Genomic DNA, 57,470 nt, shown 5'->3' on the forward strand with positions numbered 1-57,470 from the left:
ATTATTCGGTCAGGCTTGAACATGGCTCTTTACTGATAATGAAGGCAGGTTTGCAGGAGGCTTTTGAGCATAGGGTCGCGAAATCTGTACGACCAATGAAGGCGAGGGTAAATTTGACGTTCAGGTTGGTGATACCGTAGCTGAACTGCTAATGAGCTGAGGGTTCATTTTGATGAAATATCCGTATCGCCTTAATATATCTGGATTTATAATAGGCCGTCTGGAAATCAGTTTCTACAACGCCTTCATTTTTACCGGAAGTGGAATGCATAAAACGGAGCGGCTCGCCGGGGGCGGAGGAGATAATGCCCATGTGTCCTACAGTTTTATTGGTACTGTCTGTACCCGTAAATAGGATGAGGTCGCCCAGCCTGGCTTCTTGTAAGGAGATTGGTGTTTGTACAGGCGTGAAGTCTAAGGATGTCCGGGGCACCCTGATATTAAAGTGATTAAACACATAGGTCACGAAACCCGAGCAGTCAAAACCTTGGTTCGGGTCGGTTGAGCCATATTTATAAGGCGTCCCGGCAAGTGAGCAGGCGAAATTGACCAGTTCATCAGGTGTTGTCTTCCCTGTTTCAATATGGGTGATGTGTTCTGCTTCGTAAGGTGTCAACGTTTTTTTGTGTTCGCAGGAGACTAAAAGCAAGAGGAATAAAGTAATGTGTTGATAGTGGATCGTCATAATATCCTGTAGGTTACAAACGGGGTTAAAGTTCAGAAGTCGGAGGGAGGCAATCAAACTTTCCTATAACTGATTTACCGGCCAGGGTAAGGTGCCGTTTTTTCTTTTAAACAGTTCATTTATCTCTAAATCAGTCTAAGCGCCTGTTCAGAAACGAAATGAAGTTATGATATTTGCGTTACCAAAGCCTGAACCTATCAGGCATCCGGTATTTCAGGTTCTACCAGCTTAACGAGTTTATCCAGCGAATCCTGCCAACCCAGGTAACACATTTCGGCCGGTATCGCAGCCGGTATATTTTCATGTAAAATTTTCAAATCGGTCCCTGCGGATGTTTTTTGAAGCCAGACAGTATAGGTCATTTCGCCAGGCAGGTTCGGGTCATCAAATCTGTCCTTGTATTTTAGAAACTCATTTGGTTTTATCTCTAAATACTCTCCGCCAAATGACTCGAATTTGCCAGTAGTAAAATTTTGAAACGACATTTTGTACGCACCGCCTACTTTAACGTTCATCTCGTGTACGGTGCAAAGAAAACCATAGGGCGGCAACCAGGAAGCGATTGCGAGGGATTCAGTAAATGCACGATATACCTTTTCAGGCGAAGCCTTAATCACTCTATGCAATGAAACTTTGTTTTCTGACATAAAATCATTTTTTGTGTTCCTACTCATTTGGCTTTTCGGTTCGCCCGTTTTTTGTGGTTGCTGCTCCACTAGTAAATACGGTATTTACCCGATTTAATTTCCTGATCATAGCTGGTGACACTATTTGCAACAGCCTTTTTCCGGATACTTACCTAAATAATATCGGTATCTGTTAATTTAACAAATTAACGCAGCTACGGTTTTTTTAAGCAGACCTAATTGGACTAAAGTCGAACCGTTTGGCGAAAGCACCAGGCTCTTACCCCTATTATTTAGTTGGTTCGCGTCCAGTTTGGGGAACCAGGCTGGGCAAGCGCAATTTTTTGTCGCTTGTTTTTTTTCTTTAGATAATTTTTCTTAAGTTACTTTCAAATACAAAGTACTTTTGTTTATTTTGTATTACATAAGTATTTTTCTAATCAAAAAATCACGGTTATGAAAATTTCAAGAAAAAAATTTGTTTTCCTATTCCTAATTTCCGGGTTTGCCTTTCTTTTTATCTCTAACGTAATTTTTCGGTCAGCCGTCCGACTCATTCCTGAAAGCGGAGAGTCTTTTCTGGGAACGAAATCACTAATGGGATGGAAGAGCACCGTGTCCACAATTCTATATCCTATCAAAATTGTTTTGGTAGGCCCCATGCTTCCTCTTATCAATTTGCCGGATCCGCCACCTCCATTTTTGGTTATTGGATTTGCTTTCTATTGGACTATCCTTGCACTGGTAATTCATTATCTCATCTGTAAAATTAAGCGCTCGCAACTAAAAACATGATTTTTAGCGGGATCAGATTATTCCACGATTCTCATTTCCAAAATTTGGAGTAAATCCCCAAAAAAATTCGACATAATTTTGTCCAGTCTGGGGAGCAAGCCCTGCATACGTGGGCTTTTTTATTGCACAAAATTTGCAAGAATCGTTAAAAGACCTGTTGTAAGGAATATGCATGTTGATTTTTGGCAAGCGGTTATTTGGTCAAGACATGAGGGTAATCTCAACATGTGTTCATTATTGCCTCTATTATTTGCATTTTTAGGATATGAAAAGTAGTTGTTTGGGGGGCGGGATAGCTGCGCTATTGCTGATAGCCATCACAGGCTGTGGCCTGGTAAAGTCACTCGGTAAAAATCCGGAGGGCGAAGAGCTTGCCCGATTGAAGACTTTGCCTAATTACAGAAATGGCAGTTTCCAAAATTTGGCTAAACATCCTGATTCGACTGTCAAGTACAACCATTTCCTTTTTATCTTTCGCCGCCGCACAAAACCCACCAGGCCTTCTTCAGAGCTGCCATGGGTTAAAACTAATTTGAAGACTCTGGCTGCTGCTACTGCGCCTACCGTCGTTTGGTTCGGACATTCATCTTTGCTGATCAAAACCATGCAGGGCAATATACTTATCGATCCGGTTTTTAGCAACCAGGCCGCCCCGGTGCCTGGGGTGCTTAAGGCATTTCGGGGCACTAAGCATTATCACGCCAATGATATGCCGCCAATCGATGTGTTGATCATTTCCCATGACCACTATGATCATTTGGATTATCCCACCCTGATAAAATTGAAAGACAATATTAAAACGGCCGTAGTGCCGATGGGTGTAGGTTCACATTTGGTGTACTGGGGATTTGATCCTAATAAAATCATCGAACTGAATTGGAACCAATCGGTCACGCTGCCTGGTGGGCTCCGAATCACCGCTACGCCGGCGCAGCACCATAGCAAACGTACGTTTATAAAAGATAAAACACTTTGGGCATCTTATGTGATACAAGCAGACCAGTACCGGCTGTTTTACAGTGGCGATAGTGGCTATGGTTCTCACTTTAAGCAGATCGGACAGCAATATGGTCCATTCGATCTGGCGCTGCTGGAATGTGGACAATACAACCAGATATATGTTCATTTAGGCCTTGGGCAAGCTGCCCAGGTCGCCGTTGACCTGCATGCCCGTTTGCTGCAGCCTATCCACTGGGCCAAGTTCCCGGAAGCTAATCATCCCTGGTACGAACCAATAAAAACGCTTCTGCCTGCTGCTGAAAAGCTGGGTATCCAGGTAAACATTCCACGTATCGGGGAGCCTTATACTTTGGGTGATCCGCCCAGGAAAGTAGCCTGGTGGGATTTTTGAATAAATTATTTGAGCTGATAACCTGTATGTTATTATTTAGAAAACTTAATTACAGGGTTGTAAACTATTTTCTATAAAAAATGGCACCAACGGTTAGAACTATTAAAACTTTTAAACTTATTCGAAGTGGCCTAAACGGGGTTCGAAAAGCTTCCCCTACTGGCTGCTACTTTGCTTTTGTCTTTTAACAGGGTTTGTATAAAAATTCCGTGTGTATACGACATGTTGCACCAGATAAACGTTAATATATCCACTATTACTTCGCGAAAATTAATATTATATTTGTGTATGCCAGTTATTAACTAATACTATACCTTTAATTATCTTATTATGAAAAAAATCGTTGTACTTTATTTAGCAGCAGCACTAAACTTGCTAAGTTTGCAGGTTTTTTCTCAAAGCAAAAAGGATACTACTGCCACATTGGGCCTTGCAGGAGATAACCTTGATCTTTATGCTGTATTAGATTTGTTTCAAAAGTCAAAAACAATTGAAGCGTTTGAAAAATCGTTGAATGATGAAAAATTAAAGATCAATAACCTGGATCTGAACCTGGATAAAAAAGTCGATTTTATCAAAGTAGTCACTTCAAAAAAAGACAGTTCGTATACATTTATACTCCGCGATGATATCAGTAAAACTGAATCGCAGGATGTTGCCGTCATTTTGTTAGATAAAGGCAAAGGCGGGAAGGTCAGCTTGCAAATCGTGGGTGACGAGGAATTATATGGCAAAGATTATGTTATTGAGCCAAAGGGTAATTCGTCAATTACCGCTAACCCCGGGTATACCGGAGAGAAACCCGTTACGGTTAATGTTCCGGCAACAACTACTGTAGTGGTGCAATCCGCCCCGATCGTACAGTATGTTTATTCGCCCGCATATGTACCTTATTATCCGCCTTATTATTATGGATACTCCCCGCCCTGGTTTGCATTTGCAACCGTTATGGCAGTAGGTATATATCGTCACAATCATTACTACCATGGTGGTTATCATGGAGGTTATGGTGGAGGGAATGCTGTGGTCATTAATAACAGAAACAGTATTAATCATTACAATAACACCAGAAACACATCCAACACCGTACGCAACAACCAGGATAGGGGCAATTATGGTAATGGCTCAATAGATCGCGGGGGAAACAGAGGTTCGGCATCAACCCGCCCAGCTAATTCACCATCCAACAGGGCAGGAAATGGAGCTTCTGCCTCAAACAGGCAATCACCTTCTGCCTCAAACAGGCAATCACCTTCCGGATCAAACAGGCCCTCAACATCCGACAGGTCCTCAACATCAAACAGGCCCTCAACATCAAACAGGCAATCGCCGAGCAGGTCATCTGGTTCATACAGCGGTGGTGGGCGTTCCATGGGTGGCGGTCGTTCCATGGGCGGCGGCGGTGGCAGAAGACGTTAGCTCTACTATATTGTACGAATACTATAGTTAAAATTCAAAAATTGAAGGCTGAATAATTAAATAAAAAACCCGGTAACAGAATAAATATGTACCAGGGATTTTGTGTTTATAAAACGCATTGCGCTTTGCAGTTTTTATAGATGAATGAAACTACAATTTAAACGTACAAATTAATAGAAAAAAATGTTTCATGGAACAAAACCTGAAAGCGAATTGTAAGATTCGTTTTTTAAAAAACCTAATTACACCAATAGAGATTTATAAATAAAACGCTCTTCGAAAAATATTTTTGATCAGTTTTTGAAAAGCATGTGCTAAATCATTGTTATTTAGTGAGCCCATCGGAGGCACTCATATCTCTAACAGCGACATATTTGCCATTTCTTTTTTCAAAAAGGCTCATATAATTCCCTGTATTAAGTGTCGTTTTGGCAGAATCAATCACTGAAAAAGAACCAAGTTCTACAACAAGGTTTCCATCATTTGATACAAAAACTTCGTTAGTTTTATACTTGATCTTATCAATAGGTGAAGTCAAATCAGACGTTAAAAAAGCAACAATTGATTCCTTGCCCACTAACGGGGGCCTATTTGGATAAAAACTTTTTGCATCATCTGCATAATAACCAATACTTCTCACTTCTCCGCTATTGTAGACATTAGCAAACGAATCTTCCTTCGCTTGAATTTCTTTTTTGATTTGTTCTTTATCAATTTTTGCGTTACAGGCGAGCATTAGCGCTATTATACAACATAATGCGCATCCCTTTAGAATCATGTTTTTCATAATTAATTGTTCTATTTTACTAATATAACGATAAGCCCAGCTATATAAAAATAATATGAGATTGCTTTAAAGTTTACTTTTAGCAATACTTCCCGAGAAACTTGACCTTTTACATGCAGAACTTAGAAAAGACTATATGAGAAGGCCTAAATATTCAAGGAGGTAAGTTACTTAAATTTGCTTAATAATTACAAAGAAAGACTTTTTAAAATTCATCTCCTCAGGCAAGCCAAGTGTGTTTCGCTTGACCGTTGAGCGTCCACGCTCAATAAAAAAGCCCTCAAAATCATTCTGAGGGCTTTCAGTGGAGCCAAAGGGATTGAAATCGAACCCTTGATTCCATTTTTGTGCTTTTTAGATGATCTTAAAATTGGTTGACAATCAACTACTTGTAAAATAAAATATACATAACATTGTAAACATGATAAATTACCGGGATCGAATTTATCCGATGCTTTATCCCTTTCAGAAGTTTCTATAGGGTTAAAAGAAACAAATTTCCAAAAACAAAAGGTATTGGGTCGAACCCCCGTATCATACAGAAGTATCTATGCTAATCGGTATTAAAATATTAGCTAAATCCCCTGAAAGGGGAGCTCAGCTATAATTTATATATCAGTAATTGTATTTTTTGAATGTTTTTCATGATACAAAGATCAACATCCAATATCCGGCAAGGTTTCCTGTACGGCTCAAATTAATTGTGCGGGCGGCTCACCAAATCTTTACCCTTTGATCTTCGGGTTTGTAATTTTTATCGCCTGGTTGCACATTAAATGCTTTATAAAAAGGTTCAAAATTCATCAATGGGCCGTTTACCCGCCATATCGCCGGCGAATGCGGATTGGTGTTCACATAGGTACGCAGGAACGCATCTCTTGTTTTCACCCTCCAGATCCTGGCCACCGACAGAAAGAAACGCTGGTCTGGAGTAAAGCCGTCGATTTTTTCAGAACTCTTGCCTTGCTGAGTCATCTTGAATGCATCGTAAGCGATCGCAACACCACCGTTATCGGCGGTATTTTCACCCAATGTCAAAGAGCCTTTAACATGCACCGTATCCAAAACGGTAAATGAGCTATATAAAGCGGCCAGTTGTCCGGTTCTCGTTCTGAATCTTTGAAAATCTTCTTTTGTCCACCAGTTTTTAACGTTCCCGTCTTTGTCGAACCGGGCGCCCTGGTCATCAAAGGCATGGGTCATCTCATGACCGATGACCATCCCGATGCCGCCATAGATAATGGCATCGTCCGCCGCAAAATCAAAATAAGGATACTGCAAAATACCCGCCGGAAAAACAATTTTGTTAACAGACGGATTATAATAGGCCGTAACCGTAGCCGGGTCTAAACCCCATTGTGTTTTATCAACGGGTTTGTTCAATTGCTCCAACTGGAACTCGTAATCGTTTTGGCTGAGCGCAATGATATTCTCAAAGTATGCTGTTCTTTTAATTTCCACTTTAGAATAATCCCGCCATTTATCCGGGTAACCTATATTTTTAGTGATCGCATATAGTTTTTCCCTGGCCTTTTGTTTGGTACTGTCAGACATCCAGTTCAGTTGATTGATCCTGTTTTCGAATGATTTCTGGAGGTTGTTGACCAGGGTCAGCACACGTTTTTTTGCATCTTCATTGAAATACCGTTTGACATAGAGTTGCCCTAAAGCCTCTCCCAGGAAATTGTCAACTTGTTCGGTCATGATCTGTCTGCGCGGCTTTTGGGTGGCTTGCCCGGATAAGGCCTTATTGAACTCAAACGAAGCATCAACAAAAGATTGGCTGAGCGTTTCTGCATAATTCTCCAGCGTGATGGCCTTTATATAAATTTTCCATTGATCGAGCGGGATTGTTTTTAACAGCGTGTCTAACTTATTATAATAAGCGGGTTGTGCCATATCAATAGAGTCGGCTGATGCGCCTAAACCAGCGAGCAACGTCCCCCAGGCTAAATTCGGTTGCGTTTTGCCGAGCGGGATAACCGGCAGTTTATGGTAATTGGCATCAACATCTCTGAGTTCAATATTCGTTTTATGAGCTGCTGCAAGCGTTTTTTCAATGCTATAAGCTGTCGCTGCATCCCTGGTAGCTTCGGCACCGCTGCTGCCGGTTAGTTGAAATAAGGTGCGGATATATTGCTGGTAGGCTTGTTGGACATGGAGGGTAGCTGAATCTGTTTTGAAATAGTAATCCCGGTCCGGTAAGCCAATGCCTGCCTGGTATACATGAGCGATATTGACCGCGCTGTTTTTGTTATCAGGGCCAACACCAAAGCTGATGATGGAGCGGTTTCCCGATTTGAGTTCAGTTGCCACAAACCCAAGCAGCGATGCCGTACTGTTGATCGCATTAATACGCTCCAGTATGGGTTTTACGGGCTGGTAGCCACGTTTATTAATCGTTGCCAGATCCATACCGGATTCATAGAAGTCGCCCACCTGCTGCTCAATGCTATGCATGGTATTCTTAGCCTTTGAAACACTATCCAGGATATTTTGCAATAACTTTTTTTGCGGGATATTCATAAATGAGTAAGAACCCACACCCGATTGATCGCTGGCGATTTTAACGGCGTCGTACCAGCGTCCGTTCACATAACGGAAAAAATCATCACCGGGTTTAATTTGGGGGTCCAACCCGGCGACATCAACAAAGCTCTTTTTTTGCGCATCCGAATAGCTGCCAATGGTGAAAAGTGCAACCGTTAGACAAATGACTAATATTTTATTCATAATTAAAGATTTGGTTAAAGGTATAATTTGCGGCCCACCAGGGCAATTCCTTTTTAAGGATTTTACTAAATCCTCCATTAAACGTGTAAAAACGTTTCTAGTCATTTAAAATACCGATTTCCCCGATTCGATATGTCACTTTTGTTTCGGAGCAGCGCGATGTATTCCACCGCTTCGATGCACTTTGACATTTTGAAATGGCGATGGTGACATTTGATTACCCGCGATCAAAAAAAACCAAGGCGTGTGGTCCGCGCCGTCCCCCAACCTGACCCTGCTACCGCCAACCTAATGCAGGGGCAACGTGCTCCAAAATAACAGAGAGCACATGGATATTGTAGTCGACGCCCAGGGTGTTGGGTATGGTCAGCAGCAGCGTATCCGCCTCGCGGATCGCCTCATCCTGCGCCAGCTCCCTGACCAAAGCTTCAGGCTCAGCCGCATAAGTCCTGCCGAAAACCGCCCGCTTATCCGCCTCGATATAACCAAAACTATCAGACCCCTTGCCTTGCTGCCCAAAATAAGCCCTGTCCCGGTCGCTGACCAGCGCAAAAATCGAACGGCTTACTGAAACGCGCGGTTCGCGCAGGTGCCCGGCTTTTTTCCAGGCTTCTTTATACAGCCTGATCTGTTTGGCTTGCTGGATATGGAGCGGTTCGCCGCTTTCATCAAATTTTAAAGTAGAACTTTGCAGATGCATCCCTTGCTCCGCTGCCCAGACAGCAGTCGCATTGGAAGCCGCGCCCCACCAGATCCGTTCCCGGAGTCCTTCCGAATGCGGCTCCAGCCGTAACAGGCCCGGCGGATTAGGAAACATCGGGTAGGGGTTGGGCTCCGCAAAACCGTCACCTTTCAATCTTTCCAAAAATTCCAGAGCCTTTCGGCGTCCCATATCGGCATCGGTCTCCCCCGCTGCGGGTTCATAACCGAAATAATGCCAGCCCTCGATCACCTGCTCCGGCGAACCCCGGCTGATGCCTAACTGCAAACGCCCCCCGGCGATCAAATCCGCTGCGCCGGCATTTTCAACCATATACAGTGGATTCTCATAGCGCATATCGATGACACCGGTTCCGATCTCTATTTTGCTGGTTCTGGCGCCGATGGCCGAAAGCAATGGAAAAGGCGAGGCCAATTGGCGTGCAAAATGATGAACCCGGAAATAGGCCCCATCCAAACCGATCTGCTCGGCAGCGACAGCCAGATCAATGGACTGCAGCAGGGTGTCGCCTGCCGTTAGGGTTCGATGAGCGGGATGGTCAGACCAATGTCCGAATGATAAAAATCCTATTTTCTTCATAGATAAATGATGATTTAAGGACAAAAGTAAGCATCGTAGTCTGAAGGTGTATCCGGGCGTAGTTTTCTTTTCTTCAAGCGCCTTAAAGAAAAGTACCAAAGAAAGGGTCTAAAAATCAACTATCATTAAATAATGAGCCGTTGTTAAAAAAGCCTATTTGACAGTCCTGCCGATGACTTTTGAAGTTAAATTAAATGTTTATATTTAATTAAAATGCGGTTTGAACTGTGGCAGTCCTGATAGCATTCTTTCACTTATGTCACCGTCATTTAGGTATTACCAAATACCAATCAGGATCGTCCCCATAGATCATCAAACGGATGCAAGTGTATTTTAAATTTCAGATTTACCTCGATGTCAACAAGCCCAATTTCCAAATTTAAAATTAGGACCATCAGAAATAACTGGCTGAATAAGACAATGTCGAAGGCTGTGCTTTCTAAAAAGATCAGGGTGAGCCTGAGTATCATCGATAAATATATAAAGGAATTTATCAGTTTAGGAGAAATTTATCCCGAACAAGCTTTGAATGTTAATTTTTTCCCGCCAAAGCCCAAAAAAGTGTATCCTCCGTCACAAATCTTCGTGGAAATGAAAGCGGTGTTGCCCGCACTGATTGCAAATTTGACCGTCAATAAGGCATCTGTTCCGGCACTATTTGATTCGTATCGGGAAATATGCCCAAATGGTTATGGCTATGACACATTCAGAAAACGTTTCGCAACCTGGCATAAATCCAGTAATATCTGCTTGTTTGCACATAAGAAAGTAACTGTGATCTTAGATGAAGACAAGGCATTGCTGAATAAATGGTTAGAAGGAAACGATCTGATCGCGTGGCGGCAGGCTACCGTAATTACCGATTCTTATAACGGCGTACACGTCAAAAAAATCGCGGAGAAAGTACAGCTTTCCTATCCATCAATTCTGACTTATATAACGAAGTATAACGATGGTGGCTTAGTTAATCTAAAGCGAAAATATGGAGGAGCCAATAAGCACTGGGTTAAATCCCGTGAAGAAAAGAAAAAGAACCTGATGAAGTTAATTCATCAGTCTCCGCAACTATATGGCATCAACCGGTCGTCCTGGTGCCTCGCGGACTTATCGTTAGTCTATTACGATTTGTATGGTGTAAACGTTGCACCAACTTCCATAGCTTTGTATTTCAAACAGGAGGGCATAGCCTATAGAAAGGCTAAGGTTATTTTAACAAGCCCGGACCCTAAATTCAGGGAAAAACTGGATCATATCAAATCCATACTTTCCAATTTAGGGCCGAATGAAAGATTCTTTTCAATTGATGAATATGGTCCCTTTTCCATTAAAATGAAACCTGGCTGGTCTTATACGGAGTCAGACCATCCAAAAACTGTTAAGCAATTTCAAAAGAGTAAGGGCTGGGCGATCTGTACGGCTGCTTTGGAGCTGTCCACTAATCAGGTGACACATTTCTATTCAAGGAAAAAGGACACTGAGGAGATGATTAAGCTAATCGACCTATTAATAATTCAGTATACTTCCGACAAAAAGCTTTATATATCGTGGGATGCCGCTTCATGGCATAGTTCTAGTAAGCTCAAAGAATACCTACAGCAAATAAATGAAACGGCTGACAAAAATTTGAACATTACACCGTATGTAGAATTAAGTCCTTTACCTACCTCCGCCCAGTTTTTGAACGTAATTGAATCCGTCTTTAGTGGATTAGCGAGAGCCGTCATGCATAATAGTAATTATCAATCTGTTGATGAATGCAAAATGGCGATCACTAAATACTTTGACGAAAGAAATGCTTATTTTAAAAGATTTCCTAAGCGGGCAGGGAAAATGATTTGGAGAAGTGAGCTTGTTAAATCAGTTTTTGATGAAAGCAATAATTGCAAGGACCCATTAAACACACTTTGATAGATTTTTTTAGGAAATTCCTTTCCTAAATAAGAGAAGGTTTCCGCTGAATACTTGGGGATCAAAGCTTACCAAATCACTCTCGAACCCAGAAGTGTTGATCGTCTGAATGCTGCCGCAGTGCCTTTATCAGGGCTTGCAGCCTGGCATGGGCTATTCAAATATGGTCAACCTGAAAGGGCCGGCGAGTTTGATTTTACGACGAAATATCAATGTTTCAAATTGAGAATAAAAATGTAATTATTTTACAATCAGAGGTATCTACAACACAGGTTCCGGTTATAAAAAATATAAACAAATATCATTTCCTTATCACCAGGTGCATCATCGCAGGATCACTCAACAGCCGCTCCATCACCTCCTGAATAATCTCCTGCACATCCTGCTTGATCTGTAAATAATTCCGTTGCACAATCGCATTGTTAATATGCCGTACCTCCGGTATTTCCTGATAATCGGCGATCTCCTTATTCAGTGCCTCATGATTATTGATGATCTCACAATGAAAAGCTTTCAGGTCAATTTTACAATCGGGGTTATCTGCCACGACGCCCGCAAATTCCCCTGAACTCAACAGCGAAATCCGCGAAGCAGGCACCGCCGCCTCCAGTTGCTTAGACCGGCTGACCGAAGTGTCAGCACGGTTGATAGAAAGACTTTCCCGGTCCTGCATGATCCTGCCGATGCGCTCAGAAATATTCTTTGCCGTATCGCCGGTGCTTTGCCCGGCGATGATATTGCCCACTGAATTCATGATCACATCGGCGCGTTCTTTCCCATAGTCCTTCCGCAACTGGCTAAAATCCTGGATGCCCATGCAGGTGGATACCTTATTGCTGCGCGCTGTGGCGATCAGCACATCAATATTGCTGACATCCACCGTAGGCAGTTCGTCAAACACCAGGCTGCATTTCCGCTGGTCTTTTTTATTCACCAGCTTGATCAAACGGTTGATGTAAAGCGATATTACCGCTCCATAGATCTGTATTTTTTGCGGGTTATTACCGATACAAAGCAATTTGGGCTCCTCCGGGTTGTTGATATCCAGGGTAAAATCATTCCCGGACAAAACATAGTAGAGCTGGGGAGAGGATAGCCGCGCCAGCGTCACCTTTGCCGAGGCGATCTGTCCCTCCAGCTGCTCAATCGCATCGCGCAGGTAGGCGCTGATAAAGGGATTGATCAGCGCATCAATTTCCGGATCGGTACGCAGGGCAGTAAACAATTTATCATAGTCCAGCTGGATCATTTCAATCGCGTGCGGCACCGTGCAAAATTCCCCATCCTTATACCTGCGCAGGAACCAGATCACCGCCGTCAGCAGGTTAATCGGGCTCTCCACGAAGAAGTCGCCCTGGCGCTTATTCCACTCGCGGTTCAGGCCGATCAGGATCGTCCGTGCCGATTCCACCGCGTCCGTAATGTCCAGCATCGTTCCCGGCTCCAGCGGGTTACAGCGATTAAACAGCTTATCAAAATTAATAAAGACACATTGCGTTTTAGCAGGGTAGAGGTGCCGGTATTTCAGGAAGGTGTTATAAACGATCTTGGACAGGTCATCGAACTTGAAGTCATAGACCATCATCGCAAAGCCCTTCGAGATATGCTGCGTGATCAGGTGCCGTATCACAAAGTAAGACTTGCCCGCACCGGCGCCGCCGGTCACTAAAACCGCCCGGAAGGGATTGATCACATTCAACCAGCCCTGCCGCCATTTTCCCTTCAGCCGGTAGCGCATCGGCAGGTTCACCGAATACTCATTTTCCAGCAGTCGTTCCTCCTGCGGAAAGCTCTCGTTATCCCGGTTAAAGATATCACCCGATAACCGGTCCCGGATGATCCGTGACAGCATCGTACCACCGCTCAGAAATAGCAGATAGCCCATTCCTGTCACGCCCATATACCCCAGCGCCACCCACTTTATTTTTTCCCTCACCAGCAAAATAAAGTAGCTGGTAAGGAAAAAAAACAAGCCTGCCAGGAGATAAAGCAATGCCGTTTTGTAATGCCGCTTCTCATCCTTTTTTCCCTTAACGCCAATCAGCGCAATGCCCAGGAAACCCAAAGCGATCAGCTTGGATTTATAGAAATTACTGAACAGACCGCTCTTAACAATATTCCGCATCAACCGGTCCAACACCGGCGCCACCAGGTGCCAGCCCACAAAAGCGCCGTAGCATTCCTTATAAAAATGTATAGCCAAAACCGCAATACTGATCAGCCTGGTCATATCCAGGATCTTGCGCATCGCCTGATCGTTTTCCCCCGTCTGCATCTCATCCTCCTAAATCCTCCCCGGTAGGGAGGACTTTAAATTCACCCTCACAAAAAATCACTCAAACCGCAAAGCCAGACACCTAAGTCAATGTCATCCTTCGCCGCTTTTTTTTCTTCTTTTTTCGCTTCAATTGCCAATCCATCACCTGCGCCTGTTCCCCCGCGTCCAGAAGTGCATCCACCAAGTCCTGACCCACACTATTTACCAGTTCGCCCAAAATAGTTTGAGTATTCAATAAGGAACGCCGGCCATTCTCCGTAGCCCTCTTTTGCTCCAATTTTTCTGCCTCGCCGATGTTTCTTTTTCCCTCACCCGCCACGCCTTTTGTACAGCGTTCAAGGATAGCCCTTGCGCTGTAGGCCTTGCCCAGATCACTGCCATTGAACACCGTCTTTTTCACATGGTCGACATAAGTTAAACCGTAGATTACCCCGTCCGCATTTTGCCGGATCACCAAATCAATCCCCTCTTTTTTTAAGGCACTTTGCAAAACCCTCAAATCTATAGCGTCCTGCAGTAAAGCCAGATCAACCGCATTCCGGATACGGCTTCTAAAAGGTGCCCTTGCTTCCTCATTGGCCGCAAACTTTTCCCGGATATTTTTTAAAGTCGGACTACTAAAAAAGTCACTTGCCTTAATGGGCACGCCAACCTTATTACCCTGCGCGTCCAGTACCCGGTAAACCAAACCCTCATGCTCCCGGATGCGTGATTTTTCACTGCCTGCATCAGCCGTAATGTTATACAAACCCAGCACCGCATTTAATTCCGGCAAAGAAGTAAACCGATAGCTTTTTAATACCGAATTCAGCACACCGGCAATCGCTCTTTTCGTTTCCACCCGTCCGTATAACGCCCGCTCCACATTCACCGGTTTTGGCCGGAAAAGCTCCCGCTGCCCGGCGTCTTCCGCACGCACCAGGCCATATAATACCTCAATTTCCTTACGCGCTTTCTCCGACTGGTTCCTCCCCAGGTTATGCAGGTTAATGGCCTTCCCATCAGGCTTAATATTGGTCGTTACCAAATGGATATGCGGATGCCCCGCATCAAAATGCTGGTAAAGCAAATAAGGCTGCCCGCCAAACCCGATTTTTTCTAAATAGACCCCGGCAACCTCCTGCAACTGCTCTTTAGAAAGCTTTTCCGACGGATCAAAATTTAAAGAAATGTGAACACTGTTCACCTTCGTCCGCTGATTCAATTCCGTCAGTTTTTCTAACCGTGAAAGCTTCTGATAAAAATTCATATCAGCAGCGTCCATCGGGTAATAACCTGCCTCCAAACACTTCGCCAAACCAGCCTTAACTTTTTGCTCGTTATAGTTTAAACAGTTGCGCAAACTGCTGCTCGAATGGATCACTGCAACCATTGTTCCGATATCGAATTAACCTTCTGTTTGATCTCCTCCGCCTTTCCAAAAAATACGTCCCTGTCACTTTCAAATCCCATCAGCCAGCGTTGCATTTGCGGCAAATGATCCAGCGTATGCAGGCGGTGCACCGCCTGGTTAAAGTTCACCCCAATCGCATTCAGTTCTTTCCGCAAGAGCACTAATTCTGCCACCAGTTCATCCAATGACTGGTTGCGCGTATAGACCGTGACCGCCTTTCCAAACAATACCCTCCGGACATATTCGCTCAGCTTCCTGATCGTGCTTTTCTTCCAGTTCTTTTCCAGTACCCCGTATTCATCGCCAGTCAGCCGAAGGCCAATGATGCGTTTCCTGCCCGTTTTCTTTCCTTCCATCTCACTCTGCCAAATCACAAAAAACAACCCTATTCAAACAGGATGCCGTCTTTTCCCACCTTCCCCGACTTCGGAGGGGAAGGCCAGATTGCAGGTGTTGTTAAACAACTGTACATCTGGCCGATTGCGCACGAGGCAATCTAACCCCGGTCCGGTGAGGGAAAAAATCAATAAAGACCGCCTTCAGCATTAACCACCTGATAACAGCCGGTTCTGAGGTTTTAACCGCACTTTCTTAAATTCCCCTTTGTGAACCAGCCAGTCATTCAAATCGTTGTGCCGGCTATAAAGTCCGCTTTCATCCCGGTAGCGCGCGCCCAGTGACAAAGCATATTGCGTATATGCCCGGCCCGTTAGATCCTGGTCCAGCCAAAGCCGGACAGACTCGTGCCGCTCCAGGAAGGGTAGCGCCCGGTCAAACATTCCTGCGCCGTTGAGCACCACAAAATCAGCCGTTCCCGGTTCCACGTAAGGGTGCAAAGTCTGGTAAGAAAGAAAGTCAAAAGAACCCTCGAAAACCTCCGCTTCCCTGGCTCCAAAATCCAGCGTGGTAATCTCCTTCGGTGCGCCGCTTTGCTTGTAATTTTTGTTACGGATTTCCCATCCGCCCGCATCGTTCTGAAAGCCTATTCCATAGAAAGAGCGGCCGTTAATTTCATAGTGGACCTCGCTGCAATACTGCTCTGCCACCGCCACCGGGATAGACCTTTCGTGCAAATAGTTTTTTAACGGATAGGAGTAAAGCGGAAAGACCTCTCTGACCAACAACTTATGCTCATCATGAAGCCTGCCCTCGTGCAAAGCCGGATCATATTTCGGCAGTTCACCGTAAGAAGACCCACCCCCGAATTTCTCCAATAATTCCGGAACGGAACACCCGTAAAAACGCAGGAAAAACTCCACCGGCCCGCCGCCTGCAGCCAGTGGAAAATCGTACCATTCATTGCTGAGCCTGTTGACATGAAAACTGGCTTCACGTTCATTTCGCAAAGGCGACAGGTACCAGTAGTCCGTTCCATTCTTTTTGATTTTTGCAGGCTCGTAACCCAGTTTTTCCAGGCAGCCCGCCAGGTCGATCTCCCGGATATCGGCCAGAGATACTAATTTATTTTCCAAACCCTTCATCACTAATCCAAATAATAAACACCCGAAATTAGCGACCCCAATTGAGATACAACGATCCTCCCCATATTTTGATGAGGATCGTTTGAACCCGGCAACCTAATTTTACTACCATTATTAACCCTTTAAATTTTTTATATATGACAACGAATGTGTTGGTAACAGTCTACGAAACTTTGCTTTGTAGTCCGGGGATGAATGAGGCGGTAAAGATCGATGTCAAAATGAACCGGAAGACAGTCCTGCTCCTGAACAGCCTGATCGAAGGAAGCCTTACAAAGGAGGGAAGCGGTTCCTCCGAATTGCTCAAACTGGTTCCTGCCGAAGACGCGGATGAACTGAGGTTTTTCGCCGAAGAATGCCTTAAAAAGGCAGGCCTGAAGGAACTCAGCGAAAAAATGAAAGCGCTGAGCAGTAAATAAGCCAAAGATCGGCCAATGGCTTCTGGTGAGAAGCCATTGGTGCTTAAAAAGTCCATCTAATTATCAGCTCGTCGAAATACCGTGAAAATACGGGTTGAAACTTCGGAATTAGTTTTCTAAATTTCGAGAAAACTAACCTTTAGCCTTTTTCAAGTTAACACCTAAATTTATCATAATGACCGAAGCGCTTAATATTCACATAGAAAAATTCATTTTTCACGTAGTTCATCACGGTAACGCGGCACCAACCCTAATGGAAGAAACACCCATCGGCGCATTTGAAGGGTTTTTTGTTAACCGGATCAGGGAGATTCTGAATGGTAATCGGTTTAATTTTTCAGATGACTCAGACTTCCTTGCATCATTGAGAGTCATTGACGCCGACCCTTCGCATTTTGTATCCGAAAGCCAGGAACTTGCACGCACATTTCATAATCAAAATGACCGGCGGATAAAGCCAGGAGTAATGATTCTGATTTATGCTGATGTCGATCGCACCAAAAAATATATCTTGATTAAGTATGATCATGAGGAAGTGATCACCTATACAGAGCAAGACGGTCAGGCTATCCTCTCGGAGATATCCAACACTTTTGTCAAGAGCGGCCAGGCTCTGCAGAAATCAGCAGTGATCAATCTCGGAGACGTCGTTCCCGGCGCAGTCATTGTTGACAAATCAGAAAGGCAGGACATCACAGATTTCTTCAAGGAATTCCTCGGCGTGAAGCGTTATTATACTCAAGCCGATCTAACCGAAAAGGCAGCGAATTGCTTTATGGAAACGATCCGAGAACATCAAGCGATCCTTCCTGCTGAATTTACAAGCCAGGCGAGCAATACATTTTATGATTACGTCCAGCATACGGATAATTTTAGCCCGGATCAAACTCCGCAAGAATTATTTGGAGTTTATTTCACGCCAGAGATCGGGCGTACCTTTGCAAGAAAATTGGGCAAGGCAGATATTTCGGGTGAGGCGTTTTCTTTTGATAAGCGGGTGATCAGAAAGCCACGGAAGAAAAAGTACCGCACCCAGGAAGGGGTCATCATCCAGTATGATGCAATTGCAGCCAATACGGTTCAGATTGAGAATGAGGGCGAAAAAACAAAGATCACTATTGTTACGAATAAACTTATCGAGCAGCCATTGTGATTGATATCCAACATGTCCTTTTCCCTGACTGCACAGAAAATGCAAAAGCACTTGTGTGCGCCTCGCTGCCGGTAAATGAAGAACGTTATCAAATCCTTCGCAGTCTTCACAAATTTTTAGAAGATCGGAATATCGGTGCTGTCATCCTTATGGATGAATTCGGGACAGAAATCGATATGAATGCTAATGTCGCTTGCCCCGCCAGTCTGACCAATGGCCGTTACAGCATCCAAAAAAATGCTGCATTCCCGATTTATTTTACACAAAGAGCGTTGACGGAACATTTAGAGACAATAACAGAGGTTAGCAAGCAGTATTTTTTATTTTTTTTTAAAAAAGGATTCGTGACCAAATGGGCTATATTTTATGGTCAGGAAGAAATCGATAGCGTCGCTGGCGCAAACTCATCAACCGCAACTGAAGATATTCCAAAATTTGTAAAATCTCTAAATGTAGGTGCAAATCAATATTTGCCGTTCTCTTCGATGTTTTGGCAGGAAAATGATCGGACGAAAGCGCCCGAGTGGTGGAAAAAAATAAGCGCCGCAAAGTTATTCTGCGGCTTAGGAAAAGAGTTACGGTTTGAAGGCCACGTAGCTGAGATTACTTTTTTGGGCGAACGCCGTGTCACGCTGAATGTTTCAGTTCATTCCGATCAGTTGGTGAGCGCCTACCCAGCTGTTCAGGCAATTGCACAATGGCTTTACCAGGACGAAAGAGGAGCCGATACCCGCCACACGCTGATCAATAACCAGGTTGCTTTGTTGTCGATTGCGGATGTCGAACTTATAGAGACAAATTTAAAACCAGTTGCCGAAAAAATAATGGCCGCCGCTGAGATGGCCTATCGGTACTACCTCCGCAATTCGGATAAGGAACTCAATAAAAGCTTAACCGAACTCAATAAAACACTCTTTGAGCATACTAGTAAAATTCGTCAAAATACAATGGATCTAATCAGCGGTTTATGGCGCGATTTTACGACCGCTTTCGGCTTGCTTGTCCTGAACTTTTCCCTCAAAAAGCCAGAAGTTTCCGGTACATATTGGAACTGGCTTCTGTATGGCCTCATAGCATATTTGATCATTAATCTTACGCTAACCGGTAATCTAGGCTTTTGGTTCTATTATCGTTTAAAATCTTCAATAACGGATATGCGCGATCGTGTCTATAGTTACCTCACAAATGAAGATTTTAACCGATATGCACTCGATCCTTTAAAAACAGCTTTTAGAAAATATCGTAAGACTTTTTGGTTGATATCCGCATGTTATTTTGCAATCATTGTGCTCGTATTTGTGGCGATATTTAGAAAAGAGTTAGCCAGTGCAAATCCTGTTTTAACGGAGCATAAAGGTCAAACCAAAATAAACCCTTTAAAACAGCGTTAGCTGTACCCGGCTTACTTCTATTGCAGCAATCGCTTTCAGCGTCTTAGCAATCAAATCCTGCTTGTAATTACAAGTATCCGGATTGCCCACCTTCTCCGTCATTTTAGCTTTCATTTCAGATAAGGCCGCACTCAAAGCAGCCTCACGACTATTGAATTTTTTGCAGAACACACAAAGCGGTCCGCTGCTCCCCGCAGTTCCATAATTGCAACTCAACGCGTAAGCCCAAATGAAATCAGGACCCCTTCCAAGCCGGATATGACTTTCACACAAAGTGATTTCTTCATAATCCAGAAATTTCGGGACCTCAAACCAACCATATTTGTTAAAGGCAATTCCGGTAAACCCGAATTCCAGCGCCCGGCGGTGCTCATTGACATTCATCATGATTTGCCGGTAGCTATCGCCAAATCCGGCGAACCAGGCCAGTTTTTCAGTATCCCCGGTTTCGACAACCGTAAGAATCTCAGCCAGTATTTCACGCTCATAATGCATGAGATGATTTTCAGCGGCATAAGCGTTGATGTCGTTTATTGATTGAAGGGTTAATGCGAACTTTTCCATAACCTGATAATTAAGTTTTTATTACCCCAAAAGCGCGCGCGGCTGCCTGTCAAGGGCCCCGCGGAGCGGGGTTTATATACCCTTGACTGGCAGGCCGGAAAGCGCGCTACCTTTGTATCAAAACTTAATGAATTAGGGAAAAGAGAAACTAACCTGAAAAAAGTAAACTTCACTTTGCGACTGAAAAGGTTCTTTTGCCTAACTCCAAGGCTGCAAGCAAAGTAGCCGCTTTGGCCACTCCAATTCCGGGGAACTTACAAAAGTCTTCAGCGGTGCGGTTTAGCAACCTTGCCGGATCATTCTTAACCGATTTCATGATCTTTTTACAAAGATCGAGCACCGATAATTCCGATGACCCTGTACCTAAAAGGATTGCCAGCAATTCCGCATTGGTTAGTTTATCCGCACCCAGCGCATGCAGCTTCTCCCTCGGCCTGTCAAATTCAGGAATCGCCTTCATGCCCTTAGGGTCTTTTACTAATTCCATTTTTACTTCCGCGGGGGACAATTCACCATAAGCCAGTTGACTCAATATCATAGATAACGCCTCAACGAAAAACCCCAGATCTTCCTCCCAAAGCTGGATCGTCCGCCGGTGGTATTTATCTTCATCATACTTTTCGCTCGAAGTGATCAATAAAAAATGCGTGTCATTATTCGCCTTTTTTACATCAATAAAGTAATGCTTCCTGCCGTGACTGAAACTTTCAGTCGCCAGGTTAGGATAGGCCCCTTGTGCTGCTTCCATAATTGAACTGGTTTATACCAGCAAAACTATGGGGACAAAAAAACATTTCATTAGTTTTACACCTGATTAAACGATTATAAACGTTTCAGCCAAATCAGTTATTCACCTCATCAAGGAATAATGGACCTAAACACCGAAGAAAAACCAGTAAAAGTTTGCCTTGAATGCGGCGAACCGCTCGGCCCCGGCCGTGAAGACCGCAAATTCTGCAACGATACCTGTCGCACCGCCTTCAACAACAGGCGAAGGAAAGAACCTGTCCCCGGGGCCCCATATGAACATAACGATTCCGATTGGCGCCCGTCTTTTTATCAAAAGATCAATAGCATCATCAGCCGCAACCGGGCCATCATGGAACACCTCTGCGAAATAGATTACCGGGCCATAGAAAAACATGACCTGGAAGGGTATGGTTTTAACTTCAAATATTTCAGCAGTGAATACCATGACCCTGAACTGGGCACCTTCCGTTTCTGCTATGATCACGGATACCAATTCTTCAATGACCGGATGGTACAGATCATCAGCCGCACAGAAGAAATCCTTTGCTAATTCAGCCTGGCAGGTGAAATCAGGATCATTTTTTTATCAGAGATCACTACCCGCGCAGAAGGGGAATATTTAACCAGTAAGCCGTGAAGCCTGTTCAATTCGTCGGCTACCAATTGCTGAAAGGATAAAATATCGATGACCTGTTCCTGTTCGCCCGTATCTTCTTTAATCAGACTCAGGTACATTCGTATTGTTTGGTCATATTGCTGCTGGTAATAAGCAATTCGCTCCGTTACACAGTGTTCAAATTCTTTCCAGGCTACCGGCATGTCCATTTTTACGGAAAAGCAGGAGAGCAGGTTTCCCCCTGGTCTGATGATCGGGCATAATTATCGTATCGGAATAAACAAGCTCAACGAAATAAAACAGCAATTGCCCAAAGTTTGGCGGGGCGCCTTGAAAAGGATCACCCCGCCAAACTTTGGGCTGTTGCCTCAGCAGGCGCGGCGGGTGAACCGCAATGACGTGCGCCGGAGCGCGCAAAATGAAGGTGAACCGGCTGGAGCCTGCATATAAACCAAACACTTATCAAAAAAAGATTTGCCCGACAAGACCCTTCTTGTCCTGGGCATTGATCGAAAAGATCGTTGGTAATTGGTTTTTAAGTGGCTTTCTCATAAATTTATGGTTGAAAAAAAGCTCCCCGGTTTTTCCGGAAGTCTGGTCTATTGTTTCAGTAATTTACAATATGATCAGGACACCCCCGGAATAAAGGTATAATCAGAACCACCACAATAATAATTGTGCCGGACATCTTCAAAGGCGCGGTCGTCTGGTATGCCCGTTACCCTGACTACCCTGAAATGGACATCCACACCATAGACCCTCGTCCGGAGTTTAAATTGAAAAAGATTTAAAATATGGCAACCTCAATTTTTACCTTTGCCGGATGACCGACCAGGAACTCATCGCTTATTTTGATAAAAAAGAATTACCTCAAATCCTGCGCATTGACCGTGCTACCACCCAATATGAAGTGAAGGACGCAGTACAGCGCAATATTGAAAACATCCGGGCAAGCCCTCAGGACCACCGCTCACGACGCCGCCTGGTAAATATCATGGATGCGCTGGAAACCCCCTACAGCGGGCCGGAGATCCCACGTTTTTAGACTTAAGAAACCCATTTAGCGACCGCCCCCGTCTGCCGGGTCCTGCCCAAAAATACTGCTCAGGCTGGCATACAATTCCGGATGCTTCTGCTGCAATTGCCGCGGCTTTTCAAAAAAGTATTCCGCAGCCACCGCAAAAAATTCCGCTTCATTTGTCAGCGCATAAGGATTGATATCCGATTTACCCGCCGAGATCCGGCGCATCTCTACATGCATCAGATGCAACCAGGGCGCAGCAAAAGCAGGCGGCTGCAGGTTAGCCGGCACCCCGTCCGTTGCGCCATCGGATTTATCCAGTAAATGGACAAATTCATGAATCGCCGTATTCTCCTTACCCGCAGCCGAAGAAAACCCCCTGACCAGCGCCGCCCTCGACAGTAGCATCTGCCCGTTCATATAGCCTGAGCCCACCATCCCTAAAATATTGCGGTTACCTCCTTCAAACTGGAACTCTCCATCGAATGTATCCGGGTAAAGGATGACATTGGTCAGGTTTTTATATTTCCATTCCGGGAACCCGAAGATTGGGATCACCGCGCTGGCAGCAATCAATACCCGGTCAACATCCGTTACCTCCGTACCCACCCCTTCTATCCGCACCTCCCTGAAAAACTCCCGCACCCGCTTTTCAAACCGGTTCTTTTCATTCAGCTCCAGGAAGCGATAAAAAGGCACATGCACATCCAGCAGCTCATCATAATTAACACCCGCAATTTCAGCTGCCTTCACCACCTTCTTCCGAAAGAAAATAATGTAAACCAGCACAGCTGCCAGTAAAATAATAAACAGGTAACTCATGATTTTGGATTGATTGATTCCAGCTGCAACGCAATCGCCTGTAACAAGCCCACGCTCAGTTTTTTCTTACTTTCGTCCCTTTGCTCGGGGCTGACCAGCGCCCGGTAATTCCCCTCGTCATCTAATTCGAACTGCACCGCGATATCCTCCACCCACACCTCCACCCGTTGGATATAACCCAGCTGGTAAACGCGCACCCCGAATTCCAATTCCTCTCCCTGGTAGGAGAGAGGCAGCACTAAAAGATCGCCCATACTGCAAAGCTACTGTTTATCGCAGAGGTAAACCGGATACCTTTAAGGAACATTTTCATTAGTCAGGGCTTTTTTGTTTTCGGAATGTAACAAATTTTGTTGCCGAAAAACAGGTCATTGCTTAACCTCCGCCGGGTGGTAATCTTTCCAAAGCCACTCCAGCGCTTCGGGAAGCGTTTGCTTTTTTACTTTATAATCAACGTGCCCGGCGTTGCGGGCAAAAATAAACTGGTATGGATAGTCTTTAGCGGCGAGTGCTTTTGCCATATTTTCGTTGGCGAGCACCCAATCATGCATATTGTCGCGCATTACGTTTGGATTAAAAAGGTCCCGGTCGCCCACCTCCATCCAGATTCGCAATGGTTTCAAGGGACTTTTGGGGATCAGGTGTTCATGAAATTCCCAGGCGCCGTGCGGTGTTTCCGGGTTGTAGGGCCATTGCTGGTTGATGTAAGTACCGGAATAGGTGAGTACGCGGTGATACCATTCCGGGTGATACCAAGCCATGATCAGGGCGCATGATCCGCCCGAACTACCACCCATCGTCGCCCGGCCAGAAGGATCTTTGGTTAGTTTTACCCGGCACTTGCTTTCTACCAGCGGCAGCACTTCTTTTTCAACGAATTCCGCATAGACGCCGCTCATCGTATCGTATTCCAGGCCCCGTTCACTGCCCTGGGCGTCACCGCCGCCGTTCCCGATAGAGATGGCGATCATCGCAGGCACCTTGCCTTCGGCAATCAGGTTGTCCAATACTGTGAAAAGCAGATCGTCCGGCCCGTCGGCGCCAACTATGAACGGCGCAATGGTACCAGCGACATACTGTTTGGGAACATACACCGCCACCTGACGGGTGTAGGGGGCCGGATGGCTTGTAGTGACGATCAACTTAGCAGGGTCTGCCGGATCTGCCGTGCCAAATGTATTTGGTTCCCGGGCAATGCCGGGATAAATTTTGCTGTCCTTCGAATCTAAGGTAAAGCGGTATACCGTCCCCTGCGGTACGTTAGCGTGTTCTATAGATTGCGGGGCAGGATCATGCGTGGGGCCGATAATAAAATTCCCATTAGAGCCGGGCGAAGGACCAGTGCCATCTGGTAATTCTGTAGCAGATACATAACCAGGCGTATGCGGGTCGCGGGTTGGTGTCTGGGCCATGGCCGGGTTTATACTCCATATCATTTGAAACACAGCACCGAACACTACGGTGCGATTAATTAATTGAGTTAGTTTCATTTCTTTTGATTTAAAGAAGGTACTCCTTGTGCAGGCATTTTTAAATTTAGGATTTATAAACACCTATAGCAAATGACCATCCCAATATCTTTAAATCCGCCAGTAAGTAATTTAAAAGTTGTCTTCCCTGACGACGGCTTTTAGGTTGAGTTGAATTCAATGAGGAATGTGAGTCGATAAGAACCGTTATAAACCGATAATAACAAGGTATAATATGGCCCCAGTCTTACGCGATGTCGCTGAATAAGTTTTAAATTAATCCAGCGGTCGAGTAATCTGTTAATAGTAACATTAGAAACACCCACTTTAGTGGCCATCTCCCTGGTTTGTATGCCGGCATGCTTTAGACTGTATTAAATATTGAAACCCGTCTGCATTATACTGACTTTTTTTGTATATGGTCTCCCAGGATCAGCTGGCTCGTCTGCATTTACTTTAAGGGCGCGGGTGCATCCTTAAACTTGTTGTACTTACCCAATAGCCGCCCGATAACATAGGTTAAGGGAAAGATCACCTTCCGGACAAAGCCAGGTATTTCGAGCATCGCGTATTCACTTTTATAGCGGGTCAATAGATAAGCGCCGTCAAATTGTTCAGGTTGCCCTTTGCCTGAACGACTTTGAGCTTCATAGATCGCCGATAAAAAAAACTGTAGATTGTTTGCAGGTTTTGCCCATCCCTCTACTTGTGCCTCGTCGGTACCGCTGTTCCAAAAGCGGTGTGGCGTGCCCCTTGTAAACAGAACGCTATCACCTTCGCGTGCCAATTGCTCCGGTCCACCCAACACCTGATAACTCACCTGCCCTTTTTTTACGGTGATACATTCGTCCTGTTTAAAATGAACATGCATTGGCGGGCCGCTTTTCGGCTGCACCCAGCCATGAAGGATCAGCTTATCCCCATCAGGTTCCCGCACTAATTCTTTGAAAACTATTTTTTCACCAAGACAGTTTTCAATGGTTTCAGGAAATTGATTCATTGATTTAAATTTAGGTTTTTTGAATTTAATTTGATGGTTCTGCTTTTCCTGCAATATGGTTAAATGCCAGGAAGTCAAACACGACCGTAACGGCGCAGATCAGGCTCCTGAACCAGTTCATTGAACGCCATTGTTCCAATGCAGTTTTTATAGCTTCCAGGTTAGTGGCGATCGGCGATTTGGACATAATATCATTCCTGGGGTAGAAGTAGGCGAAGGTTAACATATCTGCGCCCACAGCGCATACGAGTGCTATGGCGCAATAAATTCTTACTCTTTTGCCCGCCCGCCAGCAGAGTATCAGCGCCAACAAACTCGCTACCTGATTCGCAGGCGAAAATATCCTGTAAAAAGTTCCGGGATTGGCCGTTTTAAAATAATCCCTCGCCGTTTGAATGGATGCCGGTATATTGGCTCCCCAATTCCTGGCATCAACCAGAGAATTATAAATGTTTACGAAAAGCAGGCCGGCTGCTAAGCTAATTGCCAATGCAAGTGTTAGTTTACGGAGTGTCATGGTTATTAGGCTTTAAGATAAATTTGATTTTAAAATAAAGATATGCTAAATTAGGACATTGCCCTAATTTATTGAAATTTATGTCAACCAAAGAAAAACTTGTCTCAAGGGCATTGGAATTGTTCAATGAAAACGGTATAGAATACGTGGGAATGCGCGAGCTGGCTGCCGACTTAAAAATGCGTGTCGGCAATGTTACCTACTATTTTCCAACCAAAGATGACCTGGTGGTTGAAATAATAAATCGCCTCCGCGATCTGAACAGCAAAACTATCGGACCTGATTGCAGCAGCATCACCGATTTTTTATCAATGTACAGGCAGATATTCAATAACCAGTACCAATACAGGTGTTTGTTATTAAGTTTTGTGCACCTGGTTTCGAAGCACTCATTATTTGGAAGCAATTACGCGGTCACCGAAGCGAAAAGAAGTGAAGCACTGCGCAGCCATATTACATCCATGATAAATAATGACTGCCTGTCAGCCTCGCTTGTCGGTGATCAAATCGAATTGATCGTTTCTCATATCACCCTTATTTCAAGGTTTTGGTTATCCGAGGCACGCCTCAGCTACATGAATTGGACACTTGAGCAAACCAAAGCTCATTACCTTAATATATTGGGTTACGTGCTGCTTCCCTACGTCACGGATAAAGGAAGAAAACAGCTTGATGATTTCAGAAAAGGGAAATAAGAACTGCCTGCGTAAACAGTCGGTATGCCATTAAGCGGTAACAAGACAGGCATCACAAAAAGAATTTATGGAGATATATTTTCATAGACTTCTGTTGGAAATAAAAGTTGTTTTGAAACTCCCATGACGACAGTCGTGCTTGGTTCCGCCATGATAGATTCGCTGACGCAAGATGTCGGCTTGAACTTCACAAAAGGGTGATGCGCTTTGTTCCAGATTCATCTGGTGGTGAGAGTTCATTCAGCAAGATAGGACGTGTGCTCCCTCCGGGTGAAGGGGAATCAGAGTATCGAATGAATAAGGAGTAACTACTGCTATGTGATGTCACGCCTCGAAGAATCCGGGCTTTTTTGTGTAGGACATCCAACTCCTGGGCTGCAAGTCGGAACAAATACCTCGTTAATTCCCTCTGAAATGAGGAGCTTTTGCAGGTATCTTCCCGCTGATCAATCTGCCACCCAATAATATTGTCCAAATTGGCAGCGGGAATACGCCAAGCAAAGATCCTATCATCAACATAATATGAAGTATAGCGTTGGTGGTGGTCATAGGGACATTTGCCAGTGACTCGTTTGAAGGAGCCGGTATCTGAAGAAGAATTGAATCAACAAGAAGTGCGTATCCAATTGGATAAAGCCCAACTAAGCCCAACCCTATTCCTACAATGATTCCAAACCACCGGACACCTCCAGGTATATCTCCTTGCTTTTGCAGACATGCGACGGTGAGCCAAATGCCGAATATGCCTTGCGGAACCATATAAAGTACATCCGCCAAGACCTTTGGAAAGTTTAGGAGTAGAAACAGGATTGTAAAAGAAAGCGCGGCGACACCGATCCTAAATTGCACCTGACTCATCCTTGTAGATTGTTGATTTGGAACATCTCGCAGCGCAAACAAAAATCTGATCATTAATAGAAATTGGATGACGACACAGCCGTCATGTATTCGAACCAAAAAAAATTCGTCGTCAGAAACACTTTTAAGATGTCCTGTCAGAAAAGTTATTAGAAATGCTGCTCCGATGATGCCAATTAACCCGCTGGCAATTGCCATCCAGCCTGCAGCACGATGAGGCTTTCCTATTGAGATAGTAGTTTCCATTTAAGTAGCGCCAAAAGATTATTCTTCAGTATAACTGTGTCCCTGTCTTTTATCGACGACCATAATACTGACAATATACAAACATTTTCAGATTTACATCAAACGTCGCCTAATAAAATTCTACAGTTTTCCTATACCTACTTTACGGGACGGATACAAATAAAAGGCCAATTCGCCCACGATTTAAATAACATCCTGTCTGAATTCATCTAAGTAACGTAAGAACAAAAATATGCTTGTGCCTAATAATAAGCGCTTTGCAAGTCCGTTGTATACTGAGATTTAAACCGTTATCAAATGATCAGGAGAATTTTCCTTTACTGCCTTTTGATTGTATTGGGCAGTTCCTGCACAAAGCAAAATATTAATAAACCCAGGCTCGACAGTTTACTAACTTCACTCCAAGGCCATAATAAGGCTATGGGCAGCCTGGCAATTTCTGTCGATGGCCAAGTTATTTATTCAAGGGCGTTCGGTTATCGTTCTATAAACGGGAATGAAAAAATAGCGCCCGACAGTCATACCAAATACAGGATCGGTTCGATAAGCAAGATGTTTACGGCTACGATGATCTTTCAATTGATTGAAGAAGGTAAGCTGAAGCTGAATGACCGGCTTGCTAACTGGTTTCCTGAGTTGCCAAATGCACAAAAGATAACCATTGGAAATATGCTCAATCACAGAAGCGGACTGTCTAATTTTACTAATGACCCTGCATATTGGCCATATTCGACCCAGCCGTGTACCGAAGCAGAAATGACGGCAATATTTGCAAAACAAAGGCCTGATTTTGAACCGGACGAAAAAGCGGAGTATAGCAATACCAACTTTGTTTTGTTAGGATATATAATCGAAAGGATTACGAAAAAAGCATATTCGGAAGAGTTAAAAGAACGCATAGTTTCAAAAATTGGGTTGAACGATACTTATTATGGCGACAAAACCAACGTTAAGAATAATGAAGCCCACTCATACGTATTTGCAGTTAAGTGGATGCAGATGGAGGAGACTGATATGTCTATACCAGGGGGCGCAGGAGCAATTATATCTACGCCAACCGATCTGACGAAATTTATCGAAGCTTTGTTTGCCGGTAAATTGATTAGCATGGATCATCTGAACTTAATGAAAACGCTGAACGATAATTACGGTATGGCCATGTTTGAGACGGATTTTGACGGGAAGAAAGGATACGGACATGACGGTGGCATCGATCTATTTAGGTCAACACTCACTTATTTTCCGGATCAGAAACTGGCCATAGCATATTGCTCAAACGGCGGTGCCTACAATTTTGATAAGGTTAAAGAAGCTGCGCTTAGTATTTATTTCAATAAGCCTTTTACCTTTCCGGAATTTAAAACAAGCTCGCTAAAACCTGAGGTTCTCGATAAGTATCTCGGGGTATATTCAACTAAGCAAACATCTTTTAAGATTACAATCACAAAATATAACAGCACCCTGATCGCACAGGGAACAGGGCAGCCACAGTTTGTGCTTGAGCCAGTAGCTCAGGATAGGTTCATCGTCAGTGAGCTTGGCGCTATATCGGATTTTGAACCTTTGAAAAATCGATTTGTACTGGAGCAGGGTGATTCTGAGATGTATTTCACCAAAGATAAATAGCAGTCGGCCAGCGCTACTCTGTGGATGGCTCGGATATTGGCTATCGACAAGGGAACGGACAGATCGATATTAGGAGTTGATTGGACGGGGAAAAATAGCAATTGTCTCAATCCAAATCTAAAAAAAATCCTACAAATCATTTGTTGACGTGTCTCGTTGCACAACTGAATTCGAACTGTAGGGTTGCAAAGTTTCCATCGATATGCAGAATGAGATTTAGAACACTTTAAAAGTCTTATAGATCGTTTTATACACCTTCAAATCAACCAATTTTTAGCTGCTCTTTTAACGTGCAGCCCGTAGGGGAAGCTTTTCGAATCGCGCTGTGCAAAGGCCGTGAGGTGGGGATTTTGGCAATGAAACACCTCGAAACAACCCGTCGGGTAACCAATCCCGATCAGCAAGGTCTAGTCAACCACTGGAAGCGAGTCTTGCGTAGTCAGCAGTAATGCTGGCACGAAGCGTAGACAGCGACTGCTAAAGGTATGCTACTGAGCCTCGAAACGTTCCTCAATGTCGAAGTCTTGGTCCTTTCGAATATCAGGACAACATCAAACCGGCGCTATCAGACGAGCCATGTCGATTCGGCCGGGGTCGAAGGGTATGTCAGAGGCAGACTGGGGTTGTACGGCAACACAGGAGAGCCTACCGTCTCCTTACGAAATTAGGTCAAGGATGCCCTAACCCAAACAATCCGAGTTTGCAGGGTACATATCACCACCCTGCAAGTGCTAAGAAAAGGCGGTATCGAAAAAGGTATCCGGACCGAGCGGAAGCGAAGGGAAGGAAAAGGGCGGAGGCAGTCTTAGCATCCCCATAGTACTGATAGAACGGTGGGAAATCAGTTCCATGAAAGCCACCAAGTAAGGAAGGGGGATGCCTGTTTTACGGAACTGCATTTTAGAAACAATTAATGTACACAGAGACATGAAAGAATTGTTAACAGTAGAAATGCAGATAGCAGAAAGGTCACGGAAATATCCGAAGGAGGCCTTGACAAATCTGCATGATCTTATCGATGAGCCGCTGATGAAAACCTGCCTGGCAGGCCTTAATAAAAAGGGCGCAGCTGGCGTGGACGGTCAGACATGGTACGATTACCATGAACAGCACAAGGAACGAATACCTCAGCTACTGACGGCATTCAGGAGCGGGAACTACCGGGCACCACACATCCGGCGGGTATTTATACCCAAGGGTGATGGAAAGCTACGGCCGCTGGGAATAAGCACGATAGAAGATAAGCTGCTGCAAAGTGCAGTGACGAAAATCCTCTCGCCGGTATATGAGCAGCTATTCGTTCCTACCTCGTATGGATTCAGACCAGGTAAGTCACAGCATCAGGCATTGGAGGAATTATTCAGAGAAGTAAGCTTTAAAGGCAAGCGCTACATAATAGACGCCGACCTTCAAAACTATTTCGGAAGCATAAACCATCAATGTCTACGGGAATTTCTGGACCAGAGGATAAAAGATGGCGTGATCAGAAAGATGATAGACAAATGGCTCAAAGCGGGCATAATGGAAAACGGACAGGTCAGCTATCCGGAGGAAGGATCGCCACAAGGCGCATCGGTTTCCCCACTGATCAGTAATATTTTCCTGCACCATGTGCTCGATGATTGGTTCATAAAGCAAATACAACCGCTGCTGAAAGGGAAAAGCTTTATTATCCGCTATGCAGATGACTATCTGCTGGGGTTCACTCACAAGGAAGATGCGCTGCGGGTAATGGAAGTGTTGCCCAAACGGATGGGGAAGTACAGACTGACGCTGCATCCAGAAAAGACCAGGCTAATCGATCTGGTAGAAGAAGGAAAACGGGGCCAAGCCAAACAAACGTTTGACTTTTTAGGCTTTACCCACTATATGGGCAAAAGCCGGAAAGGGGAACGGATTCTGATGCGTAAGACGAGCAGCAAGAAGCTCAATACTTCGCTGAAACGGATGCATGAATGGATCAAGCTGAACAGGCATAAGCACTCCATACCGGTGCTCATCGCCAAACTGAATCAAAAACTGAGAGGCTATTATGGCTATTACGGCATCACATTCAACGCGAGAAGAATCAGCTCGTATTATCAACGGACAAGACGTATCCTCCACAAATGGTTAAACCATCGAGGGGGCAAGCGCGTTTGGACCTGGGAGAAGATTAAAAAGCTCACGGACGAATGGATACCCCTTGAGAAACCAAGGATTTATCACAGCCATTGATTAGCAAAGCCGTAGTACAGAGGAACCGTGTGCGGGAAAGCCGCTCGCACGGATCTGTGGGGGAGCGGGGAGGCAACGAACCGCGCTACCCGGACCCCTTTTTAACAGATTTACGCCTATTGGCTTCCTCGTGATTTACCGCTATTTTCGCATTTACATTTTCTGAAACTCCTGAAGTTCAGGCACTAAACCTGCGAGGAAGTCATTTGAATGACATTTTTATACATGAAATTCCAGGAAATATTATCGTAATCGTTTTCCATTTTTGAAATAAGCTCATGTAGATTGAATTTTCCGGGATTCGATTAAAGCATTTCAAAATAACCGCAACTGCCTGGACTTGTTTGAACAATAATTTATTTACAACTCAACGAATGTGGTTGGATAAATCGTAAAAGTTTGATGATAGATGCTGGAGTCACCGGAAAAAGTAATTGTTTGAGTAAGATAACTCGGATAGGTGTTACCCGGAACCTGGATGCCAAACGTAAGGCCATTTACCCGGTTAGGAGCAACCTGGAAACTAACCGTGGTATCTTTATTGGCGCCGTATACGACAGCGGAAGATGTATTAAAGCCCGCTGTTACCGACAAATTTGGCCCCGGGTTGTTTTTTACAATGATATGCGCTTTAAGTATGGACAATTTCCAGGCAGTAAAGTTCATGGTGTCTTTACCTCCAATTTTAATTTTTCTTAGATTATTCAGATTGAAATAACTTGAATCCAATGATATACGAATGGCATGCTGATCGCCCATACTACTGGATGAAAAAGTAATAGCATATTTTCCATTAGCATCCGTAATTGCCGTTCCGGAAATGTTGACAGGAACATAACCCGCCATCTCTCCATTCAGTTCATATTTTTCCTGGAAAACGGTCATCTTTGCGTTTGCAATAGGTACGCCAAGGTTATCATCCATAACGGTGCCGCTTACAGTGGTGAGTAATCCGATTCCGGGGGATGATTTTTTACAGCCGGAAAGCATTACGGTGATGATGAGCGATCCTATCAAAAAAGCTTTCATAAGTTAGGTTTTATATAGATTACGCAATCATTTGCAAAATGATACACTTTATCAAACTAATTCCTCTCCCCCCAAAAAACTGGGCGTTAAAATTCACTATAATGCTTTTTTCTGCAAAGACATTCAAGATACGGTAAAGCGTGGCCTTGTCGACATTGCCGATGACTTCCCCCGCCCTGTCAAGCGTCCTCCACTTAACCGTAAATTGGATATAAGTGTCTGCACTTAAAGTATTAAAGATAAGAAGAATTAGATTCAACAAATAAGCCTTCAACTTTACGCTAAAGGCTTTTTGCTTTGAAAGTAGCCCCTAGGGGAATCGAACCCTCGAATTAGGCGACCTTCAAATTGCTCAAAAACTTGAGTTCCTCCAGTATTTGGTTCGAATTCTGCAAAGGTCTGGGGACCGGAAGAACGCTGTATGGGAGCCTGAGTCCTTCCCCCTGAGGCTGGACTCGGACATGCGGCCATGTACAGCCGATTGAACACCCAGGTAACTCATGTGTAGTTTATATACTGGGATTATAGGATGACCGGGGATTGGGCCCCGTCCATTGTAATGGTCGTACCAGTTAAATAACTGGCTTTATCTGATGCCAGGAACAGCACGAGATGCGCTACCTCTTCCGGCCTGGCTAGCCGGCCGATCGGGATTTTTCGGATGGCGTTTTCCAGTGCTTGTTCAACGCTGATGCCCGAAGATCTCGCTTCGGCTTCCATACCGCTTTGTACCCGGCCCGTTTCGGTAAGACCGGGATTTATGCCCAGCACACGAATACCTGAAGAAGCATAAGCGTTCCCAAGCCCGGCAGTTGCCAGCATTAACGCCGCATTGGCCGAACCGCCTGCCAAATGAGTAGGGCTGGCCACCTTACCGCCCGATCCGATGATATTGATGATCACACCCTGCCCACGGGCAGCCATCGATTTAACTACAGGATCAAGTACATTGATTGTGGTAAAGAATTTGGCGTCCATGGCTGCACGCCACGCCGCTGGGCCAAGTTCGGCCAGGGGCGTGCGTTTAGCCGCACCGGCAGAGTTCACCAACACATCGATGCTGCCAAACTCCTGCTCGATGTGGGTGACCAGTTCAGCAGCCTGATTTTCATCCGACAGCTCAGCGCTGAAACCACTTGCACCCGGTAATTCCTTTAAGGCCTGATCGATATTGGCCTGCGTACGGGAACTAATGATCACTTTAGCGGCATGGCCTACAAATTGTTTGGCACAGGCAAGCCCGATACCTTTTGATCCCCCAGTAATCAATACTACTTTATCCTTAAAATATTCCGTTTCCATTACCACAAAATTAATCATTTATCTTTGGGGTGCTTACACATGAAAAACCATGTGTTTAGTTCCGGGTGCTTAATTTCGCTATCATTTGAAAAGTTTTTTTTCAGCAATAACATAAAAGAATAATTTGCATCATTGTGAACAGGACATACACGGCAAGCTCGACCACAATACCTGGTTCAATTTTGAGAGTTGGGCGTGCTGAAGGATTTCATAAAGGAGCGTATACCGGAATATTATTCCGCAAGGCCATTGGAGAGATTTTCGATTATAAGCTTGAATTTAGCAGCATTTATTTTTATTATATTTCGCTTTTTCCCGACAATTCATCATGTCATTTTTTAAAACATCTCTTGCAATTTTAATTATCGGCACTTGTTTCGCTGTAAAGTCTTCAAACGCGCAAACGGCGGCTCTCGTGCACACCATCGATAGCATACTGAAAAGCCAGGTGAACGCAGGCAAGATACCCGGGGCGGTGGTAGAAGTAAAAATAGGTAATCAAGCCATCGTGAAACAGGCCTATGGCTATGCTCAGAAATATGACTACGAGCATCACGTGCTGGCCCGCCCCGACACTATGACCGTAGGTACCTTGTTCGACATCGCCTCGCTGACTAAAGTGGTGGGCACTACCACTTCGATGATGCTGCTGGTGGATCGCGGCCTGGTTCATCTTGATGACCCGGTGGGTAAATATATTAAAGCCTTCGCCAGCCCGGATAAGGCTTCGATCACCATACGCCACCTGCTGACGCATACCGCCGGACTCTACGAGTGGTACCCGATGTATTACCGTGCGTCCAGCAAGGAAGAAACCTTTAAACTGATCGGCGAACTGCCGCTGGCGTTCCCGGTAGGGTCTGGCCGGCACTACAGCGACCTCGGCTTTACTGTTCTGGGTGAGATTATTGAAAAGGTTTCCGGAATGCCCTTAGATCAGTTTGAAGAGCAAAATATCTTCGTTCCGCTGGGCATGAGCCACACGATGTATAACCCGCTCACTAAAGGCAAAGGCTATCCTATCGCTGCGACGTCGTTCGGGAACCCTTATGAGAAGAGGATGGTCTACGACCCAGCTTTCGGATACCAGTTCAAAGAGATCAGACACAATCAGTGGAACGGCTGGCGTAACTACATTGTTCGCGGCGAAGTCAATGACGGCAATGCCTGGTATGCCGAAAAGGGCGTAGCCGGCGCCACCGGACTGTTCTCAACCGTCGACGATCTGCAGAAACTCGTCGACATGCTGATTCATCACGGCAGGATTGGTTCAGAGCAATTTATCTCCGAGCAGACCATTCAAACATTCCTTACTAAAGATCAATTCAAAAATGGCCTGGGCTGGATGATGGACCCGCAAAATCCCGTCATTGCGGGCGGACCCACGGGATCTTTTGGACATACCGGCTTCACAGGAACCAGTATAGCAGTCGTTCCTTCAAGAAATATTTCTATAATCCTGCTTATCAATCGCCAGCACGAGGGCCTGATCGATAACAAAGCTTACTTTAACGTGAGCCCTCTCCGCCAGGAGATATTTAAAGCGGTACTGCAAAGCAGGGAATAAGCGAACTAATCATCGTGCCAACGGCCAAAACCGGGTAGTTCTATGGCTGCAAGTCAACATTCAGCAACAGGCCAAAGTGGTTTTAACAGATGCTCAGCTAAACTTAAACTCCGTCAGCGTTATAACTATTAACAAATACTAGTTACCCGTTAAAAAACCCTATTTTTCATTTGCTGTTTTACTAAAAAATTTAGCAAATTTGCCCCATGCCAACTACAACAGAACACTTAGTAAATTATGGATATAAGGGCGCAGAGCGCACCATGCTTGTAAAGGTAATGACTACCGAATATGAGAAAGTGTTCATCATAAGGACGCGCAGGGGTGAAGTAGCCTTACAATACTACGATTACCGATGGAATGTTATATCACCTGTTAAAATGGATTACACATTATCACAGATTGTTGGTGAGGCGATAAGTAAAGCGGGATTGTAATTCTCAAAAAAAGTTTGTCCCATTTGCTATATAGTATCGCCGCTGATAGACGGGACCACGACTGCTACCATATTTGAAACCGGCACAGTAATCCGAAATAGGCATTGAATAGTTTTAAAGAAAACTAAAATAGTTATCCCGCTAGTATTTCTGTACCAATACATCAGTTGGGATTTGTAGCGAATCGTGCAACTTACCTCTCATTTTAATTGACAACTTCCGTTTTTTATTTAATAGCTCACTAACACGACTTTTTAGTCCGATTATTTGAGCCAGGTCATGGTTGTTATAATTCAGCTACTCCATTCTGAATTTAATGGCCTCGATCGGATCAGGTAAGTCTATCGGAAAATGAGTTTTCTCAAAGTTATCTATCAAAACGCCTGATATCTCCAGTTCATCACCTTCGGCCGTATTTGGCGCCGCATCAAAAATAATTTCAAGCCTTTTAATGGCATCCTGATAATCCTGCTCTGTTTTTATCAATTTAATGTTCATCTTTTATAGGCTTGTTTCGTCGTATCCGGCATGTATTGATAAAACGAATATAGCACATAACATACTGCAACGCACATTCCAGAAAATTTTCCTTTTTTTGTAACAAATACTTGGTCACTTATTCTAACTATTTAAACTCTGTTTAACATGAATTGGAAATTGCCTTTTTTGGAAAAGAAAACAAATAAACAAAAGCCTAAAAAAACCAAACTGCGCGAATGGGTTGATGCCCTCGTATTCGCCGTTGTTGCCGCTACTATTATCCGCGGTTTACTGTTTTCTGCCTATGCAATTCCTTCAGGATCAATGGAAGGCACCGAACTGGTTGGCGATTACCTGTTCGTCAGCAAGATCAGCTATGGTCCCCGCATGCCAACCACACCGCTATCCATACCGTTTACCGAGCCCACCATGTATGGCATCAGAACCTACCTGGATTGGATCAAATTACCCTACATGCGCCTGCCCGGATTTTCAGAAATTAAAAAAGGCGATATCGTAGTATTCAACAAACCCGAAGAGGCTGACCCAAAATACAACACGCCTGTTGATGAGCGCACCACCCTGATCAAACGCTGCCAGGGTACACCGGGCGATATACTGACCATTGTTAACGGACAGGTCTACATCAATGGCAAAGCCTCCCCGAACGCTCCGGAATCCCAGACCGATTATCGTATTGTTACAGATGGCAATAATTTTAATCAACAAATTCTTGATGATCTGAATATAAAACCCTCCGAAGGCGATACCACGCATACCTTGTCAACTATTCCCTACAAGAATGTAGCTGTCTTGAAAAGTTATTCTTTTGTCAAGGATATAATCCCCGCAGTAAAACCTGTGGGTAAAATTGATACTGAAGTATTTCCGCACAACCCACACTTTAAATGGAACCAGGACAATTTCGGTCCGCTGTTATTACCTAAAAAAGGATATACCGTTCAGTTGAATGATTCAACATTGACCTTATATCGCCGCGCCATTGAATGGTATGAACATAACAAAGTAGAAACCCAGGGCAAGGATATCCTGATCAATGGCAACAAAGCGACCAGCTACACCTTTAAAATGAATTATTACTGGATGATGGGCGACAACCGCCACAACTCGCTCGACTGCCGTTTCTGGGGCTACGTGCCCGAAGACCACATCGTAGGTAAAGCGGTGATCACATTCTTCAGCACCGATTCAACGCAGGATTTCTTCCACAAGATCAGGTGGAACAGGATATTTAAGCCGATTGATTAGGTAATTACACTCATACTTATAGTTTTCAAGATGTTTATGTGTCTTGAAAACTAATTTTTAAGATTATACACTTTGGCCAGGCTGTCTAATTCCTTCCTCTCCCTGAGATAATAGGCTTTTGAATAATAAGTAAGCATTATTCCAGAGCGTATAAAACCAACCGTTACGCCTGTCTCCATACTTGATTTTATTGGACCTACCATCCTTACTGGTGTAATTTCCTAATCTATCGGATTCGAATCACTGAGGCGACCGGTTATTTTATCAGTCCCAAAATAGTATTTTAGATTTCGGAGATATTTTGGATCAGCGTTCCCGAAAACGATTATTGTTTCATATTGATCGGTCCTTATCGAAATATCTTTGAATTTATCATCTTTACTCAACGCATAATTTTTCAATATTAAGAAATGCGGGGGTTGAAAATCATGTTGTGCATTCCCAAAATCCACCTTTGAAAAACTTCCGGTAGTGATAATAGTCCACAGAATCAAATTCTTTTTGACAAGAGCCAGAAAATAAGGTAAATCTTTCATTGCAATAAGGTTTACCCGAAGATAAAATAATCTATTGACAAAAGAGTGCTGTAACACAACAGAATAAGTAATTTATTGGCCATATGTAACATAAAAATAACACCAGCTCAAAACAACATTTTTAATGACGCCGTATAATAGTTTATATAAACTAAACCAATGGCTGTTATACTACTCCCCCAAAACATTTATGAACAATTCAGTACCTGTCTGCCTGATAAGCTGGAAGAAGAAATTTCCCGGGCTTCAATCCGCCTGAAGCTGCAGGAACCACCCAAAGCAGTCGAAGAACGCATACTATATCAATTGGAACTGGACAGATTGAGCGGCTTAAAATATCTTAGTCAGTTACGTAAAGGCAAGCTCAGCCTTGAAGATTTTAATTTGAAAGTAGAATTAGTCGCTTCATGAGTTAAGTATTAGAGCCCCTGCGAAAGCTAAGGGCTCTAATACTGAAGGTGTTATTATATCTAATTCCGGTGAATTTGCAGAACTTCAAATGGCCTGCTTAACCTCCCTGGCATTAAAACCAAAGGTGTTTTGAACTGCATTATACCAATCTTCATCACTTGCGGCGTTCCAGTCCGTCCATTCCTGGTCATTCATTGAGGCGCGCCATCCCAGGAAAGGTTCTGCATCGGGGCCCACCGGATGTCGCAATTGCCAGGTTCCGCTTTCTGCTATTTCCAGCATCTTGTCGGCCACCAGGGCAGCACTCGTCGGGGTTTGGAGCGATGCTTTAAAGAGTCCACCGAACCGGTTTACCTGCGGATAAATTGAATCTCCGCCATAACCTATGTTATTGGCCATTTGCGTATCGATAATGCCCGGTTCAACGATGGCCACCCGCACATTAAAGGGTTTAACCTCCTGGGCTAAGGCTTCACTCATGGCCTCCAAAGCAAATTTGGTTGCCGAGTAGGGTCCCAGCGGTGTGCATGCTATTTTACCGGCAACAGACGCCACATTGATGATACAACCTTTGCAATCTTGACGCATTTGAGGTAATACGGCTTTAACACATCTGAGCACACCAAAATAATTGGTTTCCATCACCGATTTGAAACCTGCCATACTTGTTTCTTCAATTGACCCATGATGCTCAATACCTGCATTATTGATCAGCACATCCACCGGCCCATTTTCCCGGACTATTGCACCAATGCAACTCCCGACTGATTCATCCGAATCCACGTCCAACGCAGAAATGGTTATCGGCAGTCCTTCATCTTTTATTTTCTTCCTGAATTCGTCTGCATTTTCCGGTTTGCGCATCGTTGCAAAAAACCGGTAGCCCGCCCGGCCAAATGCGAGGGCAGTGTCAAGGCCAATGCCTTTACTGGTGCCTGTAATGATTACTGATTTCATGAAATTAAATTTAGTAACGATTAGAAAACTGAACCAAAAGACTTGGTTTAGGGTTGAAGTGTCCCTTATTATGTAGCAGCAATTAGTGAAATAAAGATAAGGCAAATCTTCATATCAAACACAAAATCAATAAATCATATTTACTATTTATATCAAATAAATTAATCGTTATTCATCCTAATATCTACTGAGAACTACTGACAAAACACTGTCACCACTTTAATAAAAACTTATCACGATCTTTGGAATATGCCAATCAGCATATAAAACATTTAAACGATTAAAGGATTCCAAAGACTAAAATAGAATCAAGGAAATCCCCCAATCATATAAATCCAGGTTCAGACAAACTCCCGGACTAAAAAAATCTCATTATCTCATATCTAACATTTCATATCTAACCAATGGGTTAAAAAATCTATTTGTACGAAAACAAAACAGATTGCATAGGCTCCGGCAGCCTGTCATCATCATACATACAATTGCAGCCCGAAGCCGCAGCCGGCCTGGATGCAGAGATTCATATCATAGCAGCCATAAGCGGACAAAGCTTACGTCCTTCAGCGTAAAAACTATCAAGGCAAATTACCGCACACAACGGCTTATTAGCCGAAGCAAAATCAGCCCTCGAAACAGCAAACGACCGCCGCCACAAAAACACACGACGAAGTATTGCACTAAACAAATTAAAAATCAATAACTTAGATCAACCCAAAACAAGGCTTCCTTATATGGATACCAAGTGGCAGGCGCCGCTCTCAAACCTGATTAATGTATGATTGAAAAAACACTAAAAACTGGTGATGGCAAATTAAAAGTAAGGATACCCACCATCCTGAATGAAATAACACTCGGGCAAATGATGGAGATGTACGAGCGGCATTACATGGACGATCTCGACGCCATCAGTATCCTGTCAGGCATCACAAAGGAAGAATTATACACCGTAACCAATTTCGACGATTTCCAGGTATTTGGTGATTATGTGCAATCATTGGCCCATCAGATAAAATACCTGTACAACAGCGAAATCGTACCCCACAAAGTGACCTTTATGCTGGGCAAGCGCAAAGTGAGCATTAATGTGATCCGCAACTTGTCAGTTGAACCGGCAGGTGCTTTTTTAGCTGCCCGCAACATCATTGCCGACGAGATCAACGAACATATTGATCTTTATGGCGAGGATGGCTGGAAGGAGCATTTTCAACCCTCGCTTAAAGCCTGCTGCAACGTGCTGGCACAGTACTTCTTTTGCAGGGCTACCGGCAAAAAATATGATGAATATGAAGCGGAAGAATTTGCTGACGAAATAAAAAAATTATGGGTAACGGAGGCACTTCCCATAGCCAAGCACTTTTTTTCCTGTTACCCCGACTTATTGAAACAGAAGATCGGCTTCTTTCAGCGCCTGCATCAATACTGGAGAAGAAAGCGGGTATACAGGCGTTTGAAAAATTTAAATACATCAACACCGTAATTGTACTTCCCAATGATTTTGATAAGGCAATTATTTCCGATCCGGTTTAGGAGTGCCACAATATTCCAGGTTAACAGGAGCCTCTAAGAATTGGTTCGACGGCCTCCAAAAATTCCATTAGCTGTTGAAAAACCACCCTTGTGGGCTCAAAATGAAGAAGCCCTTACTGGTCATTTCCAGAACTTAGGGTCCGCTGGCTGTAAATAAAAATGGTAAGCCCCAATTCTTTATTATAATTGCGTGAATTTTGAATTAAAAATCTTGCAAATTAAAGGATCAGACGGTTCAGGATTTCCTGGCCACAGAAGAGTATTTTGCACATAAGAAAAAGCGTTTTCGCAATGCTGACTTTAGTATTCCTGTTAACGAAAACCAATCCTTTCGTATGGATGATATGGATTTGCGGAACCGCTTTAAAGAACGCTATCCATCAACGAATGCATTATATTATAATGGCCAGCCGGAATTTGAGGATGTACCGGGACGGATCAGGGGAATTGTGAACAGGATGCAGGTGTTGCAGGTTATTAATTAAACAGCTCATCCCAAACTTTATTCTTATCTGTATAGACACCGGCGGTTTTAAATTCATGCCCCTTTTTTTCGGCAGCTTCCCCGATTTGTGCGAAAGTGCGATTGGCTGATGATTGCAGGCACTGCATAGATTTGCAAAGTATCACAACATTTATATTTTTTAAACGCCATGATTTTTGACAGGCCATTCATCTTCTTCGTTAATTAAAATAAAGGGCAGTCATGATTTTAAGCTTTTTAGCAGATTTTAAAACTACGAATACCTCAGTTTATAGGTCAATTAACTAAAGATAGGCCTGTCTATTGGATTAAAGGCGCAGCCACCTGATTTTTGTTTAAAAAAAATTATGAGCGAATTATCATCGAACGCAGAGGCCCATGACCGATTACCAGCACATCAATTGATGGAACTACCTTTGCCTGGGAATGAGCGCGTGTTAAGTGGTAACGACGCCCTTGTCAATTCCGCCGCGACGTATGCAGCCCCTGATTTTTCTAAATAAACAGACCGATTGTAATATTTACATGGAAGAGGCCGTGAAAATCAGAGCCAAAAAATTCAACTATTTTATTGGCATCGATGTATCGAAAAATAAACTTGACTATGCAGTAATAAAGGGGAAAGAACTATTATTTCACCAGGTAGGCAAAAATGAAACAGATGATATTACGACCTTTTTTAAGAAACTAAAAGGGTTGCCCGGATTTACAGTGGCCAAAGCTATATTTTGCCTGGAACAAACAGGTATTTATGGCAACCATTTGCTTTATGCTTTAAAGAAATTAAAAGCCAACATAGTATTAGAACATCCGCTGCAAATAAAAAGATCTATAGGGCTGGTAAGAGGTAAAGATGACAAGTCAGATTCCATCAGGATCGCAGAGTACGCAAAAAGAAATGCCAATGAGTTAAAATTTTGGATTCCGCGACGGCTGGTTGTTTTAGAATTAATGAGTTTATTTACCTTAAGAAACAGGTTGTTAGGCGTTTCAAATGGGTTAAAAAACCCATTAAAAGAGGAAATTATCTTCGTAAAAAAAGGACTACAAAAACAAACTCAACAATTGTGTCGTGGCAGCATAAAGGCGATCGAATGCGATTTAAGCGGGATTGACCTAAGCATTGAATCATTAATCAATTCAGATGAGTCTTTAAAAAATTTAAAACAAATGATTACCTCGGTTCCTTGCGTGGGTCCGATTACCGCAATTCAGATAATCATTTCTACAAACGAGTTCAAAGATATAAAGGATCCTAAAAAATTTGCCTGTTATGCCGGAGTCGCTCCTTTTAAAAAGGAATCTGGTTTAGTTACCGGCAGGGCAAAGGTGTCACCTTATGCGAACAGAAAGGTAAAAGCTCTTTTGCATGTCTGCGCTTTAAACGCAATACGATTTGATGAGGAACTCAAAAGCTATTATGAAAGGAAGACAAAGGTAGGAGGTAAGCTCAAATTAAAGGTAATTAATGCAGTCCGGTATAAACTTATACTTAGAATATTTGCATGTGTAAACCAAAGCAGAAGTTATATCAAAAACTATAAACGAGAGAATCCTATTACAGCAGGTGAATAGACCAGTTAAAAAAGTTTAAAGACTTACGCATGTCCTTGATTGCCTGCTGTAATAGCACTTGGCTTTAGAAAATTGGTAAGAGGTAATTGGATTGGATATCAGTTTATTCAGTCGATGAATATAACTCAGAAGAAATGCAGCAAGCTGAATCATGGTTACAATAGGATTTAAGACCTATAGCCTTTTATGATCCTTGCTGTTTAATAAATAAATTTAGAAACCGTGCGGTCCCAACTGGAAGTTTCAAATTGGTGGTTTAAAAAGATCAAAATGCAAAGAAATATTTTACTATGAATTACCCTATTATTGATTTCTTTGGACACAATCAACACAGTATCTATATCAAAAATGACGACCAAATGCTATTACAGCAAGTGAATAAAGCAATAAACAAGTTTGAAGACTTATTACTTTTTTTTATTGCCTGCTGTAATAGCATTTGGCTTTAGAAAATTGGTAAGAGGTAATTGGATTGGATATCAGTTTATTCAGTCGATGAATATAACTCAGAAGAAATGCAGCAAGCTGAATCATGGTTACAATAGGATTTAAGACCTATACCCTTTTATGATCCTTGCTGTTTAATAAATAAATTTAGAAACCGTGCGGTCCCAACTGGAAGTTTCAAATTGGTGGTTTAAAAAGATCAAAATGCAAAGAAATATTTTACTATGAATTACCCTATTATTAATTTCTTTGGACACAATCAGCACAGTATCTATATCAAAAATGACGACCAAATGCTATTACAGCAAGTGAATAAAGCAGTTGAACAAGTTAACGACTTTCGGATGTTTAAGGCGCCTGTTGTAATGGCATTTGGCAGGGGAGCATCGATATTGCATCAATTGGCTATTCAGATCAGGACTTATCAGCAATTGAGATCCTTATTACTTGAGAAATTCGCTGATTTAGTTTCTTCCGGCAATGAAATTTTAAGCAATTAATACGATAAAGGTTAGAAAGAAAAAGTAAAGGGCCTAAAATGGGTAAACCAAATGTATGAAGATACCGGTTATTTAAAGAGATTTCCTGTACAGCGATTTCAATTGAAATAAGCTATATTTTGAAAATTTCTTGCCCAATTCAATAGAGGGAGCCTCTATTTTTTGAAATGTCAGTTTAGAAACGAAGACAATGCCAGCCAATAAGGAAAGGTCAACAACCATGTTAATTATAATGGATTGTTGAACAAATATTTTATTTTTTATAAACCCTAACAAGTAAATGCCCAGTGGAACGTGCAGCAGGTAGATCGAATACGAAAAATCGCCCCTGCGGCTAAAAGTGTTTTCCTTTAATGGCCTCTTACTGTTTATACGAATGAGTGTAACAGTTTAAAAGCAACATTAAATGGTATGAACTTGAAAAGAAGCCATAGCACAATGTAGCGTACATTAGTAGTTTTGAAGAAAATTAAATTTGGACAGCGTTTAAAATTCGGTTTTTAGACCTGGATAATTGCTGTCTATAGGAAGGGCGGATTTTTCACGCCAACCAGCGGTTTCAAAATAACGTTTCAGCTTAAGAAAATGAATTTCAAAACCATAAAAACTTATCGTGGCAATAATAATAGAAATTGAAAAGCAGCAGATCGCATTTATCCAGATATTATTTCCGGGGAAATAATAATAGTAAAAGATAAAGCAGAGCGGATGAAAAACATATAAGCCATAGCTTATTTTACCAATATAACTTAAAGAGCGTGAACCAAAAATAGAATTCAGAAATGATTTGGCTGTTATTAGCTTACCAATTATCGCCATATAAAAAATGGAAATGATAGGTAACTTAATAATTTGTACCCAGTCATATCCTTTACCGCCTGTAACCAGCCAGGTTGGTATCATCAGTAGTAAGCTAACAATAATTATCAGGTTAAAATTTAGCTTAATAACGGGTTTCCGCGCCTCATACCAGGCTAAAAACCCTCCGATAGCAAGCGCGTCCATTACTGAAAATGTAAAATAAAATGTACCGTATCCAAAATGCAATAACAAATAACGACAAACGAAAGCAACGCCAATAATACCCCCAATTACACGGAGCAGTTTACTTGTAGTTGTATAATAAACAATTATTGGCCAAAATAAGTAAAAATGCTCTTCAACTGCCAGGCTCCAAAAATGCAGGGGCCCCCGTGCTTTTAAATTAAAAGTTTCTGATATATTCTGGAGGTATGCCCAATACATCCAGGAATTTTTAAACGAGTAAGGAGAATTGGTTATGAATAAGGGAGTAACAAAGTACATTATTAATAGGGCAAAATAATAGAGCGGAAATATTCTTAATATCCGTTTTACATAAAAATTGCGAAAATAATGTTTGCTCTTTTTAGCCTTTAATAAAATACGGGTTATTAAAAAACCTGATAATACGAAGAAAAGGGTTACTCCTGTTTGCCCAAATACAGCCAGCTTATGAAGAGCATGAATTAAGGGTGATACATTAGTGCTTGCATCAGGCATAAAGTGAAAAAAAACTACTATTAATGCCGCAAAACCTCGCAGACCATCTAATTCCTTATAATATTTTAATTCCAAGCGCTGCGAAAATAATAAAAGATATGTTTAGTTGAAAGGAAGTAAATATAATCATTTTGGTATCTAATGATTGCTAATTAGAAATTCGCTGATTTGGTTTCTTCCGGCAATGAAATTTTAAGCAATTAATACAATAAAGGTTAGAAAGGAAATGGGCCTAAAACGGGCAAACCAAATGTGTGAAGATACCGGTTATTTAAAGAGATTTCCTGTACAGCGATTTCAATTGAAATAAGCTATATTTTGAAAATTTCTTGCCCAATTCAATAGAGGGAGCCTCTATTTTTTGAAATGTCAGTTTAGAAACGAAGACAATGCCAGCCAATAAGGAAAGGTCAACAACCATGTTAATTATAATGGATTGTTGAACAAATATTTTATTTTTTATAAACCCTAACAAGTAAATGCCCAGTGGAACGTGCAGCAGGTAGATCGAATACGAAAAATCGCCCATGCGGCTAAAAGTGTTTTCCTTTAATGTTTTTTTACTGTTTATATAAATTAGCGTAACAGTTAAAAAACAGGTCAATAAATATTCAAATGACAAGTGTTTTAAAATAAGCCCCGCAACGGATAACAAAAATAAAAGCGCATTGAGCCATTTATTTTCGTCTTTATGAATCAGTATACAGAGCGAGTAGCCAAGTAAGAACGAAGGAAGTTCGTTAAAGAAAAATAAAAAATTTTCTTTTTGAATCGGCAATAAAATAGCTATCGAAGTTAACACTAATGGCAAGACCAGAACAAATCTCTTTGATGCAAATATCGATAGCCCAATAATAAAATAAAAAGACAACTCGTAAGGTAATGTCCAGTAGACCCAATTAACGGTGGCAAAATGTGATACCGGTTCTGTATATAGAAATAAAGTCGCTGCTATACCCGATATGTTTTTTGGCAGCGGGGTAGAATTATATCCGGTAATGACCTTTATGATCATCGCGCAGGTAATAACAATTGCCAAACTCATCCAGTATGGCGGAAAAATTCTAAAAAGTCGTTTGATAATAAACTCATTAGGAGTCTTTACATGTTTTTGCGCTATACGGATGCAAAACCCGCTGATAATAAAGAAGACAGGTACCCCGAGATAGCCTAGTTTGCAAAAATTCCGGTACCAGTTATCTATATATTTTACCGGTTCGTTGAAGTGAAACAATACGACCCAACAGGCGGACACAAATCTTAACAGATCAATCAGGTGATTACGGTTTTTTGTGTTAGGTAGAGTCATTTTTAAAGGTCTTTAACGAGGGTTGTTGATTAAGCACATAATTGTTGCAAATTTTCACTTTGCCTCATACATCACATACTTATTGCTCAACATAGACCCATACCAACCCTTATAATCGGGGAAGCTTTTTAGGATAAGTTTTTCTTTCGGGCCGCCGTAGCTGTCAGGGAGTATAATATAGAGCGGTCCGGCATGGCCATCGTGCTGGTAATCATCCATATCAATTTTCAGGTCATCGCCGATGGCCTCCAGGTTAAGAACACGGTTATGCAAAATTTCCAGACCAATATCTTTGCTGATGAACACAAAGGTTGCATTTCGCTGCTGCCTGTCTATCGCCATGATCTTGTCAAGTGATGGCTGATCGATAAACTGCTGGGCAATACCAGAAATGCCATGCGCGCTTTTGTTCTTATTAAGATTGTAACCCTTTACAAGGTAAAATATACTGGTGAATGCTATGCCAACCCAGATTAAGCACAATAATGAACGGTATGGTTGTTTAAACTGGCTAAACAGGTAAATAGTTCCAGGAATGACGATTAAACCTATGATACGGAAATGCCTGGCCTCATATGAGATAGCCATCTGCCGTAAATAGACATAGCAAAAGAAAATGATGGCTAATGCATAGAAAACAATGATCAGTAGCTTATAGTTCTGATCAGACGCTTTACGAAGAATACTTACAACAAGCCATAAACTCAGCACTGCCAGTAAAACTAATATGATCATCGCCTGGGTATCATCAAAGAAAGGTTTGCCTGTATGGAAGATTAGACCATGCGCTATATCATCTACAGAGAAGCCGGAAAGGAGAGGAGAAGCCAACGGATAGCAAAAAGCTTTCAGACTCAGTTTAAAACCTCCGGCAATAGTAGCAGGATTTTGGCCTTTTGATAAATAGAATACATAAATAGTACCAATTGCTATGATAGCCGGAATGGCTATCCAGACACCATTTTTTATCCAGCTAAGTAAATCTTTTTGAGGCAGCGATAGCCTTAGCCATAGAAATAAGAGTCCACCCATATATACCCACATCACAGATGACTTGCAAATAAAGCCTATCCAGCCTGCAAGTAATACAAATAGTAGTAATTGCCAGCCTGTTGCTTTTAATGCCGTACATCCATATAAGAACCAGCCTGTAAAGGCAAAGAACAGTATCTCGCCTCCATTATAAAATACATAGGGCACTACAAAAAATTGCTGACACGTTATGAACAGTACGCTAACGGCTGATATGAATGGAGTAAAACCGATCTTTTTGAAAAATGAATAAAATCCTCCCAATCCCAACAACTGGCAAAGTGTGATCGTTACAGCAGAGGCCTGACCGGTATTGAAGCCAAACAATAATTTAAAAGCATAAGGTACCAAATATTGTCCCGGTGACCACCATGTTAAAAACTCAGATGTGTTTTTAGAGAAATCATCCTGATCCGGTCTAATCATCAAATTAAACTTGCCGCCTAGTTCCATGCAACGCATCACCTGGAAGCCATTAGCAGGATCTGGGAAAACGGATGGAGGTGAAATAACGATTAAAACGCCTAATACCGCCACAATGGTAAAAAGCGAAACCATGATGATCCTGGAAAGTTGTTGCTGATTTGAAAACATAGTTTTATTCGATAGTCCTCAATCTCACTTTAACGGCAGGTTTACCCTGATATACAGTATAGGCTTCCATGTTTTTTGTAGCCACGGAGCCGCTGGTAAGCATACAGTGCGATGCTGCAGTAATACCCTGGTTTACGATGGCCCCGGCGCCTATCCAAACACCGTCTTCTAAAGTAACCGGACCGGTTATCAGATCGAAGGTGCTTTTCTTATAATTATGGCTGCCTGTAATAATTGTTGCGCCCTGCGAAATACAAACATTTGAGCCGATGGTGACCATTACCAGGTTATCTATCCAAACATTTTCGCCAATCCAAACCTCGTTTCCGATATTAAGGTGCCAGGGACTTTTTATATTAACGCCTGGTTTTATTTCCACCTCTTTGCCAACTTTGGCTCCGAACAATCTGAGCAGGCTTACTTTGAACCCATAAAACGGGAACAAATGACTTTTGAAAAAAAAGATATTAATATAATACCACAAGATCCTTTTCAGGAAATTGCCGCCCGGATGATACGGGTGATTGTTGTATAATGACAGATCAGTTTTCTGCACGGCTTACCAGTTTTTTATCGTCATGCCTGATCCAAAAATAAATACTTATGGCAATAATGACGTAGATAATTATATTAAAAATAGTGTGATGATCCATTATTATGCTGCCTCTTTTCTTGTTCCAGAATATAGCAAGCAATACAAAACGGAGAATGTTTAATAGTTGAATGCACAGGATACCCAAAAAAAGAAAAAGCAATTTGGCTTTTAATTTTTTAGGATAAGCGATCACAAAAGCAGCAAAGAAACTCATTACGCCCAACCCCAGACAGGAGTAAACTACCTGTATGGCGCCATGGCCCGCAACCAATAATTCCATGTCATTGGTAATAGCCATATAGCCCAGCGAGTTAATGATCTGCGCGCTGATATCCAAAAGTACATGACGCAATAACCGGATATAATTGAAATGTTCATCAATGAAAGCATTATAGTGACGTCCGTGCGATGTGATGCTAAAGAAAAATATATTGAAATAAAAAAAGACAGCAAAAAGTGCCAAAAATATCACAACGAATCTTACCGGTGATTCCCTGTCAAATCTTTTCATCGTTTTGTTGTTTGATGATCTCATATATCTTAGCATCGATCAAGAAGCGGAACCAGAAACCCTGTAAAAAATGGAAGATCAATCCCTCTGTTCCATCCAAAAAGCCTAAGCGTATAAAATACCTGATCACAAAGTACACAACAGGTCTTACAAACAGTGGGAAGCTTTCATATCGTTTTTTAATGTAACGCCTGCGCTCAATGGGATTGCCGGTTAATTTGGCTTTTATTACCTGGCCATTTACGGTGTCATCATTGGCGGTATTAAGCAGGTATTCAGCCTCAAGGGTTGCCCAATGATTATGCCTTGCAATAAAAGTATTTAATGATTCGGTGATAATATCTATCATATCACCTTTTAAAATTTTAGTCTTACCGCTTATTTTAAAGTGCTGATCATATAATTTATCCTCACATTGGCCAAAACCTTTTCTGAATAATATGGCATGATAGGTGGGGTAATGGCCGCCATGTTTTATCCATTTACCCATAAACATGGTTCTGCGACTTACCAGGAAACCGTTAATATCAGCTTCAATAGACTGATTAAAAGTGGCTGTCAGCTCAGCGACCAGTTCGGGAGTGGCCCGGTGATCGGCATCAAGATTGAGGATCCACCCGGTAGTTACAGGAAGGTTATTAAACGCCCAGTTTCTTTGAACGCTGTAGTTTTCAAAAGCGTGATGGAAAACATTGGTCGTGTATTGCCTGCAAATTTCCAGTGTTTTATCGGTAGATCCGGAATCAACAATAAATATGTCAACATTCAGGGGTATAAGGCTTTCCAGGCAGGCCCTGATGTTTCGCTCTTCGTTATAAGTTAAAACAATAACCGAAAATTTATCCATCACGCTACTTTTGCTTTTATCATCATCGTCATCCACAAATAGGGTAACCTGCCGCACCCTCTAAAATCAGTTACCTTAAAACCCGACTGGGTTAATAGCTTCGTAACTGTTTTCTCCGACCAGAACTTGATATGCCCACCTTGCCATAACGGGTCAATATGAGTATCCCATTTATTAAATATACTTAACATCAGGTTTTTTAAGTAACCATGGTAAGGAGTGGTTAATATCAGTTCGCCTTTGCTTTTATCTAATATTTTGCGGCACAGTTCGGCAAATTTATACGGGTCGTACAAATGTTCAATTACTTCAGTTGAAATTATGGTATCAAATGTTATTCCCTTAAGCTCTTCCGGTAATTCCTCAGTTGAAAAATCCTGTATAAAAAACCTGTCGGGGTGTTGTTGACGGGCAATTGAGATCCCTTCTTCAGATGCGTCAGTGCCATAAACATTAAATCCTTTTGATATCAGGTGATTAGCAATATAGCCATTGCCACAACCCATATCTAAAATGCACTTATTGGTGTTTTTATCCAGCAGCGGAAGCAACTCTTTTTGAATATAAAAAAAGGTGTGAAAGGGGTCGGAATTTTCATATCCAAATTCTTTATACTCACTCATTTGCAATTATTTGATTGTACATGTTCATATATTTTATAGCCAGGTTGTTATAATTAAAGTCTTTTAAAATAACAGCCGGCGCTTCTTTTCTTATCCGTTGTAAATCATCAAACTTACTGTTAATGGTATTGATCGCAGCACTTACTGACGCGGCATTTGTTTGGCATATCCAGCCTAAGTTATTAGCTGCCACATAATCAGCCAAACCCACCTGTTCGCTTATCAATACTGCTATGCCTACACTAAGGCTTTCGATAACCACATTGCCGAAGTTTTCATCGTGGGATGGCAGTACAAGCAGATCATGCTCATGCAGCAGATCAAACTTATTTTCGCTTTGAAAGCCTATCCAATCTATATGCTCATCAATACGATTATTTGCAGCAATAGCTTTAAGCGAGTTCATATAGTCACTATTACCATCACCTGCAATGGTTAACTTATATGGTATTTTAACGTCTTTAAGCGCATCAAACAAAATATCCAATCCTTTTTTTTCTTCTATTCGTGACAGGAAAATTAGTTTGATATGATCGGTAGCAGATGTAGCAGCGTATTGCTTATTTACATTAAGCCGGATGAAGTTGGGGATATTAAAAAAATGTTTGGCCTGGATAATACTTTTAACCGCTGAATATTCATTGTCAGAAGTGGTATGTACATCGCATTTTTTAAGCAGGGGCTTTGTTAAAAAGGTATGTATTAATCCTTTTATGCCATTGTTTTTGTTGTTGAACGAGTAGTTGCTAAGCGTTCCCCTGGGCGATACAACAACTTTTACATTGCGCGCCACCGCTATAAGGCATGATAACATGGAAACCAGGTTCCACCATGCATGGATGTGAACAACATCATAATCCCGGGCTTTTTGCCAAACATTTTTTAACAGGACAGGTGAAAAATGTGTATGGTCTTTGGTTATCCGTTTAAAATAAATAACATTTACACCATCAATCACTACCGGTTGGTTTGCAGTAACGGGTAATTCGTTTAGGCCGTTGGCCGTGGTGGTAAAAACTGTTACATCTGTCCCTAATCTGGATAATTGCTCGGCCAGCATTGACACAGACATGATAGGCCCGCCATAGATATAAGCAGGTTTATAAGAAGCGCTGATCTGTAGTATTTTCAATTGTTTTTTTTCAAAACGCTGGTCGCTATTAACACTTTTTGGATGAGGAGCATACTTACATAGCTCCAAAAAACAGAATTGATCAGAAATTCAAAACTAAGACCCCGCCAAAAGATCTGGAACAGACCAGTAAAAATAAGAGCTGTTCCTAAAGTATATCCCCCAAAAAGCTTTTCGGCCTTAACGGAAATAGCCGATGCAATGGCGCCATAGAGAAAAAGGCCAATAAACACGCCCAGAGTGCCTGCGGAAAGGTAAGTATCTACAATATAGGCCGGCTTGGCAGAAACCTTTGAATTTCTGCTCACCGCACCCGCGTCATATACCCGTACCATCACCAGGTCCTCGGTACTGGGTTTTCCGGGCCAGAATACACGCGGTACAAGCACTATTGCTGATTGTTGTAGCAATTGTGGGCCATAATAGTCAATAGTGTTGGGGGTAGACTGCAGGTATATGGTAAACATACTTATTTCACTGAGCCTGTAAACCAGAAAATCCCAGTTTGTTTCGTCATTTGCTGAATTATCATTTAACGCTGCATCAAGGGCAAGGGCTGTTGCTTCATCGGTTTCTGTTTCTCCAGACCACGCATTCTGGCGAAATGTGGTAGCGAACTTGGGAAGTACCACAAATAATAGCAGCAGAGCAGGAACAAAGACTGTCAAAACAATTTTTTTATAGTTCGGGTATAGAAAAATACCCAATACCATAACGCTTATTATAATTGGCTCCTTATAACCAGAAATTACCCCCTGATAAAAGTTGAAACAATACAATAACAGGCATATTATAGTGTTCCACATCTTTTGTAGCGGAATAGCAAAGGCTAATGCGAGCGTACCGGCAATAAAGCTCAATGAGTTTAGTTGAAAATAAAATTGAGATAATCCAGGAACAATCAAGAAAAATAGAGAGACCGGGAAGGCTATCAAGGCCATTATCATAACCATATTGGCCAGCTTTTCTTTTTTAATGTAATACCCTGATGGAGCAGGATATTTCATGAACACCAGCATACCCGTGGCAAGCGCGGCGTGCCCCAATATATAATAGCGCTGGCATTTTGCAATAAGTGCCAGCTGGTTTTGGTCTATTAAGAGATACTCGTTTGTTTTTTGGAAGTTGTTATAACCATATAGGTTTAAAAAGTAAAAAATAGACGAGCAAGCCATGTACCCAACGAAAATGATCTGGACTATAAAAATAGGCCGCATTATTTGTTCAGGAATACTATGGTCGGTAGGTAAAGGTTTTATTTTTCCAGTATATACAACGAAAAAAATAAAGAATGAACCAACCCAGGCAACTAGGTATGACGCCGTAGGCACTGATTGAAACAACATTGCAAGCACCCAGGGTATATAAAGAATTAAGTATCTTTCAATCGGAACGTTTTTCATTTATACAGCTTTTTCAATTGCCTGGGCTTGTTTTTCGAAATTCCAGTCGTTAATTATTTGTTTGGATGATCTTCCCATTGATTTTAATCCCTCACGATTTTTTTCGACTAAGTTATTCAATTGTAAAACTAAATCATCAAATGATGCGGCATTAAATATTGCCCCGTTATTACCTGGTATAACCAGGTCAACAACGCAGCCCACTTTATTTGATGCAAGTACGGCCTTTTGGCATGCCATTGCCTCATTTATGGCAAGTCCCCAGGTTTCAGCCGGCCCTTTTGATGACAGGCAGAAAAGATCACATGCCTGATACACTACCGGCATATAGGACTGATTTTGAAAATTTATAAAATGGACATTAGCATTTTCTTCGGCTTTTAGCTTTAGTTCATCTTCCAATGCCCCATTGCCAACAAATAACAGGTGAACATTTTCTTTATTTATGGATAGAAACGCATCAAGCAGTAAGAGCGGAGATTTTTTTTCTTCGAATTTGCCGGCAAATAAAATAAGTATGTCTTTTTCATTTAGCCCTAAATCTTTTCTTAATAGCTTTGTTTCGTTTTCCCGGTTTCTGGCAAATCTTTCATTATCTATTGCGTGTGGTGCAAAACTAAGCTGCTTTTCCTTTAAACCATATTTTTTAAAATAGGCCTTATTGTTCGTGCCCACATATAAGGCACGATCAACATGGCTGTATATCCATCTTAATAAAACAGTTTTAAGGAGCATTTTAAAACCGCTTTGTTCATCAAGCAAAGTTGAATCGCCACGAAATATAACAGGTATTTTGTTTTTAAAATACCTGATCACCTTTAAGTGGCTGGCATATGCCCATCCGTAAACCAGTATGGCATCGGCGCCATAATCTTTTATTTGCCGGATCAGATCAGGGTTTACAATGCCATTAAAGCTGTGCGACCCCGGGTTTTTTGAGGTATTGGTAACCCATTCAAAATAATAGCCCTCAAGCAAGGGCACATCCCACTGCACGGTTTTGCCAAAACCGGGATCATATTTATTCATGGAGCCTTCGCCCCAGGTATAAAAAATTTTGACCTCGATTTGCTGCCTCTGCTGCAATAGCTTAAATACCGGTGAGTAGTATTGAATAGGGTGTGTGGTAATTATTGCCAGCTTGCGCATAAACTAAATGGTTTGCCTCATCACTTTAAGGCGTTTTGACTGAATTATAAGGGTATTAATAAAGTCCATATTGCGGCAATGTATGGTGTTATGATGGCTAATGGACGCTTGTTTGTTAAGACCCTTGTAAATAGATCGGCCCTTGAATGCTTTAACTATTAATTTCGATGGTGAAAAGCTGCTCTGCAATTGCCAGATAAAAAAAACGCCTTATACTTTTTGCCGGATGTTTTTGACTTAAGAGGGGCGTGAAAATAAACCCTAATGTTCTTTTAATTTTCTCCATTTATAGTTTTATCGAAAAGTTCAGTTTGACGCTGCGCCATTTTTTTTGCGGAATATTTTTCGAATGCGGCAGGGTTATAATCAACCATATTATTTCCTTCGATTACCGTGGTGAAGAATTGTAAAATATACTGATCCAAGCCCTGCAGATTATAGCTATAATTATGCTTTACCCCGTATTCCTGTAAAATTTTAATTGCTGAACTGTTTTTATTGAAAATAGTAAGCAGGGGCTTTTTCATTAGCAAATAAGGGTAGATTTTTGATGCTGAATATTTAGGATCATCAGATCCCGGGACAAACAGCGCATCAGCCTGCTGAAGGATAACTAACGTATGGTAATAACTTATCCTGTCAGTTAATTCAATTACATTATTCTCAACATTATATTTTTTTGCAAGTGGGAGTATAGTTGCAACGCCTTTGCCTGCGGCAGCATAACTGGTGCCAATAAAGTAAAGCTTAATTTTATTAAATACTTCGGGTTGATCTTTTAGTGCTTTTTGCAATGCCTGAAATACCGGTACAATAGCTTTATGCATATCGATCCCTCCACGTCCCACATATACTATGTTCTTAAACTCAGGGTTGAGCAGTGGTTTAAAAATATTTTTGTTATCATCGGCAATCCCCGTGTCGGGGTCAAAGGCTCCAAAAGTAATTACAGCCTCAGGTACATGTTTTATTTGAGGGTACCTGTTCTTTAAATCCTCAATATAATTTGCAGACACGCTAATAAGTCCGCCTACCTGTTTCATTGCGATAGGTTCAAGATATTTATTTAAACGATAAGAAAGCCAATATTTTGGCGGTTGCTGTTCCTTTGGCTTATCCCGATAGTAATCGGAATGCCAGGGGTCCTGCATATCAATTACGTACGGTATGTTAAATCGTTTTTTCCAGTATGCCCCCAATGTAAGTACCGGGAATTGCGTAGTGGAAAAATAGATCAAATCAAATTTTTGCTCTTTAACTATGCGGTTAACCTTTTGTTTATAAAACCATAACGAGCGCAAAGCAATGCTCCCCAAACCCATTTTTGATGTCCATTTTTTGCTGAGGGCCTTAACTGTATGGATTTTAATGTCCGATGGAATGCTTTGCAGCAACAGTTCATCCTTAACTATATCAGCAAATTGTGGGTCGATGGTAACTACTTCGGCTTTCCAGTCAAAATCCTTGAAGTAAGGCAGGCTCATTCTTACACGTTGCATATCTGCAGCGTTTACCGGTGGGAAGTATGGTGAAATAATTAGAACCCGTTTCAACGTGGCTGGAAAGAATATTTTTTGATGGCCCTTTGTGCAAACTGATGCGCGGGCTTTTCAATAAGTAAATAAAAACAATAGGAGATTACAATAGCCAATATAATAAACAGGGGATAGGTAAGCGCGTTATTTGGCAGGTAACTTTTTAAAAGTAAATATATTAAAGGGTGGCATATGTATAATGAGTAAGAGAACTTGCCCATTTTTTCGAGTATATTATTAGCCGGCCTGGTTTTAAAATACACGATCTCAGTTTGCAGCCATTTATATAGTACGAAAGAAATTAAATTCATGGATATGATATAGCTGAGATGCATATGAAATTTTGCAATGCAGCAAAAGCAGCCTAAAGCAAAAACCAGGCACCTGTACGTCATAACCGATCTAAAAGATGCACTGTTCAGGCTATCAATATGCTCAGCCAATAACACGCCCAAAAGCCAGCAGGGCAGGCCAACCAGCCAGGTAAGGGAATAACCTAATTGCCAGTAATAACCCTGGTAGTTTAAGTCAGTTTGTTTAAAAAAGGCATAAAAATCGTCATGTGCACCCAGAATTAT

At 42.5% G+C, this 57,470-nt stretch carries 58 protein-coding genes (2 of these 58 only partly in view); 22 read left to right on the forward strand and 36 right to left on the reverse strand.

All coding sequences use genetic code 11. The features are described from left to right. Positions 1-140, forward strand: the 3' end of a protein-coding gene (locus tag ACPPVU_RS11660) for an alpha-ketoglutarate-dependent dioxygenase AlkB family protein (protein ID WP_426671884.1). It extends 475 nt beyond the left edge of the window; the window shows 140 of its 615 coding nt (coding positions 476-615); its start codon lies beyond the left edge, outside the window; the stop codon is at positions 138-140. A gap of 8 nt (positions 141-148) precedes the next feature. Here the strand turns inward: ACPPVU_RS11660 and ACPPVU_RS11665 are convergent, their stop codons facing one another. Then, entirely contained in the window at positions 149-685 is a 537-nt protein-coding gene (locus ACPPVU_RS11665; RefSeq protein WP_426671885.1) for a C40 family peptidase, read from the reverse strand. Positions 686-882: 197 nt separating this feature from the next. After that, positions 883-1,332, reverse strand: a complete 450-nt coding sequence (locus tag ACPPVU_RS11670) for an SRPBCC family protein (RefSeq protein WP_426671886.1) — start codon at positions 1,330-1,332, stop codon at positions 883-885. 1,039 nt (positions 1,333-2,371) lie between these two features. Here ACPPVU_RS11670 and ACPPVU_RS11675 point away from each other — a divergent pair. Next, entirely contained in the window at positions 2,372-3,457 is a 1,086-nt protein-coding gene (locus tag ACPPVU_RS11675) for an MBL fold metallo-hydrolase (protein ID WP_426671887.1), read from the forward strand. Positions 3,458-3,787: 330 nt separating this feature from the next. Continuing rightward, positions 3,788-4,876, forward strand: a complete 1,089-nt coding sequence (locus ACPPVU_RS11680) for a hypothetical protein (protein WP_426671888.1) — start codon at positions 3,788-3,790, stop codon at positions 4,874-4,876. Between the two features lie 325 nt (positions 4,877-5,201). On the opposite strand, the gene ACPPVU_RS11685 is transcribed toward ACPPVU_RS11680, so the two are convergent. From ACPPVU_RS11685 to ACPPVU_RS11695, 3 genes are all read right to left on the reverse strand, one after another. Then, positions 5,202-5,663: a YybH family protein gene (locus ACPPVU_RS11685; RefSeq protein ID WP_426671889.1), complete on the reverse strand. Its 462-nt coding sequence runs from the start codon at positions 5,661-5,663 to the stop codon at positions 5,202-5,204. 714 nt (positions 5,664-6,377) lie between these two features. Next, the gene (locus ACPPVU_RS11690; RefSeq protein ID WP_426671890.1) at positions 6,378-8,396 is read right to left on the reverse strand and encodes a M13 family metallopeptidase; all 2,019 of its coding nucleotides are present in this window, start codon (positions 8,394-8,396) and stop codon (positions 6,378-6,380) included. A gap of 277 nt (positions 8,397-8,673) precedes the next feature. Next, positions 8,674-9,696 carry an LLM class flavin-dependent oxidoreductase gene (locus ACPPVU_RS11695; protein WP_426671891.1) on the reverse strand — a complete coding sequence of 341 codons (1,023 nt, stop codon included), beginning with the start codon at positions 9,694-9,696 and terminating at the stop codon, positions 8,674-8,676. 420 nt (positions 9,697-10,116) lie between these two features. Between ACPPVU_RS11695 and ACPPVU_RS11700 the strand changes: the two genes are divergently transcribed. Then, entirely contained in the window at positions 10,117-11,604 is a 1,488-nt protein-coding gene (locus ACPPVU_RS11700; protein WP_426671892.1) for an IS630 family transposase, read from the forward strand. 301 nt (positions 11,605-11,905) lie between these two features. Here ACPPVU_RS11700 and mobC read toward each other — a convergent pair whose 3' ends face one another. The 4 genes from mobC to ACPPVU_RS11720 form a co-directional block, all read right to left on the reverse strand. Continuing rightward, the gene (gene mobC / locus ACPPVU_RS11705) at positions 11,906-13,879 is read right to left on the reverse strand and encodes a conjugal transfer protein MobC (protein ID WP_426671893.1); all 1,974 of its coding nucleotides are present in this window, start codon (positions 13,877-13,879) and stop codon (positions 11,906-11,908) included. Between the two features lie 82 nt (positions 13,880-13,961). After that, positions 13,962-15,254 carry a relaxase/mobilization nuclease domain-containing protein gene (locus ACPPVU_RS11710; protein WP_426671894.1) on the reverse strand — a complete coding sequence of 431 codons (1,293 nt, stop codon included), beginning with the start codon at positions 15,252-15,254 and terminating at the stop codon, positions 13,962-13,964. Next, complete coding sequence (locus ACPPVU_RS11715; protein WP_426671895.1) at positions 15,242-15,649, reverse strand: plasmid mobilization protein; 408 nt, start codon at positions 15,647-15,649, stop codon at positions 15,242-15,244. Before ACPPVU_RS11715 ends, ACPPVU_RS11710 begins: the two co-directional genes overlap by 13 nt. Before the next feature lie 171 nt (positions 15,650-15,820). Next, a complete protein-coding gene (locus tag ACPPVU_RS11720) occupies positions 15,821-16,756 on the reverse strand; it encodes a toprim domain-containing protein (RefSeq protein ID WP_426672197.1) in 936 nt (311 codons plus the stop codon). Positions 16,757-16,893: 137 nt separating this feature from the next. On the opposite strand from ACPPVU_RS11720, the gene ACPPVU_RS11725 reads away from it, so the two are divergent. The 3 genes from ACPPVU_RS11725 to ACPPVU_RS11735 all read left to right on the forward strand — a co-directional run bounded on the left by ACPPVU_RS11725 (position 16,894) and on the right by ACPPVU_RS11735 (position 19,719). Next, positions 16,894-17,175, forward strand: a complete 282-nt coding sequence (locus ACPPVU_RS11725) for a hypothetical protein (protein WP_426671896.1) — start codon at positions 16,894-16,896, stop codon at positions 17,173-17,175. A gap of 175 nt (positions 17,176-17,350) precedes the next feature. Beyond that, positions 17,351-18,328 carry a nucleoid-associated protein gene (locus ACPPVU_RS11730; protein ID WP_426671897.1) on the forward strand — a complete coding sequence of 326 codons (978 nt, stop codon included), beginning with the start codon at positions 17,351-17,353 and terminating at the stop codon, positions 18,326-18,328. Further along, complete coding sequence (locus tag ACPPVU_RS11735) at positions 18,325-19,719, forward strand: hypothetical protein (RefSeq protein WP_426671898.1); 1,395 nt, start codon at positions 18,325-18,327, stop codon at positions 19,717-19,719. Before ACPPVU_RS11730 ends, ACPPVU_RS11735 begins: the two co-directional genes overlap by 4 nt. Here the strand turns inward: ACPPVU_RS11735 and ACPPVU_RS11740 are convergent. Next, positions 19,705-20,283 (reverse strand): hypothetical protein, encoded by a 579-nt coding sequence (locus tag ACPPVU_RS11740; protein ID WP_426671899.1) that lies wholly within the window; start codon positions 20,281-20,283, stop codon positions 19,705-19,707. The genes ACPPVU_RS11735 and ACPPVU_RS11740 overlap by 15 nt on opposite strands. A gap of 169 nt (positions 20,284-20,452) precedes the next feature. Further along, positions 20,453-21,031, reverse strand: coding sequence for a UPF0758 domain-containing protein (locus ACPPVU_RS11745; RefSeq protein ID WP_426671900.1), 579 nt, complete (start codon positions 21,029-21,031; stop codon positions 20,453-20,455). 120 nt (positions 21,032-21,151) lie between these two features. On the opposite strand from ACPPVU_RS11745, the gene ACPPVU_RS11750 reads away from it, so the two are divergent. Then, a complete protein-coding gene (locus ACPPVU_RS11750; protein WP_426671901.1) occupies positions 21,152-21,583 on the forward strand; it encodes a hypothetical protein in 432 nt (143 codons plus the stop codon). On the opposite strand, the gene ACPPVU_RS11755 is transcribed toward ACPPVU_RS11750, so the two are convergent. Then, positions 21,580-21,852, reverse strand: coding sequence for a hypothetical protein (locus ACPPVU_RS11755; RefSeq protein WP_426671902.1), 273 nt, complete (start codon positions 21,850-21,852; stop codon positions 21,580-21,582). The two genes, ACPPVU_RS11750 and ACPPVU_RS11755, sit on opposite strands and share 4 nt — an antisense overlap. On the opposite strand from ACPPVU_RS11755, the gene ACPPVU_RS11760 reads away from it, so the two are divergent. Both ACPPVU_RS11760 and ACPPVU_RS11765 read left to right on the forward strand, forming a co-directional pair. After that, the gene (locus ACPPVU_RS11760) at positions 21,851-22,099 is read left to right on the forward strand and encodes a hypothetical protein (protein ID WP_426671903.1); all 249 of its coding nucleotides are present in this window, start codon (positions 21,851-21,853) and stop codon (positions 22,097-22,099) included. The genes ACPPVU_RS11755 and ACPPVU_RS11760 overlap by 2 nt on opposite strands. A 373-nt stretch (positions 22,100-22,472) precedes the next feature. Continuing rightward, on the forward strand, positions 22,473-22,694 hold the full coding sequence (locus ACPPVU_RS11765) for a DUF6965 family protein (RefSeq protein ID WP_426671904.1): 222 nt from the start codon (positions 22,473-22,475) through the stop codon (positions 22,692-22,694). A gap of 15 nt (positions 22,695-22,709) precedes the next feature. Here the strand turns inward: ACPPVU_RS11765 and ACPPVU_RS11770 are convergent, their stop codons facing one another. From ACPPVU_RS11770 to ACPPVU_RS11790, 5 genes are all read right to left on the reverse strand, one after another. Then, positions 22,710-23,492: a zinc-dependent peptidase gene (locus ACPPVU_RS11770; RefSeq protein WP_426671905.1), complete on the reverse strand. Its 783-nt coding sequence runs from the start codon at positions 23,490-23,492 to the stop codon at positions 22,710-22,712. Then, complete coding sequence (locus tag ACPPVU_RS11775) at positions 23,489-23,746, reverse strand: hypothetical protein (protein WP_426671906.1); 258 nt, start codon at positions 23,744-23,746, stop codon at positions 23,489-23,491. Before ACPPVU_RS11775 ends, ACPPVU_RS11770 begins: the two co-directional genes overlap by 4 nt. 114 nt (positions 23,747-23,860) lie before the next feature. Beyond that, a complete protein-coding gene (locus ACPPVU_RS11780) occupies positions 23,861-24,982 on the reverse strand; it encodes an alpha/beta hydrolase (protein WP_426671907.1) in 1,122 nt (373 codons plus the stop codon). A 430-nt stretch (positions 24,983-25,412) separates the two neighbouring features. After that, positions 25,413-25,961: a cupin domain-containing protein gene (locus tag ACPPVU_RS11785; protein WP_426671908.1), complete on the reverse strand. Its 549-nt coding sequence runs from the start codon at positions 25,959-25,961 to the stop codon at positions 25,413-25,415. Positions 25,962-25,986: 25 nt separating this feature from the next. Then, a complete protein-coding gene (locus tag ACPPVU_RS11790) occupies positions 25,987-26,478 on the reverse strand; it encodes a DUF1772 domain-containing protein (protein WP_426671909.1) in 492 nt (163 codons plus the stop codon). A gap of 80 nt (positions 26,479-26,558) precedes the next feature. Here ACPPVU_RS11790 and ACPPVU_RS11795 point away from each other — a divergent pair, with 80 nt between their 5' ends. Continuing rightward, positions 26,559-27,173, forward strand: a complete 615-nt coding sequence (locus tag ACPPVU_RS11795) for a TetR/AcrR family transcriptional regulator (protein ID WP_426671910.1) — start codon at positions 26,559-26,561, stop codon at positions 27,171-27,173. 399 nt (positions 27,174-27,572) lie between these two features. Here the strand turns inward: ACPPVU_RS11795 and ACPPVU_RS11800 are convergent, their stop codons facing one another. Further along, entirely contained in the window at positions 27,573-28,277 is a 705-nt protein-coding gene (locus ACPPVU_RS11800) for a hypothetical protein (RefSeq protein WP_426671911.1), read from the reverse strand. A gap of 297 nt (positions 28,278-28,574) precedes the next feature. Here ACPPVU_RS11800 and ACPPVU_RS11805 point away from each other — a divergent pair, with 297 nt between their 5' ends. Further along, positions 28,575-29,903 carry a serine hydrolase domain-containing protein gene (locus ACPPVU_RS11805; RefSeq protein ID WP_426671912.1) on the forward strand — a complete coding sequence of 443 codons (1,329 nt, stop codon included), beginning with the start codon at positions 28,575-28,577 and terminating at the stop codon, positions 29,901-29,903. Between the two features lie 876 nt (positions 29,904-30,779). Next, a complete protein-coding gene (gene ltrA / locus ACPPVU_RS11810) occupies positions 30,780-32,120 on the forward strand; it encodes a group II intron reverse transcriptase/maturase (protein ID WP_426671913.1) in 1,341 nt (446 codons plus the stop codon). A 360-nt stretch (positions 32,121-32,480) separates the two neighbouring features. On the opposite strand, the gene ACPPVU_RS11815 is transcribed toward ltrA, so the two are convergent. Next, complete coding sequence (locus ACPPVU_RS11815) at positions 32,481-33,149, reverse strand: hypothetical protein (protein ID WP_426671914.1); 669 nt, start codon at positions 33,147-33,149, stop codon at positions 32,481-32,483. 522 nt (positions 33,150-33,671) lie between these two features. Beyond that, positions 33,672-34,451 carry an SDR family oxidoreductase gene (locus tag ACPPVU_RS11820; protein ID WP_426671915.1) on the reverse strand — a complete coding sequence of 260 codons (780 nt, stop codon included), beginning with the start codon at positions 34,449-34,451 and terminating at the stop codon, positions 33,672-33,674. Between the two features lie 328 nt (positions 34,452-34,779). Here ACPPVU_RS11820 and ACPPVU_RS11825 point away from each other — a divergent pair, with 328 nt between their 5' ends. Then, positions 34,780-36,018: a serine hydrolase domain-containing protein gene (locus ACPPVU_RS11825; RefSeq protein WP_426671916.1), complete on the forward strand. Its 1,239-nt coding sequence runs from the start codon at positions 34,780-34,782 to the stop codon at positions 36,016-36,018. Between the two features lie 206 nt (positions 36,019-36,224). Then, positions 36,225-36,455 (forward strand): hypothetical protein, encoded by a 231-nt coding sequence (locus ACPPVU_RS11830; protein WP_426671917.1) that lies wholly within the window; start codon positions 36,225-36,227, stop codon positions 36,453-36,455. Positions 36,456-36,752: 297 nt separating this feature from the next. On the opposite strand, the gene ACPPVU_RS11835 is transcribed toward ACPPVU_RS11830, so the two are convergent. Further along, positions 36,753-36,953: a helix-turn-helix domain-containing protein gene (locus tag ACPPVU_RS11835; protein ID WP_426671918.1), complete on the reverse strand. Its 201-nt coding sequence runs from the start codon at positions 36,951-36,953 to the stop codon at positions 36,753-36,755. Between the two features lie 147 nt (positions 36,954-37,100). On the opposite strand from ACPPVU_RS11835, the gene lepB reads away from it, so the two are divergent. Then, positions 37,101-38,204 (forward strand): signal peptidase I, encoded by a 1,104-nt coding sequence (gene lepB / locus ACPPVU_RS11840; RefSeq protein ID WP_426671919.1) that lies wholly within the window; start codon positions 37,101-37,103, stop codon positions 38,202-38,204. A 221-nt stretch (positions 38,205-38,425) separates the two neighbouring features. Here lepB and ACPPVU_RS11845 read toward each other — a convergent pair whose 3' ends face one another. Further along, a complete protein-coding gene (locus ACPPVU_RS11845; RefSeq protein ID WP_426671920.1) occupies positions 38,426-38,740 on the reverse strand; it encodes a hypothetical protein in 315 nt (104 codons plus the stop codon). Between the two features lie 159 nt (positions 38,741-38,899). Here ACPPVU_RS11845 and ACPPVU_RS11850 point away from each other — a divergent pair, with 159 nt between their 5' ends. Further along, positions 38,900-39,151, forward strand: a complete 252-nt coding sequence (locus ACPPVU_RS11850) for a hypothetical protein (protein ID WP_426671921.1) — start codon at positions 38,900-38,902, stop codon at positions 39,149-39,151. 84 nt (positions 39,152-39,235) lie between these two features. Here the strand turns inward: ACPPVU_RS11850 and ACPPVU_RS11855 are convergent, their stop codons facing one another. After that, positions 39,236-40,108: an SDR family oxidoreductase gene (locus ACPPVU_RS11855; RefSeq protein WP_426671922.1), complete on the reverse strand. Its 873-nt coding sequence runs from the start codon at positions 40,106-40,108 to the stop codon at positions 39,236-39,238. Between the two features lie 422 nt (positions 40,109-40,530). Here ACPPVU_RS11855 and ACPPVU_RS11860 point away from each other — a divergent pair, with 422 nt between their 5' ends. From ACPPVU_RS11860 to ACPPVU_RS11870, 3 genes are all read left to right on the forward strand, one after another. Further along, a complete protein-coding gene (locus ACPPVU_RS11860) occupies positions 40,531-40,677 on the forward strand; it encodes a hypothetical protein (RefSeq protein ID WP_426671923.1) in 147 nt (48 codons plus the stop codon). A 206-nt stretch (positions 40,678-40,883) separates the two neighbouring features. Continuing rightward, positions 40,884-41,585 carry a hypothetical protein gene (locus ACPPVU_RS11865; protein ID WP_426671924.1) on the forward strand — a complete coding sequence of 234 codons (702 nt, stop codon included), beginning with the start codon at positions 40,884-40,886 and terminating at the stop codon, positions 41,583-41,585. A 385-nt stretch (positions 41,586-41,970) separates the two neighbouring features. Further along, positions 41,971-42,120, forward strand: coding sequence for a hypothetical protein (locus ACPPVU_RS11870; protein WP_426671925.1), 150 nt, complete (start codon positions 41,971-41,973; stop codon positions 42,118-42,120). Here the strand turns inward: ACPPVU_RS11870 and ACPPVU_RS11875 are convergent. Then, on the reverse strand, positions 42,113-42,307 hold the full coding sequence (locus tag ACPPVU_RS11875; RefSeq protein ID WP_426671926.1) for a hypothetical protein: 195 nt from the start codon (positions 42,305-42,307) through the stop codon (positions 42,113-42,115). The genes ACPPVU_RS11870 and ACPPVU_RS11875 overlap by 8 nt on opposite strands. 349 nt (positions 42,308-42,656) lie before the next feature. On the opposite strand from ACPPVU_RS11875, the gene ACPPVU_RS11880 reads away from it, so the two are divergent. Beyond that, positions 42,657-43,694: an IS110 family transposase gene (locus ACPPVU_RS11880; protein ID WP_426671927.1), complete on the forward strand. Its 1,038-nt coding sequence runs from the start codon at positions 42,657-42,659 to the stop codon at positions 43,692-43,694. Between the two features lie 671 nt (positions 43,695-44,365). Continuing rightward, entirely contained in the window at positions 44,366-44,641 is a 276-nt protein-coding gene (locus ACPPVU_RS11885) for a hypothetical protein (RefSeq protein WP_426671928.1), read from the forward strand. Positions 44,642-45,127: 486 nt separating this feature from the next. Here the strand turns inward: ACPPVU_RS11885 and ACPPVU_RS11890 are convergent, their stop codons facing one another. From ACPPVU_RS11890 to ACPPVU_RS11945, 12 genes are all read right to left on the reverse strand, one after another. After that, complete coding sequence (locus ACPPVU_RS11890) at positions 45,128-46,237, reverse strand: acyltransferase family protein (RefSeq protein WP_426671929.1); 1,110 nt, start codon at positions 46,235-46,237, stop codon at positions 45,128-45,130. Between the two features lie 196 nt (positions 46,238-46,433). Beyond that, positions 46,434-47,471 carry an acyltransferase family protein gene (locus ACPPVU_RS11895; protein ID WP_426671930.1) on the reverse strand — a complete coding sequence of 346 codons (1,038 nt, stop codon included), beginning with the start codon at positions 47,469-47,471 and terminating at the stop codon, positions 46,434-46,436. A gap of 54 nt (positions 47,472-47,525) precedes the next feature. Next, complete coding sequence (locus ACPPVU_RS11900) at positions 47,526-49,097, reverse strand: hypothetical protein (RefSeq protein WP_426671931.1); 1,572 nt, start codon at positions 49,095-49,097, stop codon at positions 47,526-47,528. 4 nt (positions 49,098-49,101) lie between these two features. Further along, positions 49,102-49,653, reverse strand: coding sequence for a WcaF family extracellular polysaccharide biosynthesis acetyltransferase (locus ACPPVU_RS11905; RefSeq protein ID WP_426671932.1), 552 nt, complete (start codon positions 49,651-49,653; stop codon positions 49,102-49,104). Next, on the reverse strand, positions 49,640-50,203 hold the full coding sequence (gene xrtY, locus ACPPVU_RS11910) for an exosortase Y (RefSeq protein WP_426671933.1): 564 nt from the start codon (positions 50,201-50,203) through the stop codon (positions 49,640-49,642). Before xrtY ends, ACPPVU_RS11905 begins: the two co-directional genes overlap by 14 nt. After that, positions 50,190-51,050: a glycosyltransferase family 2 protein gene (locus ACPPVU_RS11915; protein WP_426671934.1), complete on the reverse strand. Its 861-nt coding sequence runs from the start codon at positions 51,048-51,050 to the stop codon at positions 50,190-50,192. Before ACPPVU_RS11915 ends, xrtY begins: the two co-directional genes overlap by 14 nt. Beyond that, positions 51,050-51,673, reverse strand: coding sequence for a class I SAM-dependent methyltransferase (locus ACPPVU_RS11920; protein WP_426671935.1), 624 nt, complete (start codon positions 51,671-51,673; stop codon positions 51,050-51,052). The genes ACPPVU_RS11915 and ACPPVU_RS11920 overlap by 1 nt, the downstream gene beginning before the upstream one ends. Beyond that, positions 51,666-52,805, reverse strand: coding sequence for an XrtY-associated glycosyltransferase XYAG1 (locus tag ACPPVU_RS11925; RefSeq protein ID WP_426671936.1), 1,140 nt, complete (start codon positions 52,803-52,805; stop codon positions 51,666-51,668). The genes ACPPVU_RS11920 and ACPPVU_RS11925 overlap by 8 nt, the downstream gene beginning before the upstream one ends. Continuing rightward, positions 52,802-54,208 carry an exosortase Y-associated Wzy-like protein gene (locus ACPPVU_RS11930; RefSeq protein WP_426671937.1) on the reverse strand — a complete coding sequence of 469 codons (1,407 nt, stop codon included), beginning with the start codon at positions 54,206-54,208 and terminating at the stop codon, positions 52,802-52,804. Before ACPPVU_RS11930 ends, ACPPVU_RS11925 begins: the two co-directional genes overlap by 4 nt. Further along, complete coding sequence (locus ACPPVU_RS11935) at positions 54,209-55,357, reverse strand: glycosyltransferase family 4 protein (protein ID WP_426671938.1); 1,149 nt, start codon at positions 55,355-55,357, stop codon at positions 54,209-54,211. It lies immediately after the preceding gene. Positions 55,358-55,629: 272 nt separating this feature from the next. Then, positions 55,630-56,856: a hypothetical protein gene (locus ACPPVU_RS11940; protein WP_426671939.1), complete on the reverse strand. Its 1,227-nt coding sequence runs from the start codon at positions 56,854-56,856 to the stop codon at positions 55,630-55,632. A gap of 50 nt (positions 56,857-56,906) precedes the next feature. Further along, positions 56,907-57,470, reverse strand: the 3' portion of a protein-coding gene (locus ACPPVU_RS11945) for an acyltransferase family protein (protein WP_426671940.1). The gene runs 462 nt beyond the window's last position; the window shows 564 of its 1,026 coding nt (coding positions 463-1,026); its start codon lies beyond the right edge, outside the window — the gene reads right to left on this strand; the stop codon is at positions 56,907-56,909.

This window comes from Mucilaginibacter sp. McL0603, assembly GCF_049992945.1.
GTDB lineage: Bacteria > Bacteroidota > Bacteroidia > Sphingobacteriales > Sphingobacteriaceae > Mucilaginibacter.

Bases quoted from the DNA above. Each gene is read 5' to 3' on its own strand.
- ACPPVU_RS11665 (WP_426671885.1), bottom strand. From the start codon at position 685: ATGACGATCCACTATCAACACATTACTTTATTCCTCTTGCTTTTAGTC.
- ACPPVU_RS11670 (WP_426671886.1), bottom strand. From the start codon at position 1,332: ATGTCAGAAAACAAAGTTTCATTGCATAGAGTGATTAAGGCTTCGCCT.
- ACPPVU_RS11675 (WP_426671887.1), top strand. From the start codon at position 2,372: ATGAAAAGTAGTTGTTTGGGGGGCGGGATAGCTGCGCTATTGCTGATA.
- ACPPVU_RS11680 (WP_426671888.1), top strand. From the start codon at position 3,788: ATGAAAAAAATCGTTGTACTTTATTTAGCAGCAGCACTAAACTTGCTA.
- ACPPVU_RS11685 (WP_426671889.1), bottom strand. From the start codon at position 5,663: ATGAAAAACATGATTCTAAAGGGATGCGCATTATGTTGTATAATAGCG.
- ACPPVU_RS11690 (WP_426671890.1), bottom strand. From the start codon at position 8,396: ATGAATAAAATATTAGTCATTTGTCTAACGGTTGCACTTTTCACCATT.
- ACPPVU_RS11695 (WP_426671891.1), bottom strand. From the start codon at position 9,696: ATGAAGAAAATAGGATTTTTATCATTCGGACATTGGTCTGACCATCCC.
- ACPPVU_RS11700 (WP_426671892.1), top strand. From the start codon at position 10,117: ATGTCGAAGGCTGTGCTTTCTAAAAAGATCAGGGTGAGCCTGAGTATC.
- mobC (WP_426671893.1), bottom strand. From the start codon at position 13,879: ATGCAGACGGGGGAAAACGATCAGGCGATGCGCAAGATCCTGGATATG.
- ACPPVU_RS11710 (WP_426671894.1), bottom strand. From the start codon at position 15,254: ATGGTTGCAGTGATCCATTCGAGCAGCAGTTTGCGCAACTGTTTAAAC.
- ACPPVU_RS11720 (WP_426672197.1), bottom strand. From the start codon at position 16,756: ATGAAGGGTTTGGAAAATAAATTAGTATCTCTGGCCGATATCCGGGAG.
- ACPPVU_RS11725 (WP_426671896.1), top strand. From the start codon at position 16,894: ATGACAACGAATGTGTTGGTAACAGTCTACGAAACTTTGCTTTGTAGT.
- ACPPVU_RS11730 (WP_426671897.1), top strand. From the start codon at position 17,351: ATGACCGAAGCGCTTAATATTCACATAGAAAAATTCATTTTTCACGTA.
- ACPPVU_RS11740 (WP_426671899.1), bottom strand. From the start codon at position 20,283: ATGGAAAAGTTCGCATTAACCCTTCAATCAATAAACGACATCAACGCT.
- ACPPVU_RS11745 (WP_426671900.1), bottom strand. From the start codon at position 21,031: ATGGAAGCAGCACAAGGGGCCTATCCTAACCTGGCGACTGAAAGTTTC.
- ACPPVU_RS11750 (WP_426671901.1), top strand. From the start codon at position 21,152: ATGGACCTAAACACCGAAGAAAAACCAGTAAAAGTTTGCCTTGAATGC.
- ACPPVU_RS11760 (WP_426671903.1), top strand. From the start codon at position 21,851: ATGTCCATTTTTACGGAAAAGCAGGAGAGCAGGTTTCCCCCTGGTCTG.
- ACPPVU_RS11755 (WP_426671902.1), bottom strand. From the start codon at position 21,852: ATGCCGGTAGCCTGGAAAGAATTTGAACACTGTGTAACGGAGCGAATT.
- ACPPVU_RS11765 (WP_426671904.1), top strand. From the start codon at position 22,473: ATGACCGACCAGGAACTCATCGCTTATTTTGATAAAAAAGAATTACCT.
- ACPPVU_RS11770 (WP_426671905.1), bottom strand. From the start codon at position 23,492: ATGAGTTACCTGTTTATTATTTTACTGGCAGCTGTGCTGGTTTACATT.
- ACPPVU_RS11775 (WP_426671906.1), bottom strand. From the start codon at position 23,746: ATGGGCGATCTTTTAGTGCTGCCTCTCTCCTACCAGGGAGAGGAATTG.
- ACPPVU_RS11780 (WP_426671907.1), bottom strand. From the start codon at position 24,982: ATGAAACTAACTCAATTAATTAATCGCACCGTAGTGTTCGGTGCTGTG.
- ACPPVU_RS11785 (WP_426671908.1), bottom strand. From the start codon at position 25,961: ATGAATCAATTTCCTGAAACCATTGAAAACTGTCTTGGTGAAAAAATA.
- ACPPVU_RS11790 (WP_426671909.1), bottom strand. From the start codon at position 26,478: ATGACACTCCGTAAACTAACACTTGCATTGGCAATTAGCTTAGCAGCC.
- ACPPVU_RS11795 (WP_426671910.1), top strand. From the start codon at position 26,559: ATGTCAACCAAAGAAAAACTTGTCTCAAGGGCATTGGAATTGTTCAAT.
- ACPPVU_RS11800 (WP_426671911.1), bottom strand. From the start codon at position 28,277: ATGGAAACTACTATCTCAATAGGAAAGCCTCATCGTGCTGCAGGCTGG.
- ACPPVU_RS11805 (WP_426671912.1), top strand. From the start codon at position 28,575: ATGATCAGGAGAATTTTCCTTTACTGCCTTTTGATTGTATTGGGCAGT.
- ltrA (WP_426671913.1), top strand. From the start codon at position 30,780: ATGCCTGTTTTACGGAACTGCATTTTAGAAACAATTAATGTACACAGA.
- ACPPVU_RS11815 (WP_426671914.1), bottom strand. From the start codon at position 33,149: ATGAAAGCTTTTTTGATAGGATCGCTCATCATCACCGTAATGCTTTCC.
- ACPPVU_RS11820 (WP_426671915.1), bottom strand. From the start codon at position 34,451: ATGGAAACGGAATATTTTAAGGATAAAGTAGTATTGATTACTGGGGGA.
- ACPPVU_RS11825 (WP_426671916.1), top strand. From the start codon at position 34,780: ATGTCATTTTTTAAAACATCTCTTGCAATTTTAATTATCGGCACTTGT.
- ACPPVU_RS11830 (WP_426671917.1), top strand. From the start codon at position 36,225: ATGCCAACTACAACAGAACACTTAGTAAATTATGGATATAAGGGCGCA.
- ACPPVU_RS11835 (WP_426671918.1), bottom strand. From the start codon at position 36,953: ATGAACATTAAATTGATAAAAACAGAGCAGGATTATCAGGATGCCATT.
- lepB (WP_426671919.1), top strand. From the start codon at position 37,101: ATGAATTGGAAATTGCCTTTTTTGGAAAAGAAAACAAATAAACAAAAG.
- ACPPVU_RS11845 (WP_426671920.1), bottom strand. From the start codon at position 38,740: ATGAAAGATTTACCTTATTTTCTGGCTCTTGTCAAAAAGAATTTGATT.
- ACPPVU_RS11850 (WP_426671921.1), top strand. From the start codon at position 38,900: ATGGCTGTTATACTACTCCCCCAAAACATTTATGAACAATTCAGTACC.
- ACPPVU_RS11855 (WP_426671922.1), bottom strand. From the start codon at position 40,108: ATGAAATCAGTAATCATTACAGGCACCAGTAAAGGCATTGGCCTTGAC.
- ACPPVU_RS11865 (WP_426671924.1), top strand. From the start codon at position 40,884: ATGATTGAAAAAACACTAAAAACTGGTGATGGCAAATTAAAAGTAAGG.
- ACPPVU_RS11870 (WP_426671925.1), top strand. From the start codon at position 41,971: ATGGATGATATGGATTTGCGGAACCGCTTTAAAGAACGCTATCCATCA.
- ACPPVU_RS11875 (WP_426671926.1), bottom strand. From the start codon at position 42,307: ATGGCCTGTCAAAAATCATGGCGTTTAAAAAATATAAATGTTGTGATA.
- ACPPVU_RS11885 (WP_426671928.1), top strand. From the start codon at position 44,366: ATGAATTACCCTATTATTAATTTCTTTGGACACAATCAGCACAGTATC.
- ACPPVU_RS11895 (WP_426671930.1), bottom strand. From the start codon at position 47,471: ATGACTCTACCTAACACAAAAAACCGTAATCACCTGATTGATCTGTTA.
- ACPPVU_RS11900 (WP_426671931.1), bottom strand. From the start codon at position 49,097: ATGTTTTCAAATCAGCAACAACTTTCCAGGATCATCATGGTTTCGCTT.
- xrtY (WP_426671933.1), bottom strand. From the start codon at position 50,203: ATGAAAAGATTTGACAGGGAATCACCGGTAAGATTCGTTGTGATATTT.
- ACPPVU_RS11915 (WP_426671934.1), bottom strand. From the start codon at position 51,050: ATGGATAAATTTTCGGTTATTGTTTTAACTTATAACGAAGAGCGAAAC.
- ACPPVU_RS11920 (WP_426671935.1), bottom strand. From the start codon at position 51,673: ATGAGTGAGTATAAAGAATTTGGATATGAAAATTCCGACCCCTTTCAC.
- ACPPVU_RS11930 (WP_426671937.1), bottom strand. From the start codon at position 54,208: ATGAAAAACGTTCCGATTGAAAGATACTTAATTCTTTATATACCCTGG.
- ACPPVU_RS11935 (WP_426671938.1), bottom strand. From the start codon at position 55,357: ATGCGCAAGCTGGCAATAATTACCACACACCCTATTCAATACTACTCA.
- ACPPVU_RS11940 (WP_426671939.1), bottom strand. From the start codon at position 56,856: ATGCAACGTGTAAGAATGAGCCTGCCTTACTTCAAGGATTTTGACTGG.